At 66.2% G+C, this 57,671-nt stretch carries 50 protein-coding genes (1 of these 50 running past the window's edge); 40 read left to right on the plus strand and 10 right to left on the minus strand.

The annotated features are described in order from the left end of the window. Nucleotides 1-239: 239 nt before the first annotated feature. The 4 genes from G7B69_RS13775 to G7B69_RS13790 are packed head-to-tail and all read left to right on the plus strand — an operon-like array spanning nt 240 to nt 4,174. On the plus strand, nt 240-1,025 hold the full coding sequence (locus G7B69_RS13775; protein ID WP_166180269.1) for a glutathione S-transferase family protein: 786 nt from the start codon (nt 240-242) through the stop codon (nt 1,023-1,025). Beyond that, nucleotides 1,025-1,741, plus strand: coding sequence for a glutathione S-transferase family protein (locus G7B69_RS13780; RefSeq protein ID WP_166180271.1), 717 nt, complete (start codon nt 1,025-1,027; stop codon nt 1,739-1,741). Before G7B69_RS13775 ends, G7B69_RS13780 begins: the two co-directional genes overlap by 1 nt. A 43-nt stretch (nt 1,742-1,784) precedes the next feature. After that, nucleotides 1,785-3,203, plus strand: a complete 1,419-nt coding sequence (locus G7B69_RS13785) for an MFS transporter (protein WP_166180273.1) — start codon at nt 1,785-1,787, stop codon at nt 3,201-3,203. A 14-nt stretch (nt 3,204-3,217) separates the two neighbouring features. Beyond that, on the plus strand, nt 3,218-4,174 hold the full coding sequence (locus tag G7B69_RS13790) for a DUF8021 domain-containing protein (RefSeq protein ID WP_166180275.1): 957 nt from the start codon (nt 3,218-3,220) through the stop codon (nt 4,172-4,174). Nucleotides 4,175-4,251: 77 nt separating this feature from the next. Here G7B69_RS13790 and G7B69_RS13795 read toward each other — a convergent pair whose 3' ends face one another. Then, nucleotides 4,252-4,770 carry a hypothetical protein gene (locus G7B69_RS13795; protein WP_166180277.1) on the minus strand — a complete coding sequence of 173 codons (519 nt, stop codon included), beginning with the start codon at nt 4,768-4,770 and terminating at the stop codon, nt 4,252-4,254. 163 nt (nt 4,771-4,933) lie between these two features. On the opposite strand from G7B69_RS13795, the gene G7B69_RS13800 reads away from it, so the two are divergent. From G7B69_RS13800 to G7B69_RS13825, 6 genes are all read left to right on the plus strand, one after another. Further along, complete coding sequence (locus G7B69_RS13800; protein WP_166180279.1) at nt 4,934-5,260, plus strand: DUF6481 family protein; 327 nt, start codon at nt 4,934-4,936, stop codon at nt 5,258-5,260. A 151-nt stretch (nt 5,261-5,411) separates the two neighbouring features. After that, a complete protein-coding gene (locus G7B69_RS13805) occupies nt 5,412-5,570 on the plus strand; it encodes a hypothetical protein (protein ID WP_166180281.1) in 159 nt (52 codons plus the stop codon). A gap of 288 nt (nt 5,571-5,858) precedes the next feature. Continuing rightward, nucleotides 5,859-6,212, plus strand: a complete 354-nt coding sequence (locus G7B69_RS13810) for a hypothetical protein (RefSeq protein ID WP_166180283.1) — start codon at nt 5,859-5,861, stop codon at nt 6,210-6,212. Beyond that, on the plus strand, nt 6,209-6,526 hold the full coding sequence (locus tag G7B69_RS13815) for a hypothetical protein (RefSeq protein ID WP_166180285.1): 318 nt from the start codon (nt 6,209-6,211) through the stop codon (nt 6,524-6,526). Before G7B69_RS13810 ends, G7B69_RS13815 begins: the two co-directional genes overlap by 4 nt. 291 nt (nt 6,527-6,817) lie before the next feature. Then, a complete protein-coding gene (locus G7B69_RS13820) occupies nt 6,818-7,321 on the plus strand; it encodes a hypothetical protein (protein ID WP_166180265.1) in 504 nt (167 codons plus the stop codon). Between the two features lie 141 nt (nt 7,322-7,462). After that, nucleotides 7,463-7,813 (plus strand): hypothetical protein, encoded by a 351-nt coding sequence (locus tag G7B69_RS13825; protein ID WP_166180287.1) that lies wholly within the window; start codon nt 7,463-7,465, stop codon nt 7,811-7,813. Between the two features lie 76 nt (nt 7,814-7,889). On the opposite strand, the gene G7B69_RS13830 is transcribed toward G7B69_RS13825, so the two are convergent. Continuing rightward, entirely contained in the window at nt 7,890-8,804 is a 915-nt protein-coding gene (locus G7B69_RS13830) for an SDR family NAD(P)-dependent oxidoreductase (protein WP_166180289.1), read from the minus strand. Next, nucleotides 8,801-9,697, minus strand: a complete 897-nt coding sequence (locus tag G7B69_RS13835) for an SDR family oxidoreductase (RefSeq protein WP_166180291.1) — start codon at nt 9,695-9,697, stop codon at nt 8,801-8,803. The genes G7B69_RS13830 and G7B69_RS13835 overlap by 4 nt, the downstream gene beginning before the upstream one ends. An 86-nt stretch (nt 9,698-9,783) precedes the next feature. Between G7B69_RS13835 and G7B69_RS13840 the strand changes: the two genes are divergently transcribed. The 19 genes from G7B69_RS13840 to cobA all read left to right on the plus strand — a co-directional run bounded on the left by G7B69_RS13840 (nt 9,784) and on the right by cobA (nt 33,085). Next, nucleotides 9,784-10,272, plus strand: a complete 489-nt coding sequence (locus G7B69_RS13840; RefSeq protein WP_166180293.1) for a MarR family winged helix-turn-helix transcriptional regulator — start codon at nt 9,784-9,786, stop codon at nt 10,270-10,272. Next, nucleotides 10,269-10,994, plus strand: a complete 726-nt coding sequence (locus tag G7B69_RS13845) for a glutathione S-transferase family protein (RefSeq protein WP_166180295.1) — start codon at nt 10,269-10,271, stop codon at nt 10,992-10,994. The genes G7B69_RS13840 and G7B69_RS13845 overlap by 4 nt, the downstream gene beginning before the upstream one ends. 178 nt (nt 10,995-11,172) lie before the next feature. Next, the gene (locus G7B69_RS13850; RefSeq protein ID WP_243415184.1) at nt 11,173-12,603 is read left to right on the plus strand and encodes an efflux transporter outer membrane subunit; all 1,431 of its coding nucleotides are present in this window, start codon (nt 11,173-11,175) and stop codon (nt 12,601-12,603) included. Beyond that, nucleotides 12,600-13,922, plus strand: coding sequence for an efflux RND transporter periplasmic adaptor subunit (locus G7B69_RS13855; RefSeq protein WP_166180297.1), 1,323 nt, complete (start codon nt 12,600-12,602; stop codon nt 13,920-13,922). The genes G7B69_RS13850 and G7B69_RS13855 overlap by 4 nt, the downstream gene beginning before the upstream one ends. After that, nucleotides 13,922-14,647, plus strand: coding sequence for an ABC transporter ATP-binding protein (locus G7B69_RS13860; RefSeq protein WP_166180299.1), 726 nt, complete (start codon nt 13,922-13,924; stop codon nt 14,645-14,647). Before G7B69_RS13855 ends, G7B69_RS13860 begins: the two co-directional genes overlap by 1 nt. Further along, nucleotides 14,647-15,846 carry an ABC transporter permease gene (locus tag G7B69_RS13865; RefSeq protein WP_166180302.1) on the plus strand — a complete coding sequence of 400 codons (1,200 nt, stop codon included), beginning with the start codon at nt 14,647-14,649 and terminating at the stop codon, nt 15,844-15,846. The genes G7B69_RS13860 and G7B69_RS13865 overlap by 1 nt, the downstream gene beginning before the upstream one ends. Before the next feature lie 47 nt (nt 15,847-15,893). Further along, nucleotides 15,894-16,475 carry an ANTAR domain-containing response regulator gene (locus tag G7B69_RS13870; protein WP_166180304.1) on the plus strand — a complete coding sequence of 194 codons (582 nt, stop codon included), beginning with the start codon at nt 15,894-15,896 and terminating at the stop codon, nt 16,473-16,475. Continuing rightward, entirely contained in the window at nt 16,472-17,686 is a 1,215-nt protein-coding gene (locus G7B69_RS13875) for an ABC transporter substrate-binding protein (RefSeq protein WP_166180306.1), read from the plus strand. The genes G7B69_RS13870 and G7B69_RS13875 overlap by 4 nt, the downstream gene beginning before the upstream one ends. Nucleotides 17,687-17,897: 211 nt before the next feature. Beyond that, nucleotides 17,898-19,334: a CmpA/NrtA family ABC transporter substrate-binding protein gene (locus G7B69_RS13880; protein WP_166180308.1), complete on the plus strand. Its 1,437-nt coding sequence runs from the start codon at nt 17,898-17,900 to the stop codon at nt 19,332-19,334. A gap of 29 nt (nt 19,335-19,363) precedes the next feature. Continuing rightward, a complete protein-coding gene (locus G7B69_RS13885) occupies nt 19,364-20,413 on the plus strand; it encodes an ABC transporter permease (RefSeq protein WP_166180310.1) in 1,050 nt (349 codons plus the stop codon). Next, nucleotides 20,413-22,083 carry an ABC transporter ATP-binding protein gene (locus G7B69_RS13890; RefSeq protein ID WP_243415185.1) on the plus strand — a complete coding sequence of 557 codons (1,671 nt, stop codon included), beginning with the start codon at nt 20,413-20,415 and terminating at the stop codon, nt 22,081-22,083. The genes G7B69_RS13885 and G7B69_RS13890 overlap by 1 nt, the downstream gene beginning before the upstream one ends. Before the next feature lie 155 nt (nt 22,084-22,238). Further along, a complete protein-coding gene (locus G7B69_RS13895) occupies nt 22,239-23,453 on the plus strand; it encodes an alginate export family protein (protein WP_166180312.1) in 1,215 nt (404 codons plus the stop codon). A gap of 15 nt (nt 23,454-23,468) precedes the next feature. After that, on the plus strand, nt 23,469-24,299 hold the full coding sequence (locus tag G7B69_RS13900) for a formate/nitrite transporter family protein (protein WP_166180314.1): 831 nt from the start codon (nt 23,469-23,471) through the stop codon (nt 24,297-24,299). After that, complete coding sequence (locus G7B69_RS13905; RefSeq protein ID WP_207786029.1) at nt 24,289-26,127, plus strand: bifunctional protein-serine/threonine kinase/phosphatase; 1,839 nt, start codon at nt 24,289-24,291, stop codon at nt 26,125-26,127. The genes G7B69_RS13900 and G7B69_RS13905 overlap by 11 nt, the downstream gene beginning before the upstream one ends. Beyond that, nucleotides 26,124-26,567, plus strand: a complete 444-nt coding sequence (gene cynS, locus G7B69_RS13910; RefSeq protein WP_207786030.1) for a cyanase — start codon at nt 26,124-26,126, stop codon at nt 26,565-26,567. Before G7B69_RS13905 ends, cynS begins: the two co-directional genes overlap by 4 nt. 217 nt (nt 26,568-26,784) lie before the next feature. Continuing rightward, nucleotides 26,785-29,283 (plus strand): nitrite reductase large subunit NirB, encoded by a 2,499-nt coding sequence (gene nirB, locus G7B69_RS13915; protein WP_166180316.1) that lies wholly within the window; start codon nt 26,785-26,787, stop codon nt 29,281-29,283. Then, nucleotides 29,283-29,624 (plus strand): nitrite reductase small subunit NirD, encoded by a 342-nt coding sequence (gene nirD, locus G7B69_RS13920; protein ID WP_166180318.1) that lies wholly within the window; start codon nt 29,283-29,285, stop codon nt 29,622-29,624. The genes nirB and nirD overlap by 1 nt, the downstream gene beginning before the upstream one ends. A 1-nt stretch (nt 29,625) precedes the next feature. After that, the gene (locus tag G7B69_RS13925) at nt 29,626-32,226 is read left to right on the plus strand and encodes a nitrate reductase (protein ID WP_166180320.1); all 2,601 of its coding nucleotides are present in this window, start codon (nt 29,626-29,628) and stop codon (nt 32,224-32,226) included. Continuing rightward, complete coding sequence (gene cobA, locus G7B69_RS13930) at nt 32,219-33,085, plus strand: uroporphyrinogen-III C-methyltransferase (protein WP_166180322.1); 867 nt, start codon at nt 32,219-32,221, stop codon at nt 33,083-33,085. The genes G7B69_RS13925 and cobA overlap by 8 nt, the downstream gene beginning before the upstream one ends. Here cobA and G7B69_RS13935 read toward each other — a convergent pair. Continuing rightward, nucleotides 33,082-34,089, minus strand: coding sequence for a glycoside hydrolase family 43 protein (locus tag G7B69_RS13935; RefSeq protein ID WP_243415186.1), 1,008 nt, complete (start codon nt 34,087-34,089; stop codon nt 33,082-33,084). The genes cobA and G7B69_RS13935 overlap by 4 nt on opposite strands. 205 nt (nt 34,090-34,294) lie before the next feature. Here G7B69_RS13935 and G7B69_RS16875 point away from each other — a divergent pair, with 205 nt between their 5' ends. Next, nucleotides 34,295-36,184, plus strand: a complete 1,890-nt coding sequence (locus G7B69_RS16875) for an alpha/beta fold hydrolase (protein WP_243415187.1) — start codon at nt 34,295-34,297, stop codon at nt 36,182-36,184. Here G7B69_RS16875 and G7B69_RS13950 read toward each other — a convergent pair. From G7B69_RS13950 to G7B69_RS13965, 4 genes are read right to left on the minus strand one after another with little or no spacing between them, the layout of a single operon-like run. Next, nucleotides 36,181-37,752, minus strand: coding sequence for an alpha-N-arabinofuranosidase (locus G7B69_RS13950; protein WP_166180326.1), 1,572 nt, complete (start codon nt 37,750-37,752; stop codon nt 36,181-36,183). The genes G7B69_RS16875 and G7B69_RS13950 overlap by 4 nt on opposite strands. Beyond that, nucleotides 37,749-38,393 (minus strand): 2-dehydro-3-deoxy-6-phosphogalactonate aldolase, encoded by a 645-nt coding sequence (locus tag G7B69_RS13955; protein WP_166180328.1) that lies wholly within the window; start codon nt 38,391-38,393, stop codon nt 37,749-37,751. The genes G7B69_RS13950 and G7B69_RS13955 overlap by 4 nt, the downstream gene beginning before the upstream one ends. Further along, nucleotides 38,380-39,264, minus strand: a complete 885-nt coding sequence (locus G7B69_RS13960; protein WP_166180330.1) for a 2-dehydro-3-deoxygalactonokinase — start codon at nt 39,262-39,264, stop codon at nt 38,380-38,382. Before G7B69_RS13960 ends, G7B69_RS13955 begins: the two co-directional genes overlap by 14 nt. Further along, complete coding sequence (locus tag G7B69_RS13965; protein ID WP_166180373.1) at nt 39,261-40,541, minus strand: sugar MFS transporter; 1,281 nt, start codon at nt 40,539-40,541, stop codon at nt 39,261-39,263. The genes G7B69_RS13960 and G7B69_RS13965 overlap by 4 nt, the downstream gene beginning before the upstream one ends. A gap of 54 nt (nt 40,542-40,595) precedes the next feature. Here G7B69_RS13965 and G7B69_RS17065 point away from each other — a divergent pair, with 54 nt between their 5' ends. Both G7B69_RS17065 and G7B69_RS13975 read left to right on the plus strand, forming a co-directional pair. Next, nucleotides 40,596-40,799 carry a hypothetical protein gene (locus G7B69_RS17065; RefSeq protein WP_166180375.1) on the plus strand — a complete coding sequence of 68 codons (204 nt, stop codon included), beginning with the start codon at nt 40,596-40,598 and terminating at the stop codon, nt 40,797-40,799. Between the two features lie 100 nt (nt 40,800-40,899). After that, nucleotides 40,900-42,462 carry an alpha-L-fucosidase gene (locus G7B69_RS13975; RefSeq protein ID WP_166180332.1) on the plus strand — a complete coding sequence of 521 codons (1,563 nt, stop codon included), beginning with the start codon at nt 40,900-40,902 and terminating at the stop codon, nt 42,460-42,462. Between the two features lie 54 nt (nt 42,463-42,516). Here G7B69_RS13975 and G7B69_RS13980 read toward each other — a convergent pair whose 3' ends face one another. Both G7B69_RS13980 and G7B69_RS13985 read right to left on the minus strand, forming a co-directional pair. Further along, nucleotides 42,517-43,719, minus strand: a complete 1,203-nt coding sequence (locus G7B69_RS13980) for a glycoside hydrolase family 5 protein (protein ID WP_243415188.1) — start codon at nt 43,717-43,719, stop codon at nt 42,517-42,519. 203 nt (nt 43,720-43,922) lie between these two features. Next, the gene (locus G7B69_RS13985; RefSeq protein WP_243415189.1) at nt 43,923-45,497 is read right to left on the minus strand and encodes a GH39 family glycosyl hydrolase; all 1,575 of its coding nucleotides are present in this window, start codon (nt 45,495-45,497) and stop codon (nt 43,923-43,925) included. Nucleotides 45,498-45,650: 153 nt separating this feature from the next. On the opposite strand from G7B69_RS13985, the gene G7B69_RS13990 reads away from it, so the two are divergent. The 8 genes from G7B69_RS13990 to G7B69_RS14025 form a co-directional block, all read left to right on the plus strand. Next, entirely contained in the window at nt 45,651-47,753 is a 2,103-nt protein-coding gene (locus tag G7B69_RS13990) for a beta-galactosidase (RefSeq protein WP_166180334.1), read from the plus strand. Continuing rightward, nucleotides 47,750-49,759 (plus strand): glycoside hydrolase family 97 protein, encoded by a 2,010-nt coding sequence (locus tag G7B69_RS13995; protein ID WP_243415190.1) that lies wholly within the window; start codon nt 47,750-47,752, stop codon nt 49,757-49,759. The genes G7B69_RS13990 and G7B69_RS13995 overlap by 4 nt, the downstream gene beginning before the upstream one ends. 153 nt (nt 49,760-49,912) lie before the next feature. Continuing rightward, nucleotides 49,913-51,055: an aldose epimerase family protein gene (locus tag G7B69_RS14000; RefSeq protein ID WP_166180336.1), complete on the plus strand. Its 1,143-nt coding sequence runs from the start codon at nt 49,913-49,915 to the stop codon at nt 51,053-51,055. Nucleotides 51,056-51,068: 13 nt separating this feature from the next. Continuing rightward, entirely contained in the window at nt 51,069-52,853 is a 1,785-nt protein-coding gene (locus G7B69_RS14005; protein ID WP_166180338.1) for an IlvD/Edd family dehydratase, read from the plus strand. Nucleotides 52,854-52,941: 88 nt separating this feature from the next. Then, nucleotides 52,942-53,928 carry an AraD1 family protein gene (gene araD1 / locus G7B69_RS14010; RefSeq protein ID WP_166180340.1) on the plus strand — a complete coding sequence of 329 codons (987 nt, stop codon included), beginning with the start codon at nt 52,942-52,944 and terminating at the stop codon, nt 53,926-53,928. Beyond that, nucleotides 53,925-54,851, plus strand: a complete 927-nt coding sequence (locus tag G7B69_RS14015) for a Gfo/Idh/MocA family protein (protein WP_166180343.1) — start codon at nt 53,925-53,927, stop codon at nt 54,849-54,851. Before araD1 ends, G7B69_RS14015 begins: the two co-directional genes overlap by 4 nt. Nucleotides 54,852-54,875: 24 nt before the next feature. Further along, on the plus strand, nt 54,876-55,592 hold the full coding sequence (locus G7B69_RS14020) for a FadR/GntR family transcriptional regulator (RefSeq protein ID WP_166180345.1): 717 nt from the start codon (nt 54,876-54,878) through the stop codon (nt 55,590-55,592). Between the two features lie 308 nt (nt 55,593-55,900). Further along, a protein-coding gene (locus G7B69_RS14025) for a TonB-dependent receptor (protein WP_166180347.1) crosses the window boundary here: on the plus strand, nt 55,901-57,671 show its 5' portion. Its footprint extends 1,274 nt past the window's final position; the window shows 1,771 of its 3,045 coding nt (coding positions 1-1,771); the start codon lies at nt 55,901-55,903; its stop codon lies beyond the right edge, outside the window.

The raw sequence follows: 57,671 nt of genomic DNA on the forward strand, positions 1-57,671 counted from the left end.
CGACGAAATGACCATGGAAGATCCCGACGCCCTCGCCGAACCCTTCCACACCACAGCCCGCTACCGACGCGACCGCTACGGCGCCCTCCTCGAGTTCGAATGCTCCCAAAACGACCGCAATCCGGTCAATGAAAGCGGCGTCACCGAATTCCACTAAAACTGCACCGGGGCCTTGTTGACGGTGTCAATAGCCCCGCATAGACCCGCCGCGATCGGACAATAACCACAAGCGGGGGCGGATGCTCGACGTCTATACCTGGGAGCCTAATGCCAATTCCGGCAAGCCATTGTTTTGTTTACATGAAAAAGCCGTACCGTTTACTTACCATTACATCGACATGGGCGCCCACGAGCACCATGGCGCGGAGTTCCTGGCGATAAACCCCGACGGGACGATACCGGCGATCGTCCACGACGGCTTCACGATGACCGAGAGCACTCCGGCGATGGAGTACATCGACGAGGCGTTCGACGGGCCGTCGCTGCGCCCGGCCGAGCCCTACCACCGTTGGCGGATGCGCATGCTGCTGCGCTACATGGACAACGTCGTCGCCCCGGCGCTGGCGATGATCGCCTCCAACCGTCTCGCCGCGCCGCGCTTCATCGGGCAGGACGCCGACGAGCTGCGCGCCATGCTCGAGCGCATCCCGCTGCCCGAACGCCGGGCAACCTGGGAAAAGCTGATGTTCCAGGCCACTGCGCCGGCCGACCTCGCCGAATCCGAGCGCCGCGTCGGCGACGCGATCCGCCGCTTCGACGGTATCCTCGGCCGCCGCGAGTGGATCGCCGGCGACAGCTTCTCGCTCGCCGACATCGGCGTGTTCGCGACATTCTATTCGCTGCCGACGGCGCGCGAAGAGCAGGTCAACGATGCGGCGACCCCGCACCTGATGCGCTGGCTGCGGACGTGCCACGCGCGCCCCGCCCTGCAGGCCGCGCTGCGCATGGGCAAGGGCTTCATCGCCCAGCGCGCGGCGGAGATCCGCGAGAAGCTCGGCGTCGCCGGCGCGGCGGCCGCCGCCTGATGCTGCTGCATTACGCGCCGGGCTCGCCCCACTCCGCCGCCGTGCGCATCGTGCTCGGCGAAAAAGGCCTCGAGCCCGAGCTGCACAAGCTCGACCTGGTCGGTTACGAGCAGCATTCGCCGGCGTACCTGGCGATCAACCCCCACGGCATGGTACCGGTGTTCGAGGACGACGGGCGCAAGGTGTTCGAGAGTTCCTTGATCCTCGAATACCTCGACGACAAATGGCCCGACCCGCCGCTCGCCGGCACCGACCCGCGCCAGCGCTACCGCGCGCGCAAGTGGGGCAAGTACGTCGAGACCCATATCGCGCCGCACCTGGCGATCGCCCGCTGGGCGGCGCTCCACGGCAAGGTGCCCGAGACGGCAGTCGCCGGGCTGTCCAACCTGCTGCCCGCGCGCTGCGAGCTGTGGCTGAGCGCCAGGCACGGTTTCGGCCACGAGCAGCTGACCGCCTCGACCCAGGCGATCTTCGCCGCCTGTAAGCGCCTCGCCGCCGACCTCGCCGACGGCGAGTGGCTGTGCGGCGACAGTTTCACCCTCGGCGACATTGCCGTCTACCCGCACGCCGCGCAGTTCGGCGCGCTCGGCCTGCCGGTGCCCAGGGCGGTCGACGAGTGGCTGGCGCGGGTCGCCGCGCGGCCGTCGGTGCAGGCGATCCGCGGGGACCTGTTCCCGCTCGCGGTGATGGGGCCGGAGCCGGGGCGGTGGGGGTGATATGGGCTTGAAGTTGCGCTAGAACCGCGCCTGGGGAGGAGCGATGATGGGGACCATGGCCGAAGGCGAGCTGCCGCCGTTGACGCCCGTCGATCCGGGCAATTCCGCCGCCGCCGCCGCGTTTCCGATCGACGCCGAGGCATTCCCGCCGCCGCGCCAGGCCTGGTACACCGTCGGCGTCCTCGCGGTGATCACCACTTTCGCGCTGCTCGACCAGAACATCCTCGGGCTGCTGATCCAGCAGATCAAGACCGACTTTCATCTTTCGGACTCGCAGGCCGGCCTGCTGCTCGGGCCGACGCAGGCGCTGTTCTACGCGCTCGTGGCGGTGCCGTTCTCCCGCTACATCGACCGCTGGACGCGCAAGTGGATCATGATGGCCGGGCTCCTCGTGTGGAGCCTGGCGACCGCCGCCACCGGCCTCGCCCAGAGCTTCACCCAGCTGTTCGTCGCCCGCGTCGCGGTCGGCGCCGGGGAGGCGTTCAACGGGCCGACCGCCTATTCGATCACCGCCGACCTGTTCCCGCGCGAGCGCCTGCCCCGCGCGGTTTCGGCGCTGCAGATCGGCTCGGTCGCCGGCAGCGGGCTCTCGCTGCTCCTCGGCGGGGTGATCATCTGGCTGGTCGCCCGCGTCGGCTCGCCCGACTTGCCGCTCGTCGGTGTGCTGCGCCCGTGGCAGGTCGTGCTGATCGGGGTCGGCCTGCCCGGCCTGCTGATCTCGCTGCTGCTGCTGACGATCAGGGAACCGCCGCGCCGCAACCGCACGGCGGCGTTGGACAAGGCGGGTTTCCGGAAGACGTTCAACTACCTCTGGCTTCACTTCGCGGTGTTCGGCCCGCTGTTCATCGGCTTGACGCTCGGCTCGCTCGACGTCGGCAGCCGGCAATGGGGCGCCGCGTTCTTCCAGCGCACCTACGGCTGGTCGCCCCAGCAGTACGGGATGACCTCGGGGGTGATCTCGATCGTCGTCATGCTCGCCGGGCTCGTCATCGGCGCCAGGTGGGCGGAATGGTTCCAGAAGCACGGCGACGCGGCCGGCGCCTATCGGGTCATCGTCTACACCCGCCTGCTGGCGATGCCGTTCGCGATCCTGATGCCGCTGATGCCGACGCCCGAGCTGGCGCTGGCGTTCAACGCGGTGGGCTTCCTCACCCTGGCGATGGCCGGGCCGATGCTCAACGCGGTGATGCTGGCGATAACCCCGAACCAGATCCGCGGCCAGGTGATGACGCTGTACCTGTTCATCTACACGGTGGTCGGCGTCGGCATGGCGCCGTGGATTACCGGGCTGACCACCGACTACGTGTTCACTTCGCCGAACGACTTGCGCTGGTCGATCGTGCTGCTCCACGTGGTGTTCCTGCCGCCGGCGCTGTGGGTCACCTGGCGCGGGCTCAAGCCGTTCCGCGCTGAGGTCGAGCGGCTCAACGCCGACGATGCCGCCACCGGCCGAGTGAATTGAAGGGGAGAGGATAGATGCTTGCCAGACTGGTCGCCGCCGCCGCCTTGCTGCTCGCCTCGCCCGCCGCGGCGGCCGAGCCGGTCAAGCTGCCGTGCGAGCGCGCCTGCATGGAGGACCTTGCCGGCAAGCTGCTCACCGCGCTGGCCGCGCACGACGCCAAGAGCCTCCCGCTGGCCAAGGCCGCCCGCTACACCGAGAACGGCCAGGAAATGGGCTTCGACAACGGGTTGTGGCAGACGGCGAGCAAGGTCGGCGCCTACCGCCACGTGTTCGCCGATCCGGCGAGCGGCCAGTTCGGCACCTTCGCGACGATGGACGAGAACGGCCACGGCCTCGTCCTCGGCGTGCGCGTCAGGCTCGAGCTCGGCCTGATCAGTGAAGTCGAGCTGGTCACCTACCGCACCGGCGCCGGCCCGGCGTGGAACGACGCCGGCTATGGCAACCTCGAGAAGATGAAGACGCCCAAGCCGCTGTGGATGCAGGCCGGCGGCAAGCGCCTCTCGCGCCAGGAGCTGGCGCAGGCGGCGAACTACTACTTCGCCGGGATCGAGAACAACGACGGCAAGGGCTACTACCCGTTCACCGCCGATTGCGACCGGCTCGAGAACGGCACCGCGACCAGCAACAACCCCGGGATCGTCAGGATGGGCCCGGTCGACATTGGCGGGATGGGCTGCAAGGCGCAGTTCTCGACCGGCCTCTACGGCGTGGTCACCGAGGTTCACGACCGCCGTTACCCGGTGATCGACGAGGAGCGCCAGGCGGTGTTCGCGCTCGCCGTGTTCGACCACTGCGGCTGCAAGAAATCGCTGACCATGCCCGACGGCACCAAGGTCGACACCGGCTTCTTCAGCAAGCCTTCGAGCATCCTGCTGGCCGAAGCATTCAAGATCGACGGCGGGCTGATCAGGCAAGTCGAGGCGGTCGGCACCAGCGTGCCGTATCATATGCGGCCGGGTTGGGGGCGGTAGGGCGGGCCCTTAGGCTATGTCGACATCGGGTGGAAATTCGCCGAATGCGATCGGCCTTCTACGGCTTGCAAGGGCGGTCAACGTCGCCAAGCGATGCGATGCTTGTGAACGTCGTACGAGAATTGGCGGTTGAAGGCGTGCGAAGGCTGCGTGTCGGTATATCCCTCGACCTCGCCGACCACCTGCCGTCCAGACGTCCAGGCTTTACAGTGGACATAGTAGTGCGACCTGAATGGCACTTCGGCACCCGCCGGATGACCTGGCGTTCGCTGAATTTGTTTCAGAAGGCTCACCCCTGCGATTCCGCTCGATGTACGCGTCAGGACGTAACAATCGGCAACGTTGCTTCCCCAATTATCTTCCAGAAACGCTGACTTGCCGTCGTGGGACCAGCTTATCTCCATGTGCCGCTGCAAGGTGGCGATTTGCTGAATGTGTGCGTGTCCATCGTCATAGAAGACGGGGCTTGCCTGGCTCCCATCGGGAGAAGTGTGCTCTCGGTAGAAGATGCGCGCTCCGGAGCCATCGGGAGAGGGCACGGAATGGACGGTGCCCGGGATTAGCACCTTGCTGCCCGCCTTGAGGGGCGATTCCACAAGGAGCACTATTGAAAGTGTGATGTTCCCTATGGCGATGAGCCTGACTGCCCCCATCAGCCCTTTGTATAGCCGCTGCTGATGTCCGCAATGGGCCGAAAACAGTCTTCCCCTTCTCCTCGAAAGCGACCACGGGAGGCCGGCAGATTCTAGGGACAAGACAATGGCCGGCTTCAAAGACCTCGATTTCAACGAACGCCGCGCTTCCGCGCAGAAGGCCCGGGAGGCCGCCCTTGCCAAGCTCAAGGCGCGGCCACCGAAAAGCGAGGCCGAACTCGCCCAGGGCCGCGCTGCCGCCGAAGCGCGGGAGGCGGCGCTGGCCGAGAAGCGCAACGCCGCGGCGCAGGCGAAGCTGAAGGCCGACGAAGAGGCGCAGACAGCCAAGGCCGCGGCCCTCGACGCTTCGCCGACCGAACTTACCGAGGCCGAACGCAAGGCGGCGAGGGATTCGAAATACGCCGCCCGCAAGAAGCGCAAGGCGGGGCGCTGACCGGCTCCATTTCACCCTTCACGGCCGCCGGGCCCTGGCGGAAAGCAGACATTGGCTTGCCGTTCTCGGTCGCCCTTCAGAGTTAAATCAGGCCGGTCGGCCACGCCCTTAATGATTTGGTCCCAGACAGCTCGAGCAACGAGGCGGCCGCGTGCGCCGTTTCGAAATTCTGGAGATCGATATGACCGAGCTGAACAAGGACGAAAACATCGTCGAAGCCAGGACCAGCTTCAACGTGGCGAACTCGATCGCCGCGATCGCCCTGCTGGTGTTGGTCCTGGGTCTGCTCAAGTACCTCCACGTTTTCTGAGCCGGCCTGCCGTACCTACGCGGCCGGGGCCTCGCCGGAGGCGGCAAGGTGAAGCCTGTTGGGCTCCCGGATTTGCACCACGTCTCAGGTAGAGAGGTCGCGGCCCGGTGTCGTGAAGTAAAATGGTGAAGCCGGAAATATTGTGGCTTTATTATCTCTAAAAACGGGTGCCGGCGATAAATCAACGTACGATGATTGTAAAATTGAAGTGAGAACCCATCTTCACGTAAGCTGAAAAAGGTACTCACCATGCGTGCAATTATAAATATTATCGGGGCGGGATTGCTCGTGAGCATCGCTCCGACTTCGGCCGTGGCTCAGGGCGCGCCGGCGGCGGGGGCTCTGCTGGCGGACGATGCACGGCTGGCGAGCGATCGCGCCGAAGACACGGCCGCCCTTTCCCATCGGTGGAAGAAGGGCCAGCGAATGGTCGCCGAAGGCGAGAAGCTGATGAAGCGCTCGAACCGCCGGCTCGTGGACTTGGCGCGCGACATCAAGTCGCTCCAGGCCAAGGCCGACGAAGCCGTCGCAGATCAGGCGAAAGAAGAGACTTCGCTGGCCAAGGGCCGGCAGTTGATCGCCGATGGTCGCGGCCTCCAGGGACAGGCCGAAAGCACTTCGCTGACCGGGGCCGGCGCATGATGCCGACCAACTCCGCGGCAGGCCGCGCGGCAGTCCTCGCCCAGTACGAAGCATTTGCCGTCCAGGCCAGGTCCGCTGCAGCCGCCGAGACGCTCGAAAACGTGCGCCGGAAGCACCTGACATCCGCTCTCACCTGGGATCACCTGGCCGCCAGCGCCCGGAAGATGGAGCAGCTCCGCGTCCGCCGGATGGTGGAACAATTGTCGGCGATTGCGCCCACGGAGCCGCTGCGGCCCAGCGAGCACGCGCGCGTCGACGATGGGCGCCAGTCGCCAACCGGGGCGGCAATCGGGAAACGGATGCTGATCGGCTAATCGGCCTTGGCTTGAGCCTCAATCGAGCGCTGAAGGCGCCGCGGCATAACACAAACGGCCTTGGCCGGAGGTGTTCCCAAGCAGCGGGTCGCGGGAAAAAAGAAGATTTGCGGTCGTTCCGGCCGCGCTGTCTCGACCTCGCAACAACTAAATACTTGCGGGCCGATGAACGTTGGAACCCGCTTCTCCCGCGTTCATTGTCGAACACACGAACAGACTATCTCCGCGGGTAATTCCAGGCCTGCCTTATCGGCACGGACACTTTGACCGGCGGTGTGAAAGGATTTGAACATGAAGAAGCTCATCTTGCTCGCCGGCGCGGCGATGCTCGTCACGGTGGCTCCGGCTGCCGCCAAGCCCGGCAATGGCCACGGTCAAGGCCACGGCAACGGCAACGGCCATTCGGCCATGGCGCACGGCCACTCGGCTCCGTCGATGGCGCATGGCAACTCGGGCCACGCGCGCACCGTGCACGGCCGGGCCGGCGTCGGCTTGGTCCGCGCCGGCAACGGCCGGCTCTATGCGCTCGACCGTCGCGGCAGCTGTCCTCCGGGGCTGGCAAAGAAGGGCAACGGCTGCATGCCTCCGGGCCAGGCGAAGAAGCTCTACAACGTCGGCCAGCGCTATAACCGCAATTTCGGCAGCCTGTGGAGCTACAACCAGATTCCCGACTATCTCCGCAACCAGTACAGCTTCGACCAGTCCGACCGTTACTATTACCGGGACGGGTACCTCTATCAGGTCGATCCGCGGACCATGCTGGTGCAACAGGCGATCAGCGCGCTGTTGCGCTAGGCCGCCGCTGACCCAACGCATCAGGGGCCGTGCGGGCGAAGGTCCGCGCGGCCCCGACCGCGTGAAGAAACCATTGTCCTACAAGGCCTTTGATGCATAAAGAGCTTGATTCGCGTTTTGTTCTCACAGGAGATGCGGATCATGAACCCGGAACATCGGCTGCCGGCTTCGAAGTGTCGTCGCGACGGCTGGACCCTCGAGCGGCGGGGGACGTTCCTCGATTTCCTCGCGACCGGCGTCACCGCAAGCAGCGCATGCAAGCGCGTCGGCCTCTCCCGAGTGGCGGCTTACAACTTGCGCCGGCGCGATCCGGCGTTTGCCCGGGCGTGGGATGAGGCTTTGCGATCGGCGCGCAAGACCGCCGAGGACGCTTGGCTGGCGATGCTGCCCGAACCTTTGCTCAGGACCATGTCAGCCTTGTCCGGTGAGTGTAAACTTCACGGTGCCGCTGCGGCGGCCCAGCACCCTGTCAGCGTTGTCCGGCCAGTGTAAACTTCGCGGGCGTCGTGACGGCGGCTCGCACCCTGTCAGGGGTGTGGCACAGGTGTAAACTTCGCCGCCGCTCCGCTTAGGGTGCCTCGCGATAGATCGGGCTCCCGACCAGCCCCGGTATCAGCTCGAGCGCGAGCGCCTCGCGCGCCTTGTCGTCGCCCATTGCGCGGCGGATCGCCTCGAAGCGCTCCTCGACCCCGGCGCGGAACTCGGGCGCGGTGAAGATGTACAGCGCATTCTCGCGGATGCCCTGGAGGACCAGCTCGGCCGCTTCCTCGGGACTGGCGGTGAGAGTGGCGAGCCTCGCGCGGTCCTCCTCGCTGAAGCTGAAGCCGGGCGGCGGGCCTCCGGGCGGCCCCTCGGACTTGTCGGCGAAGCGCGCCGGCCGGGTCGCCTCGCTGTCGCGGATGTTGGTGCGCACGCCGCCGGGGCAGAACGCCGAGACGCCGATGTTCTCTTCCGCCAGCTCGGCGCGCAGCGCCTCCGAAAAGCCGACGACGGCAAACTTGGTGGTCACGTAGATGCCGGCCTGGCTGTACTGCAGAATGCCGGCCATGCTCGCGGTGTTGACTACGTGGCCGCCTTCGCCGTGGGCGCGGATCTTCGGCAGCACGGCCTTCACGCCGTTGAACATCGAGTTGAGGTTGACGTCGATCGCCCAGTCCCAGTCGTCCTCGGTGGCGCGGCTGATCTTGCGCAGGATGCCGATCCCGGCGTTGTTGCACAGCACGTGGACCTTGCCGAACATCGCCTCGGCCTCGTCGGCCGCCTCGCGGAACGCCGCGCGGTCCGTGACATCGAGCTGGAGGAAGCGCACGCGGTCGGACAGTCCCTCGTCGGCGATCATGTCATGCGCCGCAGCGATATGATCCTCGCGGATGTCGGCGGCGACGACGTTCATGCCTGCCCACGCGAAGACCTTGGCCATGCCGAGGCCGATCCCGCTGGCGCCGCCGGTAACGAAGGCGGTCTTGTCGGCGACGTCCTTCATGGCTGCTCCTTGCCCAACGAGTCCGCCAGCGCCTTCGCCTCGGCGGTCATCTTCGCGCGCCGCTCCTCGCCGGTGCGGCGGCGCTCGTCCATCTCGAACTCGGTCGGGAAGGCGGCGAGCATCTCCTCGAAGTACGCCCTGACTTCCGGCACGAACTCGCCGTGCGGGAAGATGTACGGCCGGTTGTGCTCGACCGCCTGGGCGACCAGCTCGCCGACAGCCGCCGGGTCCATCCCGCCGTCGACCGCATCGCGAAGCTCGACTTCAGGATCGGAGTGCTCATGCTCGGCGCGGTAGAGATCGCCCGCGGTCATCGCCCGCGTCCGCACCAGCCCGGGGCAGAGCACCGAGACGCCGATGCCGTAAGGCGCCAGCGCGAGGCGCAGCGCGTCGCTCATGCCGCGCACCGCGAACTTGCTGGTGGCGTAGATCCCCGCGAACGAGGGCACCGGGATCATTCCGGCCATCGAGCTGGTGTTGACCACGTGGCCGCCCTCGCCGTGCGCCTTCATGCCGGGCAGGAACTCCACCAGGCCGGCGATGGTGCCGCCGAGGTTGACGTTCAGCACATAGTCCCAGTCGGCGTAGCTCGCTTCGTCGATCGGATTGCGCTGGCTGACGCCGACGTTGTTGCACAGGACGTGGACGTGGCCGAACACCTCGGCCGTCTCCCGCGCCGCGGCGTTCATCGCCGCGCGGTCGGAGACGTCGAGGCGAATGCAGTGGAGACGGTTGCTCGCGCCCAGCGCCCGGCGCGCTTCGTCGAGATGGGCCTGCAGAAGGTCGCCGATGACCACCTTCATCCCGCGCAAAAGGAAAGCCCGCGCCATGCCGAGGCCGATCCCGCTGGCCCCGCCGGTGATGAACGCCGTCTTGCCCGCAAAGTCGCGCATCGTGTCTCCCGCGGCACACTTGAACCAAAAAGCTTTTTGACACCAACAATACTGCACTACAGAGGATGGGGAATGGGGACGGGCGGATGAGCGAAGCGAAAATGGCGACGAAGAGCGAGGCGGGAACCCTGTACGGCCTCGTCTCGATGCGGATGATCCGACTGTTCGTGATGCTGCGGAAGAGCGGCATCCTTGCCCAAAGGCGCCAGTTCGGCCTGTCGGAAACCGAGTGGCGGATCATGACCCAGCTGGGCGAGGCGGCGCCATTGTCCCTGAACGGCCTCGCCGACGCGATGCTGCAGGACCGCGGGCAGCTGAGCCGGGCGGTCAAGTCGATGGTCGAGCGCGATCTGCTCACTCGCGAACGCAAGCCCGGAGGTCCCGAGATCGAGATCGACCTGAGCGATGAGGGGCGGGCGATCTACCGCCGGATGGTCGAATGGGTGCACGAGCGCGACCGGGCCTTGACGACCGGCATCCCGCCGGAGGATGTCGCGGTGGTCTGGCAGGTGCTCACCGCGATGATGGAGCGCGCCCAGGGAATGCTCGACGAGGAGCAGCGGCTCGGCGGATGACGCTGGCGCTCTATCACTTCGGGCCCGTCGCCAACTCGCTGACCCCGCTGCTGTGCCTGCTCGAGAAGGGACTGCAATTCGAGAACCGCGTGCTCGACAGCCGCAAATGGGAGCATCACGATCCGGCCTTCCGCGCGATCAATCCCGAAGGAATGGTCCCGGTGCTGCTCCACGACGGCCGCGTGGTGCGCGAGTCGACGGCGATCAACGAATATCTCGAGGACGTCTTTCCCGAGCCGCCGTTGCGCCCCGCCGATCCCTGGCTGCGTGCCGAGATGCGGGTGCTGACCAAGTACGTCGACGAATACTTCTGCCCGGCGCTGACCGTGATCGGCGCGCACGGCGCCACGCCCTTCGCCTCGAAGATCGACAAGGCCGAAATGGCCGCGCGGCTGGCGATGATGCCCAACGAAGAAGTGCGTCGGAAGTGGGCGACGGTGTCGGAGAGCGGCTATTCCGATCAGGAACTGGCCGACGCGCGCCGCCGGCTCGGCAACTGCATCGCTAGGCTCGAAGACATGCTCACCGACGGCGGCCCGTGGCTGCTCGGCGACGAGTATTCGTTGGCCGACATCAAGTGGTACTCGATGGCCCCGGCGCTGCCGCGGGTCCTGCCCGAACGGTGCAATCCGCAAGCCACTCCGGCGATTGCCGGCTGGCTCGACCGCATGGCCGCGCGGCCGGCGGTACAGGCACTCCCCGCCTACGCACCGCAACGCTGACCTTCGACCAACCGCCGAGATTAAGCGGCAAACCTCATTGCAATCGTGCATCGGTGTATTAAATCCCCAATACACAGCGGTCGGGGCCGGGTGCGAACATTTGATACAAAAGAAACCTTGGTCGCGAATTAGCTGATCGGCTAAATGGCCGCGAGGCGTCGCGCTGATGGGGAGGGCCGTGAAAACACTCGATCGCCGCCGTATGGCCAAGGCGCGACTGCTGGCGCTTCCGCTGGTGTTCGCCGCCGCCGGATGCGTGCGGCCCGATCTCCCGCCGGCGAATGCCGGCATCCCGGTGCCCGAACAGTGGGCCGAGAGCGAAACCGCGCCTCTGGCCAGCGACGTGGCCGCGTACTGGACCCAGCTCGACGATCCGCTGCTGACCCAGCTCGTCGAGCAGGCGCTCGGCAACAACCTCGACCTCGCGCAAAGCGCCGCGCGGCTCGAACAGGCGCGCGCGCAGCTTGCCTCCGCCCGCGCCGGGTTTTTCCCGCAGCTCTCCGCCAGCGCCGGGGCCAACAAGGATGTCGGCGATTTCGCGCAGAAGAAGCTCGGCTTCAACGCCGGTCTCGACGCCAGCTGGGAAGCCGACCTGTTTGGGCAGATCTCCGGCAACGTCGCCGCCTCGCGCGCCGACCTCGCCGCCGCCGGATACTCGCTCGCCGACCTGCAGCGGGTGATCGCCGGGCAAGTCGCGCTGACCACGATCCAGGCCCGCGCCACCGCGCTGCAGCTGGGAATCGCCCGCGACACGCTCAAGTACCAGGACGACAACCTGCAGATCGCCCGCTGGCGCGTCCAGGCCGGGCTCGTTTCGAGCCTCGACGTCGAGCAGGCGCGCGGCCAGCGCGCGCAGACCGCGGCGTCGATCCCGTTACTCGAGAGCAGCCTTGCGGCCAGCGCCAACGCGCTCTCGACTCTCATCGGCGAGCCTCCCGGGCGGGTGCTCGGATTGCTCCAGGGTTCCGAGTTGATGCCGACACCGCCGGCGACCGAAGGCCTCGGCGCCCCCGCCGAAGTGCTGCGCCGCCGGCCCGACGTGCGCGGCGCAGAGCAGAGCCTGATCGCCAACAGCGCCCGGATCGGCGTGGCGCGGGCGCAGTTGCTGCCGCTGGTGCGCCTGACCGGCAACCTCGGCACCTCGTCGGTCGGCATCGGCAGCCTGTTCGACGTCATCACCGGGGGCGTGTTCGCAACGGTGAGCCAGTTGCTCTTCGACGGCGGGCGCACGCGCGCGCAAGTGCGCAGCGCCGAAGCGGCCGCGCAGGGCTCGCTCGCAGCGTGGCGCCAGCAAATCCTCACCGCGCTCGAAGAAGTCGAAACCGCCGGAGTCGATCTCAAGTCGGCGCGCGAGCGGGTCGCCATCCAGGGCGAGGCGCTCGATGCCTCGAACAACGCCGCGCTCCTCGCGCGCAGCCAGTACCAGGCCGGCCTGACCGACTTCCGCGACCTGCTCACCTCGGAGAACCAGCTGCTCGCGGCGCGCAATGCCGTGGTCTCGGCCGAAGCCGACCGCACCAGCGCCTTCGTGCGCCTGACCCAGGCGCTCGGCGGTGGATGGTCGCCCGCGGCGCTCCCCATTCCCTCGAACGATAGGCTCGAGCCATGAACGATATCGCCACCCCCGAGACGGGGACCATCGACGAATTTCTCGGCACCACGACAAGGCCGCGCTGGCGCCGCTGGGCCAAGTTCTGGGTTCCGGGCGCGATCGTGCTGCTGGTGCTGATCTACGTGCTGGCGACGCGCGACGACAACAAGACCGATTACATCGCCGAACCGGTGGCCCAGCGCTCGCTCGACATTACCGTCACCGCCACCGGCAACCTGCGCCCGACGAACCAGGTCCAGGTCGGCTCGGAAGTGTCGGGGCGGATCGACCGGGTGCTGGTCGACGTCAACGATCGGATCGCCCGCGGCCAGGTGCTCGCGCAGATCAATACCGACGTGATCCAGGACCAGATCAAGCAGGCCCAGGCCAACCTCAACTCGGCGCGCGCGTCAGTCGCGCAGGCGGGGGCCACCTTCGACGTCGACAGCGCACAGCTGGCCCGGCTGCAGGAAGTCTACCGCCTGTCCGGCGGCAAGGTGCCGTCGAAGACAGAGCTCGAGAGCGCCCAGGCCAACGTCAAGCGCGACCGGGCGTCGGCTGCATCGGCGCAGGCCAACGTGGCTTCGGCGCAGGCGGCTTTGTCCTCGTCGATGACCAACCGCGATCGGGCGGAAATCCGCTCTCCCGTCTCGGGCGTCGTGCTCGCGCGGCAGGTCGAGCCGGGCCAGACGGTGGCGGCGTCATTTAATACGCCCACGTTGTTCGTGCTCGCCGAGGACCTCTCGGCGATGCAGCTGCGCGTCAACGTCGACGAGGCCGACGTCGGCCAGGTGCATCCGGGGCAGAAGGCGACCTTTACCGTCGACGCTTATCCGGGGCGGGCCTTCCCGGCGACGGTGGAACGCATCGACCTCGCTTCTACCAACACCGCCACCACCGCCGCTTCCGGGACTTCGGGCGCGTCGACGGGGAATCAGGCCAATTCGGTCGTCAACTACGAAGCGCGGCTTGCGGTCGGCAACCCGAGCGGGCTGCTGCGCCCGGGAATGACCGCGACCGCCACCATCGCCACGGAAAGGACCCCTAAAGGCCTGATGGTCCCCAATGGTGCGCTGCGCTTCAATCCGGAGGACGCCACCAAGGCGCAAGGCGGCGGCGGGCTGGATGTCCAGGTCGGTCTTGCCCGGGAGGAGCAGAAGGCGACCATCGGTGTCGGCAGCCGGCAGCATGTCTACGTGCTCAAGGACGACGGCACGCTGCAGAAGTACGACGTCGTTGTCGGGCCGAGCAATGGCCGGTTGACGCTGGTCACTTCGTCGAAGCTCAAGGCGGGCATGAAGGTCGTCACCGGGATCAAGGCGAAGACCAAGAAGTGATGGCCGAGGCGACCTCCCGACCGCTGATCGAGCTGCACGGTATTACCAAGACCTACGGTCACGGCTCGGCGGCATTCCAGGCGCTGAAAGGTGTCAGCCTGTCGATCGCGCGCGGCGACTTCGTGGCGATCATGGGCGCGTCGGGTTCGGGCAAGTCGACGATGATGAACATCCTCGGCTGCCTCGATACGCCGACTTCGGGCACTTACGCGTTCGACGGGTTCGAGGTGCAGTCGCTGAGCAAGGACCAGCGCTCGCTGCTTCGGCGCAAGTACCTGGGGTTCGTGTTCCAGGGCTTCAACCTGCTCTCGCGCACCAGCGCGCTCGAGAACGTCGAGTTGCCGCTGCTCTATCGCGGCGAGAAGAAGGCCGCGCGGCGCGAAGCGGCGATGAAGTCGCTCGACCTCGTCGGCCTCGGCCCGTGGGCCAGCCACACACCGGCCGAATTGTCCGGCGGCCAGCAGCAGCGCGTCGCCATCGCCCGCGCGCTGGTGACCGATCCCCAAGTGCTGCTGGCCGACGAGCCGACCGGCAACCTCGACACCGAACGGTCGATCGAGATCATGGAACTGCTCGCCGATCTCAACCGCAGCGGCATCACCATCATCCTGGTCACCCACGAGGCGGAGATGGCGGCCTACGCGCGCACCATCGTCCGTTTTCGCGACGGCCTCGTCGAACGCATCGACAGCGGGCAGGACGCCGGCGCGGCGGCACACGCCTGATGTTCGGCGCCACCCTCCTCCTGGCGATGCGGCAGATCCGCCGGCACCTGCTGCGCTCGAGCCTGACGACGATCGGCATCATCATCGGCGTGGCCGCGGTGGTCACCATGGTCACTCTCGGCAACGGCCTGACCGCATCGATCCAGAAGCAGATCGCCTCGCTCGGCTCCGATGTGCTGATCGCCTTCCCGCAGCAGACCGACAACAACCGCCAGCCGCGCCCGTTCAAGCAGGACGACGTGATTGCGGTTCGCGAGCAGCTCGCCGGGGTCAAGTCGGTCGCCGGCGAGGTCAACAAGAACATCCACGCGTTCCACAACGGCCAGAGCTGGAATTCGAAGGTCGAGGGTGTGAGCAACGCCTTCATGGACGCCCGCGGAATCAAGATGGACCAGGGTCGCCGCTTCACCGCGGCGGAGGAAGAGTCCGGCGCCAACGTCTGCATCGTCGGCCCGAAAGTGCTGCAGGAAATCTTCGTCGCCGATGTCAGCCCGCTGGGAGAGCAGGTGCGGCTCGACGACGTCTCATGCACCGTGGTCGGCGTCTTCGCCACGCGGGCACAGGGCGGCAACAACCAGGACGACGACAACTCGGTGTTCATCCCGGTCAAGAACGCCCAGCGCCGTTTCACCGGGACCGACACGATCGGCTACATGGTCATTTCGTACGACCCGGCGTACTCCGGCGCGGCGATCCAGCAGTCGCTGATCGACCTCATCCGCGAGCGCCATCGCCTGCAGCCGGGCGAGCCGAACGACTTCAACATCATCGATTCCGCTGCGCTCAACGAGACTGTCGGAAGCGTCGTCGCGCGGCTGACCGTGGCCGTGGCGGCGATCGCCGGCATCAGCCTGCTGGTCGGCGGCGTCGGGATCATGAACATCATGCTCGTCTCGGTTACCGAGCGCACGCGCGAGATCGGCATCCGCCTGGCGATCGGCGCCCTCGCGCGCGAGGTGCGCATGCAGTTCCTGACCGAGGCCGTGGTGCTGTGCTGCTTCGGCGGCCTCATCGGGCTGCTGCTGGCTTTCGGCCTTTCGTTCGCGCTCGCCAAGGTGATCGATGTGCCGTTCGTGTTCAGCCTGTCGGTCAACCTGCTCAGCTTCGCCTTCTCGGCGATGATGGGAATCATCTTCGGCTACTATCCCGCGCGTCGGGCATCGAAGCTCGATCCGATCGAGGCGCTGCGCCACGAATAGCCGAGGCCCTTGCCATCGCTCTATGTTGCAGTGCAATATAGAGGGGTATGAGGATCGCGGTCATCGATGAAAGCGCCAGCCGCGCCTCGGTCATCCATGAAGGACTGGCGCAGCTCGACGGCTGCGAGGTCTTCGTCATCACCGAGCGCCATGGCTTGCTCGCCCGGGTCCAGGAATTCGCGCCCGACGTGGTCCTGATCGATCTCGGCAACCCATCGCGCGACGTTCTCGAGGAGTATTTCGCCGTCAGCCGCGCGCTCTCGCGCCCCATCGCGATGTTCGTCGACGAATCGGACGAAGAGACGATCGGCGCGTCGATCGACGCGGGTGTGTCGGTCTATGTGGTCGACGGGCTGGCGGCGAGCCGCATCAGGCCGGTGCTCGATCTCGCCGTCCGCCGGTTCGGGGCATTCGCCCGCCTTCAGGCCGATCTCGACGAGGCCAAGGGCAAGCTGGCCGAGCGCGAGACGATCGACGCGGCCAAGCGCATCCTGATGAACAGCCGCGGCTTGAGCGAGCCCGAGGCCTACGCCGAGTTGCGGCGCAAGGCGATGCAGTCGAGCCGCCGGATTGCCGATATCGCCGAAGCGCTGGTCACCGCGCACGACTTGATGGGGGAGGGGGAATGAGCGAGCACCTGACGATCGGATTCCTTCCGCTCGTGGATGCCTGCCTGCCGATCCTCGCGGCCGAGCACGGCTTCGCCGCCGAGGAAGGCCTCGAGCTCGCTTTCGTGCGCGACGTGAGCTGGGCGACGGTGCTCGACCGGCTGCTCTACGGCCATTCCGACGCCGCGCATCTGCTCGCGCCGCTGGCGATCGCCACGACGCTTGGCCGCGGGCGGCCGGCGCAGCCCCTCGTGGCCCCGTTCGTGCTCGGTCTGAACGGCAACGCGATCACCTTCTCTCCCGAACTCGCGCAAGCGGTCGGCGCACCACAAGGCAAGCTTGGCGATCCCCTCGCCATCGGCCAAGCCCTGGCCGTCGAGGCCAAGCGTCTCGCCGCCGTCGGGCGCAAGCTGCGCTTCGGCGTCGTCCACCGCTATTCGAGCCACAACTACATGTTGCGCTACTGGCTCGCCGCCTGCGGCATTGCGCCCGACCTCGACGTCGAGATTGTCACCGTCGCCCCGCCGTTCGTCGCCGACGCCCTCGCCAGTGGAGAGATCGACGGGAGCTGCGTCGGCGAGCCGTGGAACAGCGTCGCGGTCGAGCGCGGCGTGGGCCGGATCGTTCTCGCCACCGCGCAGATTTGGCGGCGCGGAGTCGAGAAGGTCCTCGCCCTGCGAGAAAGCCGGCTGGACGAGCGGCGCGACGCAATCGAGGCGCTGATTCGGGCGATGCGCAAGGCCGGCGCGCATTTCGTCGATCCGGCGAATTGGCAGGCCAACGCCGCCATCCTCGCCGGCCCGCGTTATCTCGACGCGAGCGCCGAGCTGATCCTGCGGGCGATCTCCGACCGCCTGGTGCTCGCGCAAGGCTCCGCCGCCATCCATTATCCCGATTTCATGTTCCAGCACCGCGAGGCGGCAAACTTTCCGTGGGTCAGCCAGGCCGAGTGGCTCTACACGCAGATGGTTCGCTGGGACGGCACGGGCTTCGAGCCGGACGAAGCGGAAAAGGCCGCGCGAGTGTTCCGCCCCGACGTCTACCGCAGCGCCCTGGCCGGCACCGGCGATCTTCTGCCCGGCGCCAGCTCCAAGGTCGAAGGCAGCCTCGACAGGACAACGGCGGTCACCGCGCAACAAGGCACGATCGTGCTCGAGCAGAACAGCTTCTTCGACGGGCGCAGCTTCGATCCCGATGATTTACCCGGGTATCTCGCGAGCTTGGCAGGCTAAATCGTGCTGCGCTGCAAAATGCGCTTTACGCACCTGCAGCAATGTGGATATTAGGCGGCGACTCGGGGGCCACCGTCCAAGGAAGGACGGGCGAACGGCCGCGGATCACTCAGCAACAGTGTGTGGCAACGGTGCCGCCCGATCAGGTCCTTCGGACCGATGTCGAGGCGGCATTTTCGCGTTGTTCGCTCACGATGGAAAGGGCGGTTGAATGCGGACGTTTGAGGAGGCCTTTCGCGGGGCCAGGTTTGCGGGCCTGATCAGCTCGGTGGCGTTGGGCCTTGTGCTCGCGGGTTGCGGCAGCAAGTCCGCTTCCGGCGACAGCGGCGGGGCGGTCGCCGCGGCCACCACGGTGGAAGGCGCGATCGAGAAGCCCAACCTCAAGCTCGGCTTCATCAAGCTGACCGACATGGCCCCGCTGGCGATCGCCAAGGAAAAGGGTTTCTTCGCCGAGGAAGGACTCAACGTCACGCTCGAGCCGCAGGCGAACTGGAAAGTCCTGCTCGACGGGGTCATCGGCGGTCAGCTCGACGGCGCGCACATGCTCGCCGGACAGCCGCTGGCGGCAACGATCGGCTACGGCACCAAGGCCGACCTCATTGCCCCGCTAAGCCTCGATCTCAACGGTAATGCGATCACGGTGTCGAACAAGGTCTGGGCCCAGATCAGCCCGTCGCTGCCGCACGAAGGCGGCAAGCCCAAGCATCCAATCTCCGCCGCCGCGCTCAAGCCGGTCGTCGCCAGCTACCGGCAGCAGGGCAAGCCGTTCAAGATGGGCATGGTGTTCCCGGTGAGCACCCACAATTACGAGTTGCGCTACTGGCTTGCCGCGGGCGGCCTCAAGCCGGGTTACTACACGCCTGGCGACGTCGGCGGCACCGTCGACGCCGACGTGCAGCTTTCGGTCACTCCGCCGCCGCAGATGCCCGCGACGCTCGAAGCCGGCACGATCGACGGGTACTGCGTCGGCGAGCCGTGGAACCAGGCGGCGGTGCAGAAGAAAATCGGCGTGCCGGTGATTACCGACGACGAGATCTGGCACGACAATCCGGAAAAGGTTCTCGGCCTGAGGAAGGACTTCGCCGAGAAGTATCCGGCGACCACCGCCGCGCTGCTGCGCGCGGTGATCAGGGCGCAGCAGTGGCTCGACGCTGATGGCGGCGCCAACCGCGCCGAAGCGGTCAAGATCCTCAGCCAGCCGAACTACGTCGGCGCCGATGCGAAGGTGATCGCCGCCTCCATGACCGGCCAGTTCACCTTCGCGCCCGGTGACACCCGCCCGGCGCCGGGTTTCAATGTCTTTTTCGACAAGTTCGCCGGCTACCCGTTCTATTCCGACGCGGTCTGGTACCTCACGCAGATGCGCCGCTGGGGGCAGATCGCCGGCGACGAGCCCGATCAGTGGTACTTCGACACCGCCAAGTCGGTCTATCGCCCCGACCTCTATCTCGCCGCCGCCAACAAGCTCGTCGCCGACGGCAAGATTCCGAAAGCCTCGGTGCCGGCGACCGACGGCTACCGCGGGCCGCAGGGCGGCTTCATCGACGGGGTCACTTACGACGGCAAGCACCCTAACGACTATCTCGGCAAGTTCAGCATCGGGCTCAAGAAGGGCCAGACCGTGACCGCCGCGGGCGTGAGCGGCTGATCGGCCCGATGAGTGACAGGAGCGTTTCCATGGCCACCGCATTCGTCGACCTCGATGAGCCCGATGAAGCCGAGGAGTTCGCTCTCCCGACTTCATCGGCCCCGGCGCCGACCAGCATGAAGGCTGCGCCCGAGCGCCGGCCGGACCGGCTGACGGGAGCGCTTGCGGCGCTGCTCAAGAGCATCGCCGCGCCGCTTGCCGGGATCGCCGCGTTCCTGGCGCTGTGGGCGATGCTCGCGCCGCAAGTCGACACCTCGCTCGGCGCCCTGCCGGGCCCGGTCGAGGTCGCCGAGCAGGGTGCCGGCCTCTACGGCGAATGGCGCGCGGCGAAGCACGACGAAAGCGTGTTCTACGAGCGGCAGGACGCCGCCAACACAGCGGCCATCGCCGCCGGCAATCCGGCCGGGGTGCGGCATTTCGAATATGCCGGCACGCCGACTTTCGTCGACCAGATACTGACCTCGCTCAAGACGGCGGCACTCGGCTTCGTGCTGGCGACGCTGGTGGCTGTGCCGATCGGCCTCGTCTGCGGGCTCTCCCCGGCGGTCAACGCGGCGATCAACCCGCTGGTCCAGATCATGAAGCCGGTCAGCCCTCTGGCCTGGCTGCCGATCGTGACGATGGTGGTTTCCGCTACCGTCACCAGCGCCGACCCGATGCTAGCCAAGAGCTTCGTCATCTCGGCGATCGTGGTCATGCTGTGTTCGCTGTGGCCGACGCTGATCAACACCGCGGTCGGCACCGCAAGCATCGACAAGGACCTGCTCAATGTCGGCCGCGTGCTCAAGCTCGGCTGGTTCGCCAAGCTCACCCGGCTCGTTCTGCCGGCCTCGCTACCGTACATCTTCACCGGCATGCGGCTATCGCTTGGGGTCGGCTGGATGGTGCTGATCGCGGCCGAGATGCTCGCCCAGAACCCCGGGCTCGGCAAGTTCGTGTGGGACGAGTTCCAGAACGGCAGCTCGCAGAGCCTCGCCCGGATCATGTTCGCCGTGGTGGTGATCGGCTTCATCGGCTTCGCGCTCGACCGGGTGATGATGGCGCTCCAGGCGTTCGTTTCGAAGAACCGGATCGCCTGATGATGCGCGCGCCGATCCTCTCGCTCGCGGGCGTGGCCAAGTCCTACGGCGGCACCGATGTGCTGGGCGGCATCGATCTCGAAGTCGGCGAGGGCGAGTTCGTCGCCATCCTCGGCTTCTCGGGCGCCGGCAAGACCACGCTGATCAACGCCATCGCCGGGCTGATCGAGCCCGACGAAGGCATGATCCTGCTGCGCGGCAAGCCGATCCAGGGCCCGGACAAGGAACGCGGCCTGGTGTTCCAGTCGTACTCGCTGTTCCCCTGGCTGACCGTGCAGCAGAACGTCGCGCTGGCGGTCGACGCGGTCCACAAGGACAAGAGCCGGGCCGAGCGGGCGGCGCTGGTCAGGCAGAAGGTTGAGCTGGTCGGCCTCGCCCATGCCATGGAGCGCAAGCCGGCGCAGCTTTCGGGCGGCATGCGCCAGCGCGTTGCGGTCGCCCGCGCCCTGGCCATGGAACCCGAGATCCTGCTGATGGACGAGCCGCTCTCGGCGCTCGACGCGCTCACCCGCGGCAAGCTGCAGGACGAGATCGAACGCATCCGCAAGGAAGAACGCCGCACGATCCTGCTCGTCACCAACGACGTCGACGAGGCGCTGCTGCTGGCCGACCGGATCGCGGTGCTAACTCCGGCGCCGGCCGCCCGGATCGGGCGGATGTTCGACGTCGATGTGGCCCGCCCGCGCGACCGCGAGGCGGTCAACGACGATCCGCGCTACCAGGCGCTGCGCAAGCGGATCGTCTCCTATCTCGGTTCGCTCAACGCCGAGAGCGGAAACGCCGGCGACAGCTCGGTCGATCTGCCCAACGTGACCCCGCTCGACCTCGCGCCTCCGCCACAGGCCTACCGCGACGCCGCGCAAAGCGCGGTCACTGCGCGCTACCTCGAGTTCTTCAAGCTCGACAAGGTCTACCCGACGCCGAAGGGCCCGCTGACCGTGGTCGAGGACTTCAACCTGCTGATGGACCGCGGCGAGTTCGTTTCGCTGATCGGCCATTCGGGCTGCGGCAAGTCCACCGTGCTGACGATGGCCGCGGGCCTCAACGAGATCAGCAAGGGCGGCATCGTCCTCGACAACCGTGAGATCACCGCCGCCGGGCCGGACAAGGCGGTGGTGTTCCAGGCTCCGAGCCTGATGCCGTGGCTGACCGCGCGCGAGAACGTCGCGCTCGGCGTCGAGCGGGTCTATCCACACGCCGCCAGGAGAGCCCGGCGTGACATCGTCGACTACTATCTCGAGCGCGTCGGCCTCGGCGAAGCCAAGGACAAGCTCGCCGCCGAGCTCTCGAACGGCATGCGCCAGCGCGTCGGCATCGCCCGCGCCTTCGCCCTCAGCCCGCGGCTGCTGCTGCTCGACGAGCCTTTCGGGATGCTCGACAGCCTGACCCGCTGGGACCTGCAGGACGTGCTGGTCGAAGTGTGGAACCGCACCAAGGTCACCGCGATCATGGTCACCCACGACGTCGACGAGGCGATCCTGCTGGCCGACCGGGTAGTGATGATGACCAACGGCCCCAACGCCACCATCGGCAAGATTCTCCAAGTGGACCTGCCGCGCCCGCGCGATCGCAAGGCGCTGCTCGATCACCCGAAGTTCTACCGCTACCGCCAGGAAGTCCTGCACTTCCTCGCCGAATACGATCACGGGCCGGCCGCAAAGGCCGCCTGACCCCTGGGAGGGGGAGCCCCGCGGCAACGACGCCGCGCGGGTTGGATGAACCAGACAGCTGGGGTTTCCCGGCAAACCGGCGGGCAACGGCGCTCGCCTCTCATGACCGGAATTCGGTCGCGGGCCTTGCACGGCCCGAACAGGGAGGTGAAGTCATGCGTTGCAAATTCAGTTTGTTGGCCGCCGCTGCCATCGCCGTTTCGGCCTCGCCCGCGCTCGCGGCGCCGGGCGATCCGATCGCGCTTTCCGACAGCGTCTCGCTCAAGCTCCTGGCCAACGCCCGGCTACGCTACGAACTCGTCGACCAGGTCAACCAGCCTGACGAGGCGGAAGCGCTCACCTTTCGCCTCCGGGCCGGGACCGAAATCAAGGCCGGCGACTTCTCGCTGCTGGCGGAAGGCGAAGGCACCGCCGAGGTGACCAGGCGATACAACGACACGCTGCCGGGCAACGGGATCGAGCCCTACCCGGTGGTCGCCGATCCCAAGAACCTCGAGCTGAACCGGCTGCAGGCATCGTACATGCACAAGGGCACCGGCGTGACGGTCGGCCGCCAGCGGATCATTCTCGACGACGCCCGCTTCGTCGGCAACGTCGGCTGGCGGCAGAACGAGCAGACGTTCGACGCGGTGCGCGGCCAGGCCAAGATCGGCCCGGTCACGCTCGACGCGACCTATTCGGACTCGCAGCGCACCGTGTTCGGCGTTCACAGCCCGAACGAGCACTTCGACGGCGACCTGGTGCTGCTCAACGGCGGGATCAAGCTGCCCGCGGCGGAGGCCAAGGCCTTCGCCTACCTCATCGACTACGACACCCGCGTCGCCTCCTCGAGCCAGACTTACGGAGTGCTCGTCACCGGCGGGATCACGATCCCCGCGGTCGGCAAGCTCAAGGTCCTCGCAAGCTATGCCCGGCAAAGCGATTACGGCGCCAATCCGGTCAGCTACAGCGCCGACTACATCAACGCGCAGCTCGGCCTCGGTCTGTTCGGCTTCGATCTGATCGGCGGCTACGAGCAGCTCGGCAGCGATGGCGGGGTCGCGGCCTTCCAGACCCCGCTGGCGACGCTCCACGCCTTCAACGGCTGGGCCGATATGTTCCTGACTACGCCCGCCAAGGGCTTGCGCGATTATTACGCCACGGTCGGACACAAGTTCGCCGTGCCCGCCCTGCCCGGGCTCACCGCCAACGTCACCTATCATCAGTTCGACAGCGATGTCGGCGGCCTCGACTACGGCTCCGAGTGGGATGCCTCGCTCGGCTCCAAGCTCGGCCCGGTTGGGCTGCTGGCGAAATACGCGAACTACCAGGCCGACGGGTTCGCGGTCGATACCGAAAAATTCTGGCTCCAAGCTGAAGTCGGCTTCTGACGAAGGAGGTTACCCATGTCCTATCTCGCGCCTAGTGAATTCGTCGCCAAGCTCGTCGACGCGGGCGAATCCAAGATCTTCATGTCGACCAAGGACACGCTGATCCGCGCCTATATGGCCGGGGCCACGCTGGCCCTGGCCGCCGCCTTCGCGGTCCAGATCAACGTCTCGACTGGGCAGCCGCTCGCCGGCGCGGTGCTGTTCCCTGTGGGCTTCTGCATCCTCTACCTGCTCGGCTACGACCTGCTCACCGGGGTCTTCGTGCTCGCCCCGCTGGCGGTGTGGGACAAGCGGCCCGGCTGCACCTGGGGCGGCGTGCTGCGCAACTGGGGGCTGGTGTTCACCGGCAACTTCGCCGGCGCGCTGACTTGCGCGCTGATGATGGCGATCTACTACACCTACGGCTTCTCGACCGAGCCGGACGCAGTCGGCACCAAGCTCGCCGGAATCGGCGTCGCGCGGACGCTCGGTTACGCCAAATACGGGTTCGCCGGCTGGATGACGATCTTCGTGCGCGGGATGCTGTGCAACTGGATGGTCTCGACCGGCGTGGTCGGGGCGACCGTCTCGACCAACGTGTCGGGCAAGGTGATCGCCATGTGGATGCCCATCATGCTGTTCTTCTACATGACCTTCGAGCACTCGATCGTGAACATGTTCCTGTTCCCGACCGCACTGATGATGCACGGCGCGTTCTCGCTCGGCGACTACTTCGTGTGGAACGAGATTCCGACCGTGCTTGGCAACATGGTCGGCGGGATCACCTTCACCGGGTTGATGCTCTATTCGACGCACTACAAGACGTCGAAGAGCCGCAAGCCGATGGACCTCAAGGTTGCCGCCTGAGGCCAACCGGGAAGCGGCCGACGGACCGGCCGCTTCCCCCCCTGCTCACCGCGGTGAACCGCCGCGGCTGGCGATTTCGCTGGGGCAGTTCTCCAGCGCGGGGCGCAAGTCCGAGAACCAGGACTTCCACGGCGCTCTCCAGCCGGAGGGCGTCGTTCGCGCGAGCAAAGGGATCGCGGTGGCGATCGCCGACGGGATCAGTACCAGCCGTTTCGGCGCCGAAGCCGCTGAAACGGCGGTCAAGAGCTTCCTCTTGGACTATTACTGCACCCCCGAAAGCTGGAGCGTCCAGGCGAGCGCCGAGCGGGTGATCGCGGCGACGAACAGCTGGCTGCACGGTCAGAACGGGCGCCCCCTCAGCGACGAGGAGCGCGAGCGCGGGATGGTCTGCACCTTCAGCGCGCTGGTCCTCAAGTCGCGCACCGCGCACCTGTTCCACATCGGCGACGCCCGCATCGCCCGGCTGAGCGGCGGCACGCTTGAGCCGCTCACCGAGGCGCACCGCGTCTCGCTCGGCGGCGGCGAGAGCTATCTCGGGCGGGCGCTGGGGGTGAATCGCCACGTCGAGATCGACCATCGCCGCCTGCCGCTGGCTCCCGGCGACCTGTTCGTGCTGACCACAGACGGCGTCCACGATCATCTCGGCGACCGCCAGTTGGCCGCCCTCGTGCTCGACTCGAACTCGCTCGACGCCGCCGCCGAGGCGGTGGCGCGCGCCGCGCTGGCGGCGGGCAGCGAGGACAACCTGACGGTCCAGCTCGTCCGCGTCGAATCGCTCCCCACGGGTGACGTGAGCGACCTGATCGGCCACGAGGCGGCGCTGCCGCCGGCGCCGCTGCTCGCGCCGGGGCAGACGTTCTCCGGCTACACCGTGCTGCGCGAGCTCCACGCCGGCAGCCGCAGCCACGTCTATCTCGCCCGCGACGAGGCCGACGGCCGCCGGGTCGCGCTCAAGGTCCTCTCGAGCGAGCACGGGCAGGACCCGGCGCAAGTCCGCGCGCTGCTGCTCGAAGAATGGGCGATGCGCCGGCTCGACCACCCGCACTTGCTCAAGGCCGCGCCGCAGCGCGGGCCGCGCAGCCACGCCTTCATTGTCAGCGAATTCCTCGAAGGGCGCACGCTGCACCAATGGCTGCTCGACAACCCGCGCCCCGATCTGGCGACGGTTCGCACGATCGTCGGCCAGATCGCTTCCGGGCTGCACGCGCTCCACCGCCGCGGGATGCTCCACCGCGACTTGCGCCCGCACAACGTGCTGATCGATGTAGACGACACCGCCCGAATCATCGATTTCGGCTCGGTCCGGGTCGAGGGCGTCGACGAGCTCGGACCGCGCGAGATCGAGGACGCGGCTTATGCCGGCACGGTGCAATACAGCGCACCCGAGCTCTATCTCGGTGAGCCGGCCAGTGTGCAGAGCGACCTCTACTCGCTGGCGGCGATCGCTTACCGGATGCTGACCCGCGCGCTGCCGTACGGCACCGGGGTCGCCTCCGCGCGCACACGCGCGGCGCAGCGCAAGCTGCGCTATGCCCCGGCGGCGGAAAGCAATCCGGCCGTTCCCGATTGGGTCGACGCAGCGCTGGCGCGCGCGCTCGCGGTCGATCCGCGGCAGCGCTACGCCGAGCTGAGCGAATTCACCTTCGACCTCGCCAATCCCAACGCCGCGCCGGTCAAGCCCGAGCCGCGTCCGCTGCTCGCGCGCGGCGCCGCCAGCGTATGGCGGGCGATTGCCGCCGCGCTGGCGCTGGCGCTGCTGGTGGCGATCCTCACCCGGCCGGACCTGCCCGGCCGCTCGCCCGCCTCGCAACAGGAGACCAAACGATGATGACCAAGGCCGATGTTACCGGAATGATCCGCGCCGCCAAGCGCGAACGCTCGCTCAGCTGGGCGGCGATCGCCGAAGCCGCCGGGCTGAGCGAGGTCTTCGTGACTTCCGCCTGCCTCGGCATGAACAGCCTCTCGTCCGACGCGGCGGGCAAAGTCGCCGCCTTGCTCGGCCTGCCCGGCGAAGCGGCGGTCGTGCTGAGCGAGTACCCGACGAAGGACTTCGCCCGCACCGTGCCGACCGACCCGTGCATCTACCGCTGGTACGAAGTGACCGGCGTCTTCGGCGAGGCCTTCAAGGAACTGGTCCAGGAAAAATTCGGCGACGGAATCATGAGCGCGATCGATTTCGACATGGCGATCGAGCGCGTTGCGCATGACAAGGGCGACCGGGTGCAGGTGGTGATGACCGGCAAGTTCCTGCCTTACAAGAGCTGGTAAACCACCGGAAAACCATGCTGCACTGCAAAAAGAGCTTGCCCGAAACGAGCCGAATCAGGTATCCAGCAGGCAAGCGCTAGGCGTGCCCGTCCACCGATGGACGAACCGGCCCCTTCGCCAACGCAGCAGTACAACGTGGCAACGGCGCCGCCAGTCTCGCCCTCGGGCATGACTTGGCGGCTTTTTTGCGTGCGTTGTCGGGAAGGAACGACGAGGAATGAACGCTCCGGCAAACTTCGCGATGTCGAAGTCCGCGTGCGAAAAGCTGGTGGTGATCGGCAACGGCATGGCCGGCTGCCGCGCGGTCGAGGAGATAATTGCCCGAGACCCGGCGCGCTACGCGGTGACGATCTTCGGCGCCGAGCCGCGAGTGAACTACAACCGCATCATGCTCTCCCCCGTCCTCGCCGGCGAGAAGAGCTTCGACGACATCGTCATCAACTCGGCCGAATGGTACGCAGCCAACGGCATCGAGCTGATCGCCGGCGACCCGGTGATCCATATCGACCGCGACCTTCGCCAGGTCGTCGCCCGCTCCGGGCGGATCGAGAGCTACGACCGGCTACTGATCGCCACCGGGTCGGACCCTTTCGTGATCCCGGTTCCGGGCAAGGACCTGCCGGGCGTGGTCACTTTCCGCGACCTCGACGACGTCGACAAGATGCTCGCCGCGGCCGAGCGCGGCGGCAGCGCGGTGGTCATCGGCGGCGGCCTGCTCGGCCTCGAAGCGGCGCACGGGCTTTCCTTGCGCGGGATGCAGGTCACCGTGATCCACCTGATGCCGACGCTGATGGAGCGCCAGCTCGACGAAGCCGCCGGCTGGCTGCTCAAGACCGAGCTCGAGCGGCGCGGACAGGCGATCCTCACCGAAGCCGACACCGAGGCGATCGTCGAGAAGGACGGCCATGTCGCCGGGGTGCGGCTGAAGGACGGCCGCGAAATTCCTGCCGACCTCGTGGTCATGGCCGTCGGCATCCGGCCGAACACGGCGCTCGCCAAGGCGGCCGGCCTCGAGTGCGAACGCGGTGTCATGGTCGACGATCACTTGGTCACTTCGGACCCGGCCGTCCTCGCCGTCGGCGAATGCGTGCAGCACCGCGGCCAGTGCTACGGGCTGGTCGCGCCCTTGTGGGAGATGTGCCGCGCGCTCGCCGATCGCCTGACCGACGCGGCGCTTGACGATTCTGGCGGCTATGAGGGTTCGGTCACCTCGACCAAGCTCAAGGTCTCCGGAATCGAGGTCTTCTCGGCAGGCGATTTCTCGGGCGGTGACGATACCGAGGACATCGTCATGCGTGACGCCGCCCGCGGGGTCTACAAGCGCGTGGTGCTGCGCGACGACAAGCTAATCGGCACGGTGCTCTACGGCGATACGGCCGACGGTTCCTGGTACTTCGACCTTCTGAAGAAGGGCGAGGATGTCTCGGACATCCGCGACGCCCTGATCTTCGGCCAGGCTTACGCGTCCGGCGGTGCGCTGGCGGACCCTAATTCGGCCGTTGCGGCGCTCTCCGACGAGGCGGAGATCTGCGGCTGCAACGGCGTTTCCAAGGGCAAGGTCATCGCGACGATCCGTGGCGGGGCCGACAGCCTCGCAGCGGTCCGCTCGCAGTGCAAGGCGAGCGCGAGTTGCGGCTCGTGCACCGGGCTCGTCGAGAGCCTGCTGACGCTGACTCTCGGCGACGATGTGCAGCGGGGTGCGACGACGCTGTGCGGCTGCACCAGCTACACCCACGAAGACGTGCGCCGGGTGATCCTCGAACGCGAGCTCAAGGCAATCCCCGAAGTGATGCAGCAGCTCCACTGGTCGACGCCCGACGGCTGCGCCTCGTGCCGCCCGGCGCTCAATTACTACCTGCTGTGCGCCTGGCCCGGCGAATACGTCGACGACCAGAAGAGCCGCTTCGTCAACGAGCGGATGCACGCCAACATCCAGAAGGACGGGACCTATTCCGTCGTCCCGCGGATGTGGGGCGGGCTGACCAACCCGCGCGAGCTGCGGGCGATCGCCGACGTGGTCGAGAAATTCAACGCGCCGATGGTCAAGGTCACCGGCGGCCAGCGGCTCGACATCTTCGGGATCAAGAAGGAAGACCTGCCGGCCGTCTGGGCCGACCTCAACGCGGCCGGGATGGTCTCGGGCCACGCCTACGGCAAATCGCTGCGCACGGTGAAGACGTGCGTCGGCAACGAATGGTGCCGCTTCGGCACCCAGGATTCGACCGGCCTCGGGGTGAAGATCGAACAGATGACCTGGGGCAGCTGGATGCCGCACAAGTTCAAGATCGCCGTCAGCGGCTGTCCGCGCAACTGCGCCGAGGCGACGATCAAGGACTTCGGCGTGGTCTGCGTCGACAGCGGCTACGAGCTGCACGTCGGCGGCAACGGCGGGATCAAGGTTCGCGTCACCGACCTGCTGTGCAAGGTGGAGACCGAGGAGCAGGCGCTCGAGCACTGCGCGGCGTTCATCCAGCTCTACCGCGAAGAGGCGCATTACCTCGAGCGGACCGCGCCGTGGATCGAGCGCGTCGGGCTGGATCACGTCAAGGCCGAGCTGTTCGACGATCCCGACGCGGTGCGGCGCCTGGCGGCCCGGTTTCGCTACTCGCAGCAGTTCATGCAGGACGATCCCTGGGCTAAGCGCGCGGCCGGAGAGCGGCCCGACCTCCATTCGCACATCGGCGAAGTCCGCCCTCTTTCCCTGGAGACTATCTGATGAGCCCCCTTTGGCTGGATATCGGTCCGGCGTCGCAGATCGAGCCCGGCAGTGCACGAACGCTGCCGGTGCTCGGCGGCGAGGAGATCGCCGTGTTCCGCACCGCGCGCGGCGAGGTCTACGCGTTGGTCAATAAGTGCCCCCACAAGCAGGGCCCGCTGAGCCAGGGCATCGTCCACGGCGACAGCGTGACCTGTCCGCTGCACAACTACCGCATCTCGCTGCGCACCGGCGAGGCGCTCGGCGACGACCAAGGCTGCACGCCGACGATACCGCTCAAGCTAGAGGCCGGGCGCATCTTCCTGCTGCGCGAGGCGGTGCTGGGGCGCCAGGCCGCCTGAGGTGAACGCGATCCGCACCACTTGCGCGTATTGCGGCGTCGGCTGCGGCATCGCGGCGGCGGTGACCGGCGAGCGTGAGGTGACGATCGCCGGCGATCTCGATCATCCGGCCAATCGCGGCAAGCTGTGCTCGAAAGGGACCCACCTGGGCGAGACGGTGGGCCTGGAGGGGCGGCTGCTCCATCCCGAGATCGGCGGCAAACGGACAAGCTGGGACCGCGCGATCCGACATGTTGCGCGCAAACTCGCCGATACCATCGCCCGCCACGGGCCGGAGAGCATCGCGTTCTACGTTTCGGGCCAGTTGCTGACCGAGGACTACTACGTCGCCAACAAGCTGATGAAGGGCTTCATCGGCTCGGCCAACGTCGACACCAACAGCCGCCTGTGCATGTCGAGCGCCGTCGCCGGCCACACCCGCGCTTTCGGCGAGGACGTCGTGCCAGCGAGCTACGACGATCTCGAGCGGGCCGACCTGATCGTCCTGGTCGGGTCGAACGCCGCCTGGTGCCATCCGATCGTCCACCAGCGGATCATGGCTGCGCGCGCCGCGCGCGGGACCAGGCTGGTGGTGATCGACCCGCGCCGGACCGAGACCTGCGAAGGCGCCGATCTCCACCTGCAACTGCGGCCGGGCAGCGACGTCGCGCTGATGAACGGCCTGCTGGCCCATTGCCGCGACGAGGGCGTGCTGGATCGGGGCTTCATCGACGCTCATGTCGCCGAGCCGAAGGGGTTCTGGGACGCGCTCGGGCAGGGCAGCGACCTATGGTCGACCGCCGCCGCGTGCGATCTTTCGCCCGCCGACTTGCGCGCGTTCTACGATGTCTTCGCCAAGCACCCGCGCACGGTCACATTGTTCAGCCAGGGGGTGAACCAATCGCTGCGCGGCACGGATCAGGTCAATGCCATCATCAACGTCCACCTCGCCACAGGCCGGATCGCCAAGCCCGGCGCGGGCCCGTTCTCGATCACCGGACAGCCCAACGCGATGGGCGGCCGCGAAGTGGGCGGTCTCGCCTCGGCGCTCGCCGCGCACAGGGATTTCGCGGCCGAGAATGTCGAGGAAGCGCGTCGCTTCTGGTCGGCGCCGCGGATGGCCACGAGGCCCGGCCTCAAGGCCGTCGATCTGTTTCGCGCGGTCGGCGAAGGCAGGATCAAGGCGCTATGGATCATGGCGACCAATCCGGCGGTTTCGTTGCCCGACGCCGGCAAGGTTCGCGAGGCGCTCGCCGCCTGTCCATTCGTGGCGGTGTCCGACTGCATGGCAGATACCGACACGATACGCTTCGCCCACGTGAAGCTGCCCGCCGCGGCATGGGGCGAAAAGGACGGCACGGTTACCAACAGCGAGCGCACGATCAGCCGTCAGCGCGCGCTGTTCCCGCTTCCAGGAGAGGCGCGGCCCGACTGGTGGATCGTCACCCAGGTCGCCCGCGCGATGGGCTGGCGGGGCGCCTTCTCTTACGACCATGCGGCCGAGATATTCCGCGAGCACGCGCGGCTCTCGGCCTACCGGAACGACGGCGCACGCCTGTTCGACCTGGGTAGCCACGCGGCGCTGACCAACCGCGAATACGACGAGCTCGAGCCGTTCCGCTGGGGCGGCACCCCCTTCGCCGACGGCCGCTTCCCCACGCCCGACGGCAAGGCGCGGCTGGTGCCAGTGGCGCAGCTGGCGCTCGGCGAGCCGCTGCGCAAATGGCCGTTGACGCTCAACACCGGGCGCTATCGCGACCAGTGGCACACGATGACCCGCACCGGCCTCTCGCCGAAGCTCTCGCAGCATCGCCGCGAGCCGCTCGTCGAGATGCATCCGCTCGATGCCGAGGCACAGGGTATCGACGATGGGGATCTCGTGCGGCTGGCGTCGCCGCAAGGAGAAAGCGTGTTTCGCGCCGCGATCGCCGCCGGCCAGCGGCGCGGCGAGCTGTTCGTGCCGATCCACTGGACCGACCGCCAGTCGAGCGGGGGGAGAACCGGCCTGCTGCCGCGTCCGCTCGTCGATCCGCATTCGGGACAGCCGGGCTTCAAGGCCACTCCGGCGCGGATGGACAAGGCGGCGTTCGAATGGAGCGGCTTCCTGGTCACGCGCACCCTGCCCCAGCGGATCGAGGCCGAGTACTTCGCCATCGTTCGCGTCGGCCACGGCTGGCTGGTCGAGCTGGCCGGCAACGGCGACCCCGCCGCGCTCGCCAAGGGACTGCTGCCACGCGGCGAGCGGGCCGAGAACGTCGACGCCGGGCGGGGCAGCTTGCGCGTCGCGGTGCTTGGCGGCGGGCGCCTCGCGGCCGCGCTCTACATCACCCGCAGCGGCAAATTGCCGGGCCGCGAGTGGCTCGTCGATCGGCTCGCCGCGGCCGAAGCAAGCGCGGTCGAACTGCTCGCGGGCCGTTCGGCGGCTCCGTTGGTAGAGCGCGGCCCAATCGTCTGCGCGTGCTTCGACGTCGGCCTCACCACGATTGTCGAAGCGATCGTCAGCCAGCGGCTGGTGAGCGTCGAGGCCGTCGGCCGGACGCTGTCCGCGGGGACCAATTGCGGCTCGTGCCGCCCCGCGATCGAACGCCTGATCGGCGAAAGCAAGGAGGCCGCCCATGCATGAACTTGGCGACTTTCCCCCTGGAACCGTCTGGCTGGTCGGCGCGGGACCCGGCGACCCGGAATTGCTGACGCGCAAGGCGGAGCGGCTGATCGGCGCCGCCGACGCGGTGTTCCACGACGCGCTGGTCGGCCCCGGCGTGCTCGATTTCGCCTCGCCCTCGGCGCGGCTGGTTTACGTCGGCAAGCGTTCGGGACGACATTCCAGGGATCAAGCGTCCATCGACCGCCTGATCGTCGAGGCGGCACTAGCGGGCTGCAGGGTGGTCAGGCTCAAGGGCGGTGACCCGGCGATCTTCGGGCGCGCCACCGAAGAACTCGAAGCGTGCCGCGCGATGGGGGTGCCGGTGCGCATCTGCCCGGGAGTGACCGCCGCGAGCGCAGCCGCGGCAGACCTCGGCTTGTCGCTGACCCTGCGTGGCGCCGCGCGGCGGCTCACGCTGGTGACCGCCCACGTCCGTGCTGGCGAAGCGCTCAAGCTCGACTGGCTCGCTCTGGCAGATCCGCGAGCGACGCTAGCCATCTACATGGGCAAGGCTGCTGCCAGCGAAGTGGCAAGCGAGTTGATGAACGCCGGGCTGGCTGGCGATACCCCGGTGGCCCTGGTCGAGAATGCCAGCCTTCCCGGGTCGCGCCGGTTCCTGACCCGGCTCGACCTGCTCCCGCTCGCCGCGCGCACCGCGTTGGGCAGGGGTCCGGCCGTCATCTTGGTAGGAGCCTCCTTGCGCGGCTCGAAGTCCGGACTGCCCGACGACGGCGACGATTCGGCTCAGTGTCGCACTATTGCGCCGCGCTCTGCGCCCGATTCGGGCGCCAAGCCCTGGTCGGCCGCCGCCGCGAGAACAAATTCGCGTGAGTTCTAAGGGCGTCTGGCAGCCGCATCGCTACGTCGCGGCGGCACGCTGATCCCCGCATCGGTCTGCTCGACCGGACGGATCGTCCCGTCGGGATTGAAGTAAAGGTATTCCACGGCCACCGCCCGGCGTCCGGTCGCGCCCTTCAGGTCGCCGATCGACAGCAGCGCGTCGTGGTAGAAGAAGTACCACTGGCCCTTGAACTCGATGATCCCCGGATGGATCGTGTAGCTGTTTCGAGTCTTGCCGGTGATCAGGCCCCGATAGCTCCATGGACCGGTGATTGCCGGAGCCGTGGCATAGGCGATCCGTTCCGCCCCCTGCGCCACCTCGTCGATCGAGGCGTAGGCGAGGTAATAGAGGTCCCCGCGTTTGAAGAGCCAGGGGCCTTCCGTATAATTGGGCAGCTTGATCGTGGTAATCGGCCCGTCGAGCTCGACCATGTTCGGCTTGAGCCTGGCCAGATAACAGGTGAAGTGGCCCCACATCAGCCAGGGCGTGCCGTCGGAATCGATGAATACCGTGGGATCGATGTCCTCGTCGTAATCGCGCCCGGCGGTCGTCATGCTGTTGGTGACCAGCGCGCTACCGCGGGCGTCGACGAACGGTCCGGCGGGATTGTCGGACACGCCGACACCGATGGCGAAACCGCGGTCGGGTTCCTTGTGCTTCACGGGCGCGTAGAAATAGAACTTGCCGTCCTTCTCGACCGCTTGCGCCGCCCACGCGCTTTTGGTGTCCGTGGCCCACGCGAAGTCGGTCTCGTGCATCACCGGGCCAAGCGATTGCCAATGCCGCAAGTCTTTGGAGGAGAACGCCAGCCAATCGTCCATCGCGAACAGCACCTTGCCCGCCGCCTTGTCATGGCTGGTGTATAGATAGACCGTATCGCCGACGACGAGCGGCGCAGGGTCCGCCGTGAATGCGGTGGTGATGAGTGGATTGCTGCCCGCAAGCGGTCCGATCGGCCTGTGATCGACCGTTGGTGCGCACCCTGCTGCAACAAGCGGCAAGACGCTGCTTGCAGCGCCAAACCTGCACAATGACCTGACCATTTCGGCTCCCAAGTCCACGATTGACTTGGCGTAAATTGCTCACACAATTGGCCGGGACACAACCACGAGCGTTGATGCCGCAAGGGGGGGACTGATCGTGTTGCACCGCAAGCTGATCGATGGACTTGGGCGCCGCCTCACGGCCTGCGTTGCGGCCGGTCTAATGCTGAGTGCAGGCGCGATCGCCGGCCCGGCAATCGCCCAGGTCGAGACCGAACGGCCCCCGGTCGTTCAAGGGGCCAAGTCGGTCGTGATTGAGCGCATCAAGGTCCATGCTCCATCCATCGAGGGCAATCTCGAAGGCAATTCGGCCGACCGCGACGTGATCGTCGTGCTCCCGCCCAGCTATCGCGCCGACCCGTCGCGGCGGTTCCCGGTGATCTACGCGCTCCACGGCTATTCGATCGGCGCCGAGCAGTGGATCAAGGAAATACGCATTCCGCAGGTGACCGAGGATGCCTTCGCAAAGGGCGTGCCGGAAATGATCGTGGTGCTGCCCGACAGCAAGACGGCGCACAACGGCTCGGTCTATTCGCGCTCGGTCACCACCGGCGATTTCGAGACCTTCATTTCGGAGGACCTCGTGGCCTACATCGACGGGCACTACCGCACGATTCCCGACCGCAAGAGCCGCGGCCTCGTCGGCCATTCGATGGGTGGATACGGCGCCACGCGGATCGGCATGAAGCACGCCGACGTGTTCGGCGCGCTCTACATCATGAGCCCGGGGGGCCTGCAGGGGAGGCCGATCGGTGTGCCGACTGCCGAAACCCTGGCGCAGATCGCTGGCGTCCGCTCGCTAGAGGACGCGGCGAAGCTGCCTTTCGGCGCGCGCGGACTGCTGGCCATGTCTTCGGCATGGTCGCCCAATCCCAACAAGCCGCCGCTCTATCTCGACCTGCCGTACCAGGATGGAAGGCCGGACCCGGAAGTGCTCGCGCGGTGGACCGCCAATTCGCCTTACGCGATGCTCGACCAGTACGTGCCCAATCTCCGGCGCTACTCCGCCATCGCGATGGACGTCGGCGACAAGGATTCGCTCGTCGGTGATACCCAGCGCTGGCACGACATGCTCGCCGCCTACGGCATCGCCAGCAGCTTCGAGATTTACCCGGGCACACATACCAGCGCGGTGGCGTTTCGTTTCGAGGATCACGTGCTGCCGTTCTTCGGCAAGTACCTTGCGTTCGGACCGCCGCCTTCGCCGATCCCACCGCAGGCCGACAGCGGACAGGGATCGGGCCCCTATCCTGCGGTGATGGAGGTCGATCCTTCGCTACCGGGTCACGTGATCTATCGTCCGGCAAGGCTGCCCAAAGCCAGCGAGCGCAAGCTTGGCGTCTATGCCTGGGGCAACGGCGCCTGCACCGACGACGCCGCCAGTTCGCGCAACCACCTGCTCGAGATCGCCTCGTACGGTTATCTCGTTGTCGTGCCGGGCTACATTGGCGACGAACTGGCCGCGCGCCGCAAGACGCAGCCGCCGGCGCCGCAGGGCACCCTGACGCTGGCGACCTCGACCGCGGACGTGAAGGCCGGGCTTGACTGGGCGCTGGCCCAAAACAGCGCGGCCGGAAGCAAGTATCGCGGATTGATCGACCCTTCGGCCGTCGCGGTCGCGGGGTTCAGCTGCGGCGGCGTGCAAGCGCTCGGCCTGGCCGGCGATCCGCGCATCAAGGCGCTTATCGTCGACAACAGCGGCATCTTCCCCGACGATGCGACCAAGATTCCCGGGATGGACCTGCCGAAGTCGGCGCTGGCGAAGATCCACACGCCGGTGCTGTACCTGATGGGCGGGCCAACCGACATCGCCTGGGCCAACGGCACCGACGACTTCAAGCGGATCAACCATGTGCCCGCCGTGCTGGTCGCCTTGCCGGTGGGGCACGGTGGGACTTACGCGGATCCCTACGGCGGCGCCGCGGCTGCGATCAGCGTCGACTGGCTCGAGTGGCAGCTTCGCGGCGACCGGACCGCCGGGCGCACCTTCATCGGACGGAACTGCCGCATCTGCGGCGTCCCGGGCTGGACCATCGAGCGAAAAGGCTTCTAGCGCCCGAGGCCGACCATCGCGACCGACCTGGCCGGCAGCGAGATCGTCACCGCGCCGCCTGCGACCTTCCCTGCGATCGGCACCGGAATGACTGTCTTGGGCGCATCGAAGGTGTTGACCGAATTGACATTCGCGGCAGTCAGCACCTGACCTGCAGCCGTCTTGATTCCGCCCTCGGGCAGCGTGACACGCACCGTGGTTGGCCGCGCGGGATCGAGGTTGACCAGCGCGAGGTAGAGCTTGCCATCGGCTGCCCGAGCGGCGACCGCGTCCACGCGCGGCAACGCGATTTCGCCGTGGCGATAGCTGCCGGCGTTGAACTCGACGGGAACGAACGTCGCGTCCTGGAACGGCAGGTACAGCTGGTGCACGTAGTAAGTCGGGGTGAGTACCATCTTCGGCCCGTCGGTCAGGATCATCGCCTGCAGCACGTTCACCATCTGCGCGATGTTGGCCATCCGCACCCGGTCGGCATGGCGCGCGAAAATGTTGAAGTTGAGCGCGGCGACGATCGCGTCCCGCATCGAATTCTGTTGCTGGAGAAAGCCGCTTGGAGTGCCGGGGTTCTCGGCATACCAGACGCCCCATTCGTCGACTACCAGAGCAACCTTCTTCTCGGGGTCGTACTTGTCCATGATCGCCGAGTGCCGGGCGATGCGACCGTCCATCTTGAGCGTGGTCGCCAGGATGGTCGCATAATCGCCCTCACCAAACCCGGAGCTGGCGAGTGAGGGCGGCCAGTGCGGCACCGTGTAGCTGTGGAACGAATGGCCCTCGATCGACCAACTCCAATCGCGCTCGCTCCAGGCCTTCATCACCGCTTCGGTGTAGGAGGCGTCATCGTCCGTCGGTCCGACGGCAACGCGCTGCATCGCCTCCTTCTGCTGGGAGGGATTGTAGTTGCGGGTGAAGCGCGCGAAGCGCTTCATCAGATCGGTATAGTACTGCGGACGCATGTTGCCGCCGCAACCCCAGCTTTCGTTGCCGAGGCCGAGGAATTCGACTTTGTACGGGTCGGCGTGGCCGTTGGCAGCACGGTCAGCCCCGGCCGAGCTGCGCTGGTCGGCGGTCATGTAGGCCATCCAGTCGGACGCTTCCTCGAGCGTGCCTGAGCCGACGTTGACCGAGACGTACGCTTCCGAGCCGATCTGGTGGGCGAAATCCATGAACTCGTCGGTGCCGAAAGTGTTGGGCTCGATGGCGCCGCCCCAGTTGGCATTGACCGTGCTCCGACGCTTCGGCCCCACCCCGTTCCTCCAGTGATATTCGTCGGCGAAACACCCGCCCGGCCAGCGCACGTCGGGCACCTTGATCGCCTTGAGCGCGGCGACCACGTCGCTGCGGATGCCGCGGACATTGGGGATCGGGGAATCCGGTCCGACCCACACGCCGCCGTAGATGCCGGTGCCGAGATGCTCGGCGAACTGGCCGAAGATGTGGCGGTCGATCCTGGCGCCCAGCTTGCCAGACTCGATCGTTATCTCAGTCGCGGCGTCGTCGCGTGCCAGCGCGGAGCCCGGCATTGCCGCTATTGCCGCGAGTGCTGCGCCGGCCAGGATCATCCTCATTGCTTGTTCCCCTTCGTCCTATTCCATGCGGCGACGACAAGTGCCGCCTTGGCCGCCACATCGGCGGCGCTGTTGCCGGGCCGATAAAGAGCGCCCCCGAGCGCCACCCCTTCGGCACCGGCGCCGATCCATTCACCCAAGTTATCCGAATCGATCCCGCCGACCGCCCACACGCCGACATCGGCGGGCAAGACCTCGCGCAGCGCCTTGAGATAAGCCGCTCCGAACGCGAAGGCAGGGAACAGCTTGAGCCGCTTTGCGCCCGCCGTGATCGCCGCGAACGCCTCCGAAGGGGTGAGAAAGCCGGGCAGCGGCTCAAGTCCACTTGCGATGGCGTGCGAAATCACGACAGCCTCGGTATTCGGCGCAACCATGAGCTTGGCGCCGGTCTGCACGAGGGGGTCGACCGAAGCCGTATCGAGCACCGTCCCCGCGCCGATCAGCCCCTCGTCACCGAATTCGGTCTGCAGCGCCTCGATCGAAGCAAACGGCTCGGGCGAGTTTAGCGGCACCTCAATCATGCGAATGCCGGCGGCGATCAGCGCCGCGCCGATGTCGACGACCTCGGCGGGTGTCACGCCGCGCAGAATCGCGATGACCGGCGGAGCGCCTGCATCGAGCAATCGGTCAATCGTCGGCATAGAGCAGCCTCAACCCTGCAATCGCGCATTGTTCGCCATCCAGGACTGTGCCCTTCACATCCCAATGCGCCAACGCGTCTTTGTAGCGAGCCGTCAGGCCCGGCTCACCGATCATGACAACGGCCGTCGGGCCGGAGACCGTTTGGGCTCGTGTTTCGGCCCCGATGAGCAGCCCCGACACGAACCCTCGGGCCCAGCCGGGCGATTTGCCATCCAGCAGTTGCGCGGCGCGGCCTTCGAACAAACCGGCGGTGAGAACGGCACCATCGGCCGAGCGAGCGAGTCCCGCCGAGAACCCTTCGTCGTCGTCGTCGTCGTTGGTGGCCTCGCCAGCCGCCATGCACAAGGTCGAAGTCTCCAACAACGCAAACAGCTCGCCGGTCATGTGGGTGTTGAAACCGATGATCTGGCCATCTTCCACCCGGACCCATTTGCTGTGGGTTCCCGGGAGGACGAATAGGTGGTGCCCCGTGGCCAGGCGGGGATCGTGCGCTATAGCCCCGAATATTTGAGTCTCCTCGCCGCGCATCACATCGCGGCCGCCGCGATCTTTCGCTTCGGCGACGCCGGGCGCGATCGTGATCTTCCGGCCATCTAGATTGAATCGCGCAACTTGGTCCGACCAGGCGGCGACATCTGTTGGGCAGGAGACATAAGGCGTTTCATGTAGCCCATTGCGCGCGCCGGCCATGCCGCACAGGATCACCTGTTCGGCGCTCCAGTCTTCGAGCAATGCCGGGAGCGCGCCTCGAGGATCGGCGGTGTGCACCATGCCCGGGCCCTCGCGGCGCTCGGCGACTGCGCCGTTCTCCAATCGCCACAGCCTGAGTCGGGTATTGCCCCAATCGCCGATGACCAGCGAGCCGCTCACTCGGCCGCGGGCTGCAGGCGTTCGGGCGGCAGCGCGTGGGTCGGCTTCGAGAGCCACAGCGCGTAGGCGAGGACGTAAAGGCTGCACAGCGCGGTCACCGTGAACGCCCAGTGGAGCCCGTAAGTATCCGCGATGCTACCCTGAATGAAGACCAGCGCGCCGCCAGCGATCGCCATGATCAGGAGGCCCGATCCCTCCTCGGTGAGCGGGCCGAGGCCGCGAATGGCGAGCGCAAAGATCGTCGGGAACATGATCGAGTTACCGAGGCCAACTGCGATCAGTCCGTACATCGCCGTGGGGCCCGGCACGAACACCGCAACCAGCGCTCCGGCGAAGGATAGCACGGCGAACAGCGCCAGCACCTTCTCGGCTGCGATGTAGCGCATGATCCACGCGCCGGCGAAACGGCCGACCATCATCCCGCCCCACACAAACGTTAGATAGAACGCGGCACCCTCTTGCGTGATGTTCGCCACGCTCGGTTGCGAGGCGAAATTGATGAACAGGTTACCGACGCCGATCTCGGACAGCACGCACAGCGCGATCGCGCCGCACCCGAAGATAAGGTTGCGGTGGTTGAACAACGATAGCCCCTTGCGCGCCTCGGCCGATGCGCGGCGCGTCGAGGAGCCGAGTTCGGGCAGTTTGGCGCGAGCTATCGCCACCGCGAGGACGGCGAGCACGATTGCCACGATCAAATATGGCAATTGGGTAGCCTGGGCGTCCGCCATGCGTTCGGCATAAGTCAGCTCGTGCCCATGCAGCGACGTGCCGCCGATCGTCCGCGCGAGGATGAGCTGCTGGCCGAACACGATCGCCAGCACGTCGCCGGTCGTGTTGAATGCCTGGACCAGGGTCAGGCGCGATTCCGAGGTTTCCGGCGGACCGATCACGGCGACATAGGGATTGGCGGCGACCTGCAGCAGGGCGATCCCGCACGATACCGTGAACAGCGAGGCCAGCGTCACGCCGTAGGACGGCAGGCTGGCGGCAAGGATCATCCCAAGCGAGCCGACGGTCATCACCGTGAGCCCGGTGGTCAACGCCCGCTTGTAACCGATGCGCTCGATCAGGAAGGCCGACGGCACGGAGGCGACGAGATAGCCGATGAACCAGGTCGATTCGATCAGCGTGGTCTGGAGGTAGTTGAGATCGAACACGCTGCGCAGGTGCGGCAGCAGCGTGTTGTTGATCACCGAAATGAAGCCCCACATGAAGAACAGGCTGGCGAGCAGCGCGAGCGCCCTGCCGTAAGGGGCCGCAGAGCCTTGTTCCATTGTCGCCACGCCCATTTCCCCTCGGTAATTGCCTCTCGATTTGTATGAGTATATCTGGCGCGTAATGGCGTCAACTCCCGACAACAGAGCCCGACCGACGCGTCGAGCTTTCAATCGGACGTACGCAAGACGTTTCACGGCCGCGCGGTCGCGGCCGTTAGCGCGGGATCCGGGGCCGGTCCGATCACGGTTGAGATAGCGGGCGACGGCTTGTTCGCGTGCCAAGTGCAAATCGATGCTGTCAGCAGCTCGCCGTAGAACGGCGGCCGCGAGCGCTACTTGTCATACAAATAAAACTTTGCGAAGGAGTCCGGAGCCGGCAGACACGCCGTCGCGCACCGACTGCGGGGAGAATCGGATGACGGGCTTCACCAAACGTGACTTCCTGGCGACGCCGCTGGTGGCCGCTCTCGGGGTTTCCTCGGCGGCGAAGGCAGCCAGCGACGGTTGCGCCCCGGCGCCGGCGCAAGCGGCGTACGACTTGCCGGTCGCTCCCGGCCGCTTCGATGCGCGGGTCGAATCGCTAAGATCTTACCAGGCGCCGGACTGGTATCGTGACGCCAAGTTCGGGATCTGGGCCCACTGGGGTCCGCAAGCCGTTCCGCGCATGGGCGATTGGTACGCGCGCTTCATGTATGTCCCCGGTCACCCCGACTACGACGCGCACGTCAGGAAGTACGGTCACCCGTCGGAGTTCGGTTACAAGGACGTGATCAAGCTCTGGAAGGCCGAAAAGTTCGACCCAGCCGCGCTGATGGAAAAGTACGCGGCGGCCGGGGCCAAGTACTTTGTCAGCATGGGTGTCCACCATGACAACTTCGACTTATGGAGTTCCGCGCATCACCGCTGGAACGCCACCAAGGTCGGCCCGATGCGCGACGTGGTCGGCGAATGGCGCGACGAGGCGCGCCAGCGCGGCTTGCGCTTCGGGGTTTCCGAGCATCTCGGCGCGAGCCACAACTGGTGGTGGCCGAGCCATCAATGCGACCAGTTCTGGCCGAAGCTCGGCGTCCCTTACGACGGTGCCGATCCGCAGTACGCCGACTTGTACCACGCGGCGCACAACGAGCCGTACCTCAACCGCGGCGGCGACTGGTACACCAAGGACCCCCGCTTCCATCAGATCTGGTATGATCGCATTCGCGACCTGCTCGACAGCTACCAGCCCGACCTGCTTTATTCGGACGGCGGAATTCCTTTCGGTGTGGTTGGCCGCTCGCTCGTCGCGCACATGTACAATTCGAGCATCGCCCGCTCGGGCAAGCTCGAGGCGGTCTACAACTGCAAGGACCTCGGCTCCGGCGAATTCTACAAGGAAGCTTGCGTGCAGGATGTCGAGCGCGGCGTAATGCAAGGGATCAACCCGTTGCCGTGGCAGACCGATACCTCCAACGGCGACTGGTTCTACAGCGACGGCTACAAGTACAAGACGACCGGCGAAGTGCTGACCATGTTGGCCGATATCGTCAGCAAGAATGGGAACTTACTGCTCAACGTCGTGCTCTATCCCGACGGCAGCCTGCCGCCCGAATCCGAACAGTTGCTGGCGGAGCTCGCGCTGTGGATGCAGGTGAACGGCGAAGCCATCCATGGCACCCGGCCGTGGAAGGTCTTCGGCGAAGGCCCGACCGAAGCTGCTTCGGGCGCCTTCAAGGAAAGCGCCGCCTACACCGCGCAGGACATCCGCTTCACCGCCAAGGGCGAAGCGGTGTACGCGATCACCCTCGGAGAGCCGGCCTGGAAGGTCGCGATTACCTCGCTGCGCAAGGACAACGCGCACGAGAAGCGTCCGGTCCGAGCCGTTCGCTTGCTCGGCAACCGGCGCTCGCTGGCCTTCCGGCAAACGAGCGCCGGGCTCGAAGTGCAGTTGCCGCCCACGCTGCCGACGCGCCACGCCAGCGCGCTCCAAATCACGTTCTGAGCGAACGCCCGCCTCTGCGCCGAATGACGCCGCCGGCCGGCGTCCGCCTCCCGGTCACTTCTTTCCGGTCGCCTGAAGCACGGTGTTGATTTCTACCGGGTCGGTGATCGCCGGGTTGCGCCTGTCGATCGCTCCGCCCGTATCCCATACGAATGGCAGGAGCCCGTTTGCGACCGCCTTTTCGGTTACGTACTTCATCCAGTAGGTGACCGATTTCTGGTTGAGCGTCGCGGCGTCCCCGGTCAGATTCTTGCGCACCGAAGCGAGGTATTCGCCGAGCACGACCGGGATGCCCTTGTCGGTGAACTGGCTCTTCATGATCGCCATCTGCTGATCGACGAAGTCTTCCTCGCCCCAGTCGGCGTTGCGGGTCGGATCGGTGGTAGAGTGATTGTCCTTGCCCCAGTAGTAGAACATCCGACCCCAGCTCGCATCCTCCTGCAGCTGCGTGAACTGGAAGGGCTCGTAATAATGCACTTCCACCATCAACCGGTTCGACGCTGTGTCCGTTGGCATCCTGTTCCATAGGCTGCCGGCCAGTGCGATGTTGGTGTTGGGCGCCTGGACAACGAGAACGCGGTAGGCGTTCTTCCCCCCGGTCGAACGAACCGCGTCGATGAAGGTCTGGTGGTAGCGGTAGAGCACTTCCATCTTTTCGGCGGTGTCGCAGTTCGGCTCGTTGGCGCTGGCGAACATCAGATGCTCGTCGAAGTCGCGCAAGTGGGTGGCGATCTGCTCCCAGAAGGCCTTTTGCTTGGCGGCAACGGCGTCCTGCTTGTCGACCGACACGTTGTTTTCCAGCCATCCGCCGTCCCAATGGATGTTGAGAAGGACGTACAAGCCGGCGTCGACGCAGTATTGGATGACAGTCTTGATCCGGTCGAGCCAGGCGTCGTCGATCTTCGCGGTCGTCTGGTTGGCATACTGGTCCCACGCCGCCGGCAGGCGCACCGCATCGAAGCCGCTGGCCTTGACGAAGTCGACATAGGCCTTGCTGATCAGCGGATTGCCCCAGGCGGTTTCGCCGCCGATCGCCTCGAGCGTATTGCCGATGTTCCAGCCAGCCTTGATGCGCCCGGCGATGTCCACCGCGGTGCTGCTCATCCCGGCAATGTCGGCCGCGATCGGGCTGGTGTTGTAGCTCGGATAGAGGCCCGCCGGCGTGGGCGTCGGTACCGGGGTGGGGCTCGGCGAAGGCGCGGGGCTAGGCGCCGGGGTTCCGGACCCCCCGCCGCCGCAGGCCGCGACGGCACTCAATCCCGAAACGATGAACAGTCGTCTGGCAATGCGCATTTCAGGCTCCATTGATGGTGGTTCCAGACCACCGGCTACACCGACGCCGGTTGGGGGCGCGGGTGGGGAAACGAGCTCGACCGGCCTCGATCCCCACCTGCGAAGGGTGGAAAGAAAAGTCGGAACAAGGCGAGTGGGGAGGAAAACGTGCCTTGCTCCGGCCGGCATCAAGTGCCGACAAAGTCCATTTTGACCAGCAATGTATCGTTGGTTCTAAACTTGATGCGCCGAGCGATCGTGCCGGCGGCACCCACCTTCACGAGCGTGTCCAGTTCGGGCGTGTCCGCGGTCTGCTTCTGCAACTGGCCTATCTGATCGGCGGTAAGGTCATCCGGCCGCCCCCATTCCATGTAGGTCGTGTACGGGTCGTTGGCCTTGTAGCCCGTGCGATAGATCCGCAGGCGGTACTTGCCCGGTTTGAGCGAGCTGAGCTTGAGCTCGACCGGGTCCGCCGCGGCCGAAGGGTGGACCTTAGTGAAGTAGGGCCGGTTGCTCTGGTCCTGATCGGGCAGCGTGAAGTTCCAGATCAGGCCGGCGAAGTTGTCGCCGTTGCGAGTGAGCCAGGATTCCGCATCGCTGTTGCGGAGCTCCTGCGGCCCCAGTTGAGCCAGGTACTTGTAGGCGAAATAGGCCGGCTTGCGGATGCCCTCGCGATTGAGCAGCCCGAACCCGCCATGGAACGAGCTTGGTGGCGGGCCGGCTTCCTCAAACAGGTCGGTATAGACCCAGTAGCTCATCGACTGCGCGGCCTTGTCGGTGGCCTTGAGCTTGTCGAGGATGAACGTCGCGCTGAGATAGGTGTCGTGGATCGGGTCGCGCGGGCTGTAGCTAGTGCTCCATTCGGTGAAGTAGAGCGGCAGGCCGGGCGTGGCCGAAGCGTCGATTTCCTTGCGCACCTTGACCACGTCGGCGGTTATCGCGGCGCGGTCTGGGACCAGCTTGTTGTCGCCGACGCCGTTCTCGTCGAAGAACCCTCCGGCCACGCCGTAAGTGTGCGTCGTAACGAAATCGACCGGCACCTTCGCCTGCCGCGCGTGGGCCAGGAAATCGGGCACCCACGCCGCACCCGCTGTCGCCGGGCCGCCCACCGCGAGGGCAGGATCGACGGCCTTGATGGCTCTTGCCGTGGCATCATAGAGTTTGAAGTATTCGGGCTGGCTGCCGTGGCTCCAGAAGCCGTCGAGGTTCGGCTCGTTCCAGATTTCGAACCGCCAGGTGCGGACCTCTTCCTTGCCGAAGTTCGCTTCGAGGTTCTGGGCGAACGCGGTGATGAAGTCCGACCACTTTCCCCAGTCCTTGGGCGGCGAGCCGTTGCCCTTCCAGTAGAAGATCGTCCGACTGTCGGACGCGAGGTCGGTCGGCATGAAGCCGATCTCGACCATCGGCTTTAGGCCGGCCTTGAGCACCTGGGCGTAGACCGCGTTGACGCGGTCGAAGTTGTAGTAAGGGCGCCCGTCGATCTCGCGGTAGGGATCGGTATCTTTGGCGAAGATCCCATGGAAGCGGATGTAGCGGAAGCCGATCTCCCCTTCGACCGTCCGCAAGTGGTCCTGGTTCGCCTGGCGCAGCAGCAGCCCGCCGTGGTCGGCGCCGACGCAATCGCGCCAAACCGTGCTCATCGGCCCAGCGATCTCGTTGACGTCGGCTGTAACGACTCGCACGCTCTTCGCGCTGGCTGCGGAGCTGACGAGGCATGCTGCGATTGCGGCAGCCGCCAGCATCGATTTCGTTTCTCCGGCCACTGGCCGCACCCCTCCGAGCTTGCGTCTTGCAGACACCCGATTTAATTTGTCTTACAAATTGTCTTGAGGGCGTCTATTGCGTCGGCCGCACGGACGTCAACCGAAAATTTTCGGCGGCGTCTGCGGCAAGGTCAGTCAAAGGGAAGGGGAGCAATGCGGTCTTCGGTTTCCGATATCCTGAGGACGTTTCCGCTCGTTTTTCGCGCGGTAACCTCGGCCGGGCTGCTGGCGCTGACGGCGCCGCAACCGGCCGTGGCACAAAGCGCCGCCAGCCACCCCGAATGGCCCGGCAAAGGTCAGCTGTTCGTCGGCACCTGCTATCAACCGATCGACCGCTCGCCCGAGCAGATCCGCCAGGACATCGCGATCATGAAGCGCGCCGGCTTCAACCTCGTGCGCATGGGCGACTTGTCGTGGGACTCGTTCGAACCGCGGGAAGGGCAGTTCACCTTCGAATGGTTCGACGACGTTCTCGCGCAGATGCACGCGGCGGGAATCAAGGTGATCATCGACATCCCCGGCGAGCCGGCGCCGATCTGGATGCACAAGCATTATCCGGGCGTCGACGTAGTCAACCAGCATGGCGAGCGGCTCAACGCGGCGACTCGCTATTGGGACAACATCAGCGATCCGGACTACCGCCGGCTGGCGATCCGCCTGGCCGAGGCGATGACCCGGCGCTACGCCAACAATCCGGCGGTGATCGCGCTCGGCTACGACAACGAGATCGGCAACGGGGTGATGTCCTACTCCGCGGCAGACCGGGGGCGCTTCGTCGAATGGCTGAAGGCGAAGTACGGGACGATCGAAGCGCTCAACAAGGCTTGGGCGACCCAGCGCTGGTCGCGCCGCATCGGCAGCTGGGACGAGGTCGACCTGCCGTACGGCGAAGGGCCCGGGCCGAACGAGCGCAACCTCGACTTGCGCCGCTACTGGTCCGACAACACGATCAGCGCGCTCGGCGATCTAGAGGCTGTGCGCAAGAAATACGCGCCCAACCTGCCGGTCGCCTCGAATTTCTGGCCGACCGCGTGGACCAAGGGATTCAACTACCTGCGCTCGTACGAGAACATCGCCACTTACGGCGCTCAGGGCCTCTATCCGATCGGTCTCTTGGACACGGCTTTCCAGGTCACGACGAACAGGGCCGGACTCGACACGCCTTTTTGGTTCAACGAGTTCACGGCCGGGGGTGGAGGCGATTATGGCGCCCCGGGGCGGTCGCGAATGTGGGCCTATTTCGGCCTGCTGTATTACGGCCAGACGTTCCTGGCCTGGACCTTCAATTCGCACATCGGCGGGGAAGAACAGTCACTCTTCGGGTTGGTCGATCATGACGGCCGCCCGTCCTGGAAAGTCGACGAGTGGGCGCAGATCGCCAGCGAGTTCGCCAAGCTGAAGACGATGGGCTTCCCGCGCTATCGCAAGGCTCAGGTCGCGGTGGACTATTCGTTTGACACCAATTGGCTGACAAGCCCGCCCCCGGGGCCGAACACGCTGAAGCAATATTTCACCGGAAATTATACCGACCAGGTCATCGCCGCCTTCCAGCCGCTGTTCGAGGACAACATCGACACCGCGGTTATCGATATCGGGCACGATCCGATTGGGGCTTACAAGCTGGTGGTCGTTTCCAGCGCCTATCTGATGGACAGGGAAACTGCCGACGCGATCCGCGCTTACGTCGCGGGTGGCGGGACGGTGATCATGACCGGATATTCGGCCAAGGTGGACGAAACCGGCAAGTGGTTCGAGATTCCCCTGCCCGGCCGCCTGACCGACGTATTCGGGCTCCGAACCAATGAGTTCTATCGCGCCGACCAGCCGCTGAAGGTATCGTTCGGCGGCGAGACGCTGACCGGCACCGACCCCTATTACGAAGTCCTCGAATTGGGCACCGCCAAGCCGCTGGCCATGTTCACTAACACGCCGAAGAAAAGCGCGGCGATCTCGGTCAACCACTACGGCAAGGGGCAAGCGATCTACCTCGCCACGGCCGCCCAGACTTCGCTGATCGGCCCCCTGATCCGCTCGCTCTACCCCGAGCTGCAGATCGAGCGCGGCCCGCGCACGCCCGCGGGCGTCGTGGCGCGCGTGGTCGAGGGGCGAACGATGTACGTCAACACGAACAACGCGCCGATTTCGGTGTCGATCGACGGCGCCAAGACCGGTGTGCTGTCGGGCAAAACCTATCGCGGTACGCTCGAGTTGGCCCCGTATGGGGTCGAACTGTTGCAAGGGGCAGGCGACAAGTGAGGACGGCCTATTTGCGCCACGTCTCCGGCGCGGCGCTGCTCGCGCTCGGCTGCCTGGGCACGGTCGAGGCGCGAGCCGAAGCGGTGACCGTGACATCTCCCGACGGGCGTAACACCGTCGAGGTCGAAACCGGCCCGGACGGCGCGAGCTATGCAGTGCTGCGTGACGGCAAGCCGGTCATCGCGTCCTCGCCGCTGGGCCTGAACAGCACCCGCGGAACGCTGGGCGGTGCCGGCGCGGCGATGCTTGCTCACAAGGAACGTAGCGTCCGCCAGCAGATCGAGCTCGTAGCCGGCAAGGCCGGCACCGTTGCCGAGCGTTACAACGAAAGCGCGATCAGCCTGCGCCAGCCGGGCAGCGGGGCGATCGACTTTTCGCTGATCGTGCGCGCCTACAACGACGGCGTCGCCTTCCGTTACGTCGTCCCCGGCCAGGACGGCCTGCAAAGGCTCGATCTCGCCGGCGAGCAAACGCGCTTCGACTTCCCGCGTGACTACGATTGCTGGGGTTTCAACCCGGGGCGCTACGACAGCGGGCACGAAGGCGAGTTCGACCCCGTCAAGGCCTCGCTCATCCGCCCCGCTCACCTGTTCGACGCGCCGCTGGTGTGCAAGACCGGGGAAGGGCCGACGACTTTCGCCCTCGCCCAAGCCGATATGCGCGATTACGCCGGCGCCTACTTCTCGGGACGCGGCGACGGCGGACTGGGCGTCACCATCAATCTGGCCCCTCGCCCGGACAACGACGAGACCACGTACCTCGCCGTAAAGGCCGACCTCGCTCGCGGGCCGCTCGTGACCCCGTGGCGCGTGGTCATGCTGGGAGACAGCCCGGCCGCGCTGGTGCAATCGACGCTCATCGCCCAGCTCGCCTCGCCGTCGGTCATCGGCGACACGAGCTGGATCAAGCCTGGCAAGGCGCAGTGGGACTGGTGGAACGGCTGGGCGGTGAACATCCCTGGCGCCGGTATCAACACCGCGACGTACAAGGCCTACATCGACAACGCCGCGGCGATGAAGCTCCAATACGTCCTGATCGACGAGGGTTGGTACGAAGGCAGCAGCGAAGGCCCCGGGCCTGCTGACGTGACCCAGACCGTCGCGGCCATCGATATGCCGGAAATCGTCCGTTACGCCGCCGAGCGCGGGATCGGCGTGATGGTCTGGCTGCAGTGGAAGCAGCTCGACCGCCAGATGGACCAGGCGCTCGCTCTCTACGAAAAATGGGGCATCAAGGGCATCAAGGTCGATTTCATGAGCCGCAACGACCAGGAGATGGTCGCCTACTATCATACGCTGCTGGCGAAGGCGGCGCAGCATCATCTGCTCGTGGACCTGCACGCCGCCTATCCGCCCGACGGCCTCAGCCGCACTTATCCCAACTATTTGACCCAGGAAGGTGTGATGGGAGCGGAATACAACAAGTGGAGCAGCCGGATTACCGCGCGGCACAACGTGACGCTGCCGTTCACGCGAATGCTTCTCGGCCCGATGGACTACACGCCGGGCGGATTCCGACATCTCTCGCCGGAAGAGTTCGCCAGGCAGAGGCGCTTCATCGCTCCGTTCGTGCAGACGACGCGCGGGCAGGCCCTGGCGATGTACGTCGTCTTCGACTCACCACTGCAGATGGTCGCCGACAGTCCCGGCGCCTATCGCAATGCGGACGGTAGCTGGGCCGACGGCGCCGAGTTCATCGGCGCGGTGCCGACCATCTGGGACGAAACGCGGGTGCTGGCCGGCGACATCGGCGAGTACATCGTTACTGCGCGGCGCAAGGGCCGCACCTGGTTTCTCGGGGCGATGACCAACGAAAACGGCCGCACCGTGTCGATTCCGCTCGATTTCCTCGGCGAGGGCGGCTTTTCCACCCGGCTCTGGCAGGACGGCGCGGACATGAGCCATTTGCGCAGCAGCACCCTGAAGTCGCACGCAAGCACGAAGCTGGTGCTCCAGCTTGCGCCTTCGGGCGGAGCGGTCGCGGTGCTGTCTCCGGCGGGCGGTTAGGGTTTGCGCCACATCCCTTACGATCACTTTGCGTAGGGCGACAATCGCGTCCCTCCGGCGATCGCGGTGATGTGCCTCCGCGTACTCCCAGATTGACCTCGCGATTTGTATGAGTATATCCTGCAAGTATTCAACGGGCGCGAGGGGACGAAGATGACGAAGGCTTGGGCCTGTGGCCTTGCGGTGTTGGCCGCATTCAGTGCCGTTCCCGCTCTCGCTCAGGACGTGACGGCGAAGCGCGTCGACGGCGGCGCGCTCGCCAACGGCAGCCACGCCGACGCGGTGGTGTTGAACACCCGCCGCGGCGTCTCCGCGCGAATCCTCAGCTATGGCGCCACACTGCAGGCGCTGCTCGTGCCCGATCGCAGCGGGAAGCTCGGCGACATCGTTCTCGGCCACGATAGCGCCGGCGAATACGAGGCGGTGCAGGACTTCTTCGGCGCGACCGTCGGCCGCTATGCCAACCGCATTGCCGGAGGCCGCTTCACGATCGACGGCAAGACTTTCCAGCTTCCGCTCAACGACACCCACAATTCGTTGCACGGCGGCGGCCACGGCTTCGACCGGGCGCTGTGGAGCATCGTCTCGGTCAAGAGCGGACCGGTCGCGTCGGTCGTGCTCGAGCATGTCAGCCCGGACGGCGAAGCGGGCTATCCGGGAGAGGTTGCCGCGCGCGTAACCTATTCGCTTGATGCGGCCGGGACGCTGACCATTGCATTCGATGCCACCACGACCAAGCCCACGGTCCTCAACATGACCAACCACGCGCTGTACAGCCTGTCGGGCGCGTGCCCCGTGCATGGCGCGATGAACGTGAGCATGACCATCCCGGCCAGCCGTTTCACGCCGGTGAACGCCGATCTGATCCCGACCGGCGAACTCCGCCCGGTGGCCGGCACCCCGTTCGATTTCACCAAGGGCCGCAACCTGGCCGCCGGCCTGCGCGATGGCCACGACGCGCAGATCCGCATCGGGCGCGGCTACGATCACAATTTCGTGCTCGACAAGGGAGCCACCGAAAAGCCCGGCCTGGCAGCCCGGGTGGTCGATCAGGCGTCGGGGCGGGTGCTCGAAATTCTCACTACCGACCCGGGGGTGCAGCTCTATACCGGCAACTTCCTCGACGGAACGAACGCGGGCAAGAACGGCTGCGTCTATCGCATGGGTGACGGCTTTGCGCTCGAACCGCAGAAGTTTCCCGATACCCCCAACCAACCGCGGTTCGGCTCCGCCCGGGTCGATCCCGCCAAGCCATACCACCAGGTGATGATAATCCGGACATCGACACTCAAATGATCAAGAGCGCCCAATGACCGGAAAGCTCAGGTCGGCAGCCTGGTTCGACAATCCGGACAACGTAGACATGACGGCGCTCTATCTGGAGCGCTACCTCAACTACGGGATCAGCCTCGACGAGCTGCGGTCGGGCAAGCCGATCATCGGCATCGCCCAGACCGGCAGCGACCTCTCGCCCTGCAATCGTCACCATCTCGTCCTCGCCGAGCGAGTCCGCGAAGGCATTCGCGAGGCGGGCGGGATCGCCATTGAATTCCCGGTCCATCCGATACAGGAGACCGGCAAGCGACCGACGGCCGGGCTCGACCGCAACCTGTCGTACCTCGGGCTGGTGGAAGTGCTCTACGGATATCCGATTGACGGCGCGGTGCTGACGATCGGCTGCGACAAGACTACGCCGGCCGCGCTGATGGCGGCTGCCACCGTCAACATCCCGGCAATCGCATTATCGGTCGGGCCGATGCTCAACGGGTGGCACAAGGGCGAACGGACCGGCTCCGGCACGATCGTGTGGAAAGCCCGCGAGATGCTCAGCCGCGGGGAGATCGACGACGCCGCGTTCATCAAGCTGGTCGCGTCGTCGACGCAGTCGACCGGCTATTGCAACACGATGGGCACCGCGACGACGATGAACTGCCTTACCGAGGCCCTGGGGATGTCGCTGCCGGGATCGGCTGCTATTCCCGCTCCCTACCGCGACCGCCAGGAGGTAGCCTACCTCACCGGCAAACGCGCAGTGGAGCTTGTGCATGAGGACATGAAGCCGTCGGACGTGATGACGCGCGAGGCCTTTCTCAATGCGATCGTCCTCAACACTGCGATTGGCGGATCGACCAACGCGCCGATCCACATTGCGGCCATCGCGCGCCATATGGGCATCGATCTCGACATTCGCGACTGGCAGGAGCACGGCCACAAGGTCCCGCTGCTGGTCAACTTGCAGCCGGCGGGCGAATATCTCGGCGAGGACTTCTACCGCGCGGGCGGCGTTCCCGCGGTGGTTCGGCAGTTGATGGGTGCGGGGCTGCTCCACGAGAGCGCGATAACGGTCAACGGCAGGACCATCGGCGAGAACTGCAAGGCAGCCGAAATCGAAGATTTGAACGTAATCCGCACCGTCGATGAGCCGCTGATGCGCGATGCCGGCTTCATCGTGCTCTCGGGCAACCTGTTCGACAGCGCGATCATGAAGACCGGCGTGATCTCCGAGGAATTCCGCGCCCGGTATTTGTCCAATCCCGAAGATCCCGAGGCTTTCGAAGGTCCGGTCGTGGTCTTCGACGGGCCCGAGGATTACCACCGCAGGATCGATGATCCGGCCCTAAGGATCGACGCGAGCACGATGCTGGTGATGCGTGGCACCGGGCCGGTCGGGTATCCCGGCGCGGCAGAGGTGGTGAACATGCGCGCACCCGATTACCTGCTGCGCGAAGGGATCAGCGACTTGCCATGCATCGGCGACGGCCGCCAGTCGGGTACTTCGGACAGTCCGTCGATCCTCAACGCATCGCCCGAAGCGGCAGTGATGGGCGGGCTCGCCCTGCTTCGCACCGGCGATCGGGTGCGCATCGATCTTCGCAAGGGCACCGCCGATGTCCTGATCGACGAGGGCGACCTCGCTGCACGCCGTGCCGACTTGGAGGCGTCCGGTGGATTTCCCTATCCGCCGCCCCAGACGCCATGGCAGGAAATCCAGCGCGCCCTCACCGGCCAGCTGCAAACCGGGGCAATTCTCGAGGGCGCCGAGAAATATCAGCGCATCGCCCAGGAGCGCGGGCTGCCGCGCGACAGCCACTGACGGAGGCCGGCTTGCTTGGCGGTAGCACTAGGCGGTGCACTGCGCTCATGACGGCGCGGTGGCTGCAACCTGTCTGGGGATTCGTGCCATGATCCGGTCGCTGGTCCAGTTCTCTGACAAGGGCGAGCGCGGGGTTGCCGCGCTCGACGGGGACGGGAATGCGCGGGTGCTTCAAGGGATCGAAAGCGTGCTTGCGCTCGCGCATGACGCCTTGGCCGGTGAGACTGACTTGGCGTCGCTCGCGGCCTCGCGGCTGGGCGATGCGCTGGAGCTCGCCGCGGTCCGCCTACTGCCGCCGATCGACCATCCCGATCCGGCGCATTGCATGGTCTCGGGAACGGGGCTGACGCATCTGGGATCCGCCGAGGGGCGTGACAAGATGCACAAGGCCGCGGCTTCGGGCGAGACGACCGATTCCATGCGGATGTTCTTGCTCGGGCTCGAGAGCGGCAAGCCAGCGGCGGGCGAGGTCGGCGCGCAGCCGGAGTGGTTCTACAAGGGCGACGGTTCGATTATCGTCGGCGATGGCGACAGCCTCGTCCGGCCGGGCTTCGCCGGCGATGGCGGCGAGGAGCCCGAGATTGCCGGCATTTATCTCATCGACGAGGCGGGAAACCCTGCTCGCCTGGGCTTTGCGCTTGGCAACGAGTTTTCCGACCATGTCACCGAAAGAGGCAATTACCTCTGGCTGGCGCACTCGAAGCTGCGGCAGGCCGCGCTCGGCCCCGAACTGCGCCTCGGCGATCTGCCACGCGACGTGCGCGGCATCAGTCGCATCTGGCGCGGCGCCGAAATGGTCTGGGAAAAGCCGTTCCTGACCGGCGAAGCCAACATGTCGCACACGCTCGGCAATCTCGAACACCACCATTTCAAGTATCCGCAGTTCCGCCGGCCTGGGGACGTTCATGTCCACTTCTTCGGCACGGCGACGCTTTCGTTCGCCGACGGCGTCGCGCCTGAAGAGGGGGACGTGTTCGAGATATCGGCCGATGCTTTCATGCTGCCGTTGCGCAACGCAGTTACGGCGGCTGTGACGGAAAGCGAGTCCCCGCTCGTCACGGCCCGTCGGTTGTGAGCGCGCTCAAGCTCGGCATCGTCGGTTTCGGGGCGATCGCGCGAGGGCAACACCTGCAGGCGATCGCTGCTCGCGCGGAGTTCGAACTCGTCGCGATCGCCGACCCAGCGCTGCCGCGGGCGGACGTGCCCGCCTATCCCGATCTGGAAGCAATGCTGGCCGCTCATCCGGAGATTGCGGCGGTTTCGATGTGCCAGCCGCCCCGCTACCGCCATTCGGCCGCGCGCGTGGCCCTCGAGGCTGGCTGTCACGTTATGCTCGAGAAGCCGCCTTCGCTTTCGTGCGAAGAAGGGCGCGAGTTGCTCGAGTTCGCGCGGGCGCGGCGGACAGCGCTGCTCGCGGCGTGGCATTCGCGGGCGGCTGCGGCGGTGCCGCAGGCCCGGCAATGGCTGGAGGGCGCCACGATCCGCTCGATCGCGATCGAGTGGAAGGAAGATGTCCGCCGCTGGCATCCGGGACAGCAATGGATCTGGGAGCAAGGCGGCTTCGGCGTGTTCGATCCGGGGATTAACGCCTTGTCGATCCTCACCGAGATCGTTGCGGGACCGGTCTCGTTCCGTTCGGCCGAGCTGGAGCTGCCCGCTAATCGGGCGATGCCGATCGCGGCCAGAATGGTCATGGCGGGCGTTTCCGGATTCCCGATCCGGGCCGTCTTCGATTGGCGCCAGAGCGGGCCGCAGACCTGGAACATCGTATGCGAAACGGACCGGGGCGTTCTGGCGCTGACGGATGGAGGAAACCGGCTCACGATAGGCGGGACCTCCGTCCCGGTGCCCCCGGAAGCCGAATACACAACCCTCTACCGCCGCTTTGCGGAGCTTGCTATCCGGGGGGGAAGCGATGTCGACTTGGAACCCCTGAGACTGGCGGCGCAGGCCCTGTCCGAAGGGGCCGTCCTGCCAACCGATCCGTTCGAGGATTGAACGCAGGCGTGAAAGGAATGCGAGATGCCTGAGCGAGCACCCGGAAGCCCCAGCTCGCTTCGCCTGCACACCACGATGGCGCGAAATCTCGGAACGGCCATCGTGTCGGGCGAATTCCAGCCCGGCGACAATCTCGGCGGGGAAGTCGAGCGGTCGGAGACGCTGGGCGTCTCGCGGACCGCCTATCGCGAGGCCATTCGCATCCTTATTGCCAAGGGGCTGGTCGAAAGTCGCCCCAAGGCGGGGACACATGTCACACCTCGCAAGCGCTGGAACGTGCTCGATCCCGACGTACTCGACTGGATGTTCTCGGGACAGCCGGACGAACAGTTCATTCACGACATCTTTGAGCTGCGCGGGGTCATCGAACCCGCCGCCGCGGCATTCGCGGCCGAGCGGCACACAGCCGCCCATCTCGAGATCATGGATCGCGCGCTTGTCGGCATGCGCGAGCATGGCTTGCAGAGTCCCGAGGGGCAGGAGGCCGACCAGGACTTCCACACGGCGATTCTCAACGCCGCGGGAAATGAGGCCTTGGCGTCGCTGTCCAGCAGCGTCGGCGCGGCCGTCCGCTGGACCACGAGGTTCAAGCTGAAGCACGCCGCCGCCCCGCGCGATCCGATCGACGAGCACGTCGAGCTCCGCGACGCGATCGCCTCGCGCGACCCGGAGCGCGCGATCGCGGCCACGCGCGAACTGCTCTCGCTGGCGCTGCAGGACATGGCCCTGGTCCTGGTCTGATCGCCCGCCGCCGAGCGCGGCCGAAACCCTCGTGTCTTGACATCTTTGAGCCTGCCGGCCGGCCGCCATTCAGGCGCAAGCGCGGCGCGGCGAAAGCTTAGCGCTGATTTTGAACGGTAATCTCCTCAACTTTTCCCGATTGACTTGTCCGACATATTCGTAAATGTTGTCTGACATAATAAGCGGCATCGAATCAAACGTGGCTCGTCCCGGCGTCGCCGGAGCTTCGGAACATTCATTGGCGCACGGAAGCAGGCACGTCGCCAACCAGGCTAGGCCCGCTTTCGGGGAATCGAACGGAGGGGTTAATGAGGCTTACGAATCTGGTGCACGGCGTCAGCGCGAGCGCAATGGTCATTGCGGGGCTCGCCCTATCGCAGTCGGCATACGCCCAGGATGCGGCTGCTGCCACGACCAGTGCCGATGGAAATTCCTCCGACGGCCAAGCGACGCCGGACGACACCGGCAAGGGCGGCATCACCGTGACCGGGCGCCGCGCCGCCCTTCAGGCGGCGGACGAGCGCAAAAAGAGCTCCGAAACCATCATCGATTCGGTCGTGGCTGACGAGGCTGGCAAGCTGCCCGACAACTCGATCACCGAAGTGCTGCAGCGCGTCCAGGGTGTCACGATCGTCAAGTTCCGTGCAATCAACGATCCGGACCATTTCTCGATCGAAGGGTCGGGCATCCAGGTCCGCGGTCTTTCAGGGGTTGCTTCTCGCCTGAACGGGCGCGAGATCTTCAGCGCCAACAACGGCCGCGCGCTGCTGTGGGGCGACGTCACCCCCGAGCTAATGGCGGCGGTTGACGTCTACAAAGCCTCGACGGCCGACCTCATCGAGGGCGGCACCGGCGGCCAGGTCGACTTGCGGACGAAATTGCCGTTCGATTATTCGGGTGGCCTACACGTCGCCGGGACGGGTGAAATGAGCGCCGGCGACCTCGCCGAGAAGGCCGACCTTTCGGGATCGGCTCTGATCACCGACACCTGGCAGACCGGCATCGGCAAGATCGGCGTGCTGGTCGATCTCGCGTACGGCGAGCTCTCGTCCAACTCGCACTTCTTCCGGATGGAACCCTATTACCGGACGCACATCGGCGCCTCCGACTACTTCATCCCCGGCGGCTATACCTATGGCGAGGAGAAGTTCCAGCGTACGCGCGCCGGCATCTATGGCGCGCTGCAATGGGAGCCCGCCGATTCGTTGACCTTCACGGGAATCTTCTTCCAGTCGCGCTACAAGAACAACTCGGGCGACTGGGGATCGTTCGTCACCTCGCAGAGTCTTGCAGTCGATCCGTCGGTCAGCAAATTCGACGACACCGGGGCGCTCATCTCCAGCCCCTCGCTCTTCACGCGCGATCCGAGCACTCTGCAACCGAACAACTCGCCCATCACCAGCGGCGGTAACAAGGGCGAATACCGCGACAATTCCGTCACCCGGGATTATTCGCTCGCCTTTAAGTGGGCGCCGTCCGGCAGCCCCCTGGCACTGCACGGTTCGCTGCAGCGGGTCGACTCAAGCTCGATTTCCCACCGCCTGGACGTGTTTCGCGACGTCCAGTTCCCGGGCAGCTTCGGACTCGACCTGACCGGCAAATTGCCGCTGGTCACCGTGCCGGATTCGGCGCAAGCGATCTTCGCCGATCCGGCCAACTACATGTGGGCGGCGACGATGCCGCACGAGGCGAACAACAAGGGTCGCCTCGACTCGGCGCAGCTCGATGCCGAATATTCGTTCGACGACAGCTTCTTCAAGTCGATCAAGGTCGGCGGCCGCTGGGCGGAACGCAAGGAGCGCGATTTCGACAATAGCTACAACTGGGTTGCGCTGGGCCGCGGTTGGAACGGCGACCCGCAGATGACCTTCGCCAATGCCGCCCCCGGCGACGTCGACCTGCATGTTTTTGACAACTTCTTCCACGGTCAGGCGGTACTTCCGGCGAACCTTTATTTCCCGTCATCCGATCTGGTGAGCCGGTTCGACCGGGCGCAGCTCCATGCCTCGCCCGGCGACTTCTGCGGCCAGCTCGATTGGGGCGGCAGCAATCCCGATTATTTCAACTGTTCACCGCGAG

The sequence above is a fragment of the Croceibacterium segetis genome, assembly GCF_011320115.1.
In the GTDB taxonomy this organism is placed as follows: domain Bacteria; phylum Pseudomonadota; class Alphaproteobacteria; order Sphingomonadales; family Sphingomonadaceae; genus Croceibacterium_B; species Croceibacterium_B segetis.

Coding starts and splice junctions, on each gene's coding strand:
- G7B69_RS13775 (WP_166180269.1), top strand. CDS start 240: ATGCTCGACGTCTATACCTGGGAGCCTAATGCCAATTCCGGCAAGCCA.
- G7B69_RS13780 (WP_166180271.1), top strand. CDS start 1,025: ATGCTGCTGCATTACGCGCCGGGCTCGCCCCACTCCGCCGCCGTGCGC.
- G7B69_RS13785 (WP_166180273.1), top strand. CDS start 1,785: ATGATGGGGACCATGGCCGAAGGCGAGCTGCCGCCGTTGACGCCCGTC.
- G7B69_RS13790 (WP_166180275.1), top strand. CDS start 3,218: ATGCTTGCCAGACTGGTCGCCGCCGCCGCCTTGCTGCTCGCCTCGCCC.
- G7B69_RS13800 (WP_166180279.1), top strand. CDS start 4,934: ATGGCCGGCTTCAAAGACCTCGATTTCAACGAACGCCGCGCTTCCGCG.
- G7B69_RS13815 (WP_166180285.1), top strand. CDS start 6,209: ATGATGCCGACCAACTCCGCGGCAGGCCGCGCGGCAGTCCTCGCCCAG.
- G7B69_RS13820 (WP_166180265.1), top strand. CDS start 6,818: ATGAAGAAGCTCATCTTGCTCGCCGGCGCGGCGATGCTCGTCACGGTG.
- G7B69_RS13825 (WP_166180287.1), top strand. CDS start 7,463: ATGAACCCGGAACATCGGCTGCCGGCTTCGAAGTGTCGTCGCGACGGC.
- G7B69_RS13830 (WP_166180289.1), bottom strand. CDS start 8,804: ATGAAGGACGTCGCCGACAAGACCGCCTTCGTTACCGGCGGCGCCAGC.
- G7B69_RS13835 (WP_166180291.1), bottom strand. CDS start 9,697: ATGCGCGACTTTGCGGGCAAGACGGCGTTCATCACCGGCGGGGCCAGC.
- G7B69_RS13840 (WP_166180293.1), top strand. CDS start 9,784: ATGAGCGAAGCGAAAATGGCGACGAAGAGCGAGGCGGGAACCCTGTAC.
- G7B69_RS13845 (WP_166180295.1), top strand. CDS start 10,269: ATGACGCTGGCGCTCTATCACTTCGGGCCCGTCGCCAACTCGCTGACC.
- G7B69_RS13855 (WP_166180297.1), top strand. CDS start 12,600: ATGAACGATATCGCCACCCCCGAGACGGGGACCATCGACGAATTTCTC.
- G7B69_RS13860 (WP_166180299.1), top strand. CDS start 13,922: ATGGCCGAGGCGACCTCCCGACCGCTGATCGAGCTGCACGGTATTACC.
- G7B69_RS13865 (WP_166180302.1), top strand. CDS start 14,647: ATGTTCGGCGCCACCCTCCTCCTGGCGATGCGGCAGATCCGCCGGCAC.
- G7B69_RS13870 (WP_166180304.1), top strand. CDS start 15,894: ATGAGGATCGCGGTCATCGATGAAAGCGCCAGCCGCGCCTCGGTCATC.
- G7B69_RS13875 (WP_166180306.1), top strand. CDS start 16,472: ATGAGCGAGCACCTGACGATCGGATTCCTTCCGCTCGTGGATGCCTGC.
- G7B69_RS13880 (WP_166180308.1), top strand. CDS start 17,898: ATGCGGACGTTTGAGGAGGCCTTTCGCGGGGCCAGGTTTGCGGGCCTG.
- G7B69_RS13885 (WP_166180310.1), top strand. CDS start 19,364: ATGGCCACCGCATTCGTCGACCTCGATGAGCCCGATGAAGCCGAGGAG.
- G7B69_RS13890 (WP_243415185.1), top strand. CDS start 20,413: ATGATGCGCGCGCCGATCCTCTCGCTCGCGGGCGTGGCCAAGTCCTAC.
- G7B69_RS13895 (WP_166180312.1), top strand. CDS start 22,239: ATGCGTTGCAAATTCAGTTTGTTGGCCGCCGCTGCCATCGCCGTTTCG.
- G7B69_RS13900 (WP_166180314.1), top strand. CDS start 23,469: ATGTCCTATCTCGCGCCTAGTGAATTCGTCGCCAAGCTCGTCGACGCG.
- cynS (WP_207786030.1), top strand. CDS start 26,124: ATGATGACCAAGGCCGATGTTACCGGAATGATCCGCGCCGCCAAGCGC.
- nirB (WP_166180316.1), top strand. CDS start 26,785: ATGAACGCTCCGGCAAACTTCGCGATGTCGAAGTCCGCGTGCGAAAAG.
- nirD (WP_166180318.1), top strand. CDS start 29,283: ATGAGCCCCCTTTGGCTGGATATCGGTCCGGCGTCGCAGATCGAGCCC.
- cobA (WP_166180322.1), top strand. CDS start 32,219: ATGCATGAACTTGGCGACTTTCCCCCTGGAACCGTCTGGCTGGTCGGC.
- G7B69_RS16875 (WP_243415187.1), top strand. CDS start 34,295: ATGCTGAGTGCAGGCGCGATCGCCGGCCCGGCAATCGCCCAGGTCGAG.
- G7B69_RS13950 (WP_166180326.1), bottom strand. CDS start 37,752: ATGAGGATGATCCTGGCCGGCGCAGCACTCGCGGCAATAGCGGCAATG.
- G7B69_RS13955 (WP_166180328.1), bottom strand. CDS start 38,393: ATGCCGACGATTGACCGATTGCTCGATGCAGGCGCTCCGCCGGTCATC.
- G7B69_RS13965 (WP_166180373.1), bottom strand. CDS start 40,541: ATGGAACAAGGCTCTGCGGCCCCTTACGGCAGGGCGCTCGCGCTGCTC.
- G7B69_RS13975 (WP_166180332.1), top strand. CDS start 40,900: ATGACGGGCTTCACCAAACGTGACTTCCTGGCGACGCCGCTGGTGGCC.
- G7B69_RS13990 (WP_166180334.1), top strand. CDS start 45,651: ATGCGGTCTTCGGTTTCCGATATCCTGAGGACGTTTCCGCTCGTTTTT.
- G7B69_RS14000 (WP_166180336.1), top strand. CDS start 49,913: ATGACGAAGGCTTGGGCCTGTGGCCTTGCGGTGTTGGCCGCATTCAGT.
- G7B69_RS14005 (WP_166180338.1), top strand. CDS start 51,069: ATGACCGGAAAGCTCAGGTCGGCAGCCTGGTTCGACAATCCGGACAAC.
- araD1 (WP_166180340.1), top strand. CDS start 52,942: ATGATCCGGTCGCTGGTCCAGTTCTCTGACAAGGGCGAGCGCGGGGTT.
- G7B69_RS14020 (WP_166180345.1), top strand. CDS start 54,876: ATGCCTGAGCGAGCACCCGGAAGCCCCAGCTCGCTTCGCCTGCACACC.